The 57671-nt window shown below is 54.6% G+C and carries 52 protein-coding genes and 3 pseudogenes (2 of these 55 cut by a window edge); 32 read left to right on the plus strand and 23 right to left on the minus strand.

Annotated features, from left to right (window positions below; genetic code table 11):
* The 5 genes from ACTJJ1_RS05760 to ACTJJ1_RS05780 all read right to left on the minus strand — a co-directional run.
* Positions 1-1224: the 5' portion of a hypothetical protein gene (locus ACTJJ1_RS05760; protein ID WP_440832737.1), read on the minus strand. 528 nt of this gene lie to the left of the window's left edge; the window shows 1224 of its 1752 coding nt (coding positions 1-1224); its start codon is at positions 1222-1224; its stop codon lies beyond the left edge, outside the window.
* Between the two features lie 4 nt (positions 1225-1228).
* The gene (locus ACTJJ1_RS05765) at positions 1229-2836 is read right to left on the minus strand and encodes a hypothetical protein (RefSeq protein WP_440832739.1); all 1608 of its coding nucleotides are present in this window, start codon (positions 2834-2836) and stop codon (positions 1229-1231) included.
* 85 nt (positions 2837-2921) lie between these two features.
* On the minus strand, positions 2922-3446 hold the full coding sequence (locus tag ACTJJ1_RS05770) for a hypothetical protein (RefSeq protein WP_006325192.1): 525 nt from the start codon (positions 3444-3446) through the stop codon (positions 2922-2924).
* 733 nt (positions 3447-4179) lie between these two features.
* Entirely contained in the window at positions 4180-5049 is an 870-nt protein-coding gene (locus ACTJJ1_RS05775; protein ID WP_440832741.1) for an NmrA family NAD(P)-binding protein, read from the minus strand.
* 27 nt (positions 5050-5076) lie between these two features.
* Positions 5077-6012, minus strand: a complete 936-nt coding sequence (locus ACTJJ1_RS05780) for an NADP-dependent oxidoreductase (RefSeq protein ID WP_440832743.1) — start codon at positions 6010-6012, stop codon at positions 5077-5079.
* A 102-nt stretch (positions 6013-6114) separates the two neighbouring features.
* Between ACTJJ1_RS05780 and ACTJJ1_RS05785 the strand changes: the two genes are divergently transcribed.
* Positions 6115-6990, plus strand: a complete 876-nt coding sequence (locus ACTJJ1_RS05785) for a LysR family transcriptional regulator (RefSeq protein WP_325986549.1) — start codon at positions 6115-6117, stop codon at positions 6988-6990.
* 80 nt (positions 6991-7070) lie between these two features.
* Complete coding sequence (locus ACTJJ1_RS05790) at positions 7071-7424, plus strand: MmcQ/YjbR family DNA-binding protein (protein WP_440832745.1); 354 nt, start codon at positions 7071-7073, stop codon at positions 7422-7424.
* A gap of 193 nt (positions 7425-7617) precedes the next feature.
* On the opposite strand, the gene ACTJJ1_RS05795 is transcribed toward ACTJJ1_RS05790, so the two are convergent.
* Positions 7618-8724, minus strand: coding sequence for an ABC transporter ATP-binding protein (locus ACTJJ1_RS05795; protein WP_004944356.1), 1107 nt, complete (start codon positions 8722-8724; stop codon positions 7618-7620).
* Between the two features lie 365 nt (positions 8725-9089).
* On the opposite strand from ACTJJ1_RS05795, the gene ACTJJ1_RS05800 reads away from it, so the two are divergent.
* The 6 genes from ACTJJ1_RS05800 to ACTJJ1_RS05825 all read left to right on the plus strand — a co-directional run bounded on the left by ACTJJ1_RS05800 (position 9090) and on the right by ACTJJ1_RS05825 (position 16399).
* A complete protein-coding gene (locus ACTJJ1_RS05800) occupies positions 9090-10325 on the plus strand; it encodes an extracellular solute-binding protein (RefSeq protein ID WP_004944358.1) in 1236 nt (411 codons plus the stop codon).
* A 198-nt stretch (positions 10326-10523) separates the two neighbouring features.
* Positions 10524-11831, plus strand: a complete 1308-nt coding sequence (locus ACTJJ1_RS05805) for a carbohydrate ABC transporter permease (protein ID WP_006325200.1) — start codon at positions 10524-10526, stop codon at positions 11829-11831.
* 4 nt (positions 11832-11835) lie between these two features.
* On the plus strand, positions 11836-12687 hold the full coding sequence (locus ACTJJ1_RS05810; RefSeq protein ID WP_440833605.1) for a sugar ABC transporter permease: 852 nt from the start codon (positions 11836-11838) through the stop codon (positions 12685-12687).
* A gap of 4 nt (positions 12688-12691) precedes the next feature.
* Complete coding sequence (locus ACTJJ1_RS05815; RefSeq protein ID WP_440832748.1) at positions 12692-13897, plus strand: glycoside hydrolase family 53 protein; 1206 nt, start codon at positions 12692-12694, stop codon at positions 13895-13897.
* A 51-nt stretch (positions 13898-13948) separates the two neighbouring features.
* Positions 13949-16009, plus strand: a complete 2061-nt coding sequence (locus ACTJJ1_RS05820; protein ID WP_202290493.1) for a beta-galactosidase — start codon at positions 13949-13951, stop codon at positions 16007-16009.
* A 69-nt stretch (positions 16010-16078) separates the two neighbouring features.
* On the plus strand, positions 16079-16399 hold the full coding sequence (locus ACTJJ1_RS05825; RefSeq protein ID WP_004944371.1) for a PTS transporter subunit EIIB: 321 nt from the start codon (positions 16079-16081) through the stop codon (positions 16397-16399).
* Positions 16400-16539: 140 nt separating this feature from the next.
* Here the strand turns inward: ACTJJ1_RS05825 and ACTJJ1_RS05830 are convergent, their stop codons facing one another.
* Positions 16540-17805 carry a maltoporin gene (locus ACTJJ1_RS05830; RefSeq protein ID WP_004944374.1) on the minus strand — a complete coding sequence of 422 codons (1266 nt, stop codon included), beginning with the start codon at positions 17803-17805 and terminating at the stop codon, positions 16540-16542.
* A gap of 267 nt (positions 17806-18072) precedes the next feature.
* On the opposite strand from ACTJJ1_RS05830, the gene ACTJJ1_RS05835 reads away from it, so the two are divergent.
* Entirely contained in the window at positions 18073-19146 is a 1074-nt protein-coding gene (locus ACTJJ1_RS05835; RefSeq protein WP_062790844.1) for a LacI family DNA-binding transcriptional regulator, read from the plus strand.
* 29 nt (positions 19147-19175) lie between these two features.
* Here ACTJJ1_RS05835 and ACTJJ1_RS05840 read toward each other — a convergent pair whose 3' ends face one another.
* Positions 19176-19793, minus strand: a complete 618-nt coding sequence (locus tag ACTJJ1_RS05840) for a TetR/AcrR family transcriptional regulator (RefSeq protein WP_440832751.1) — start codon at positions 19791-19793, stop codon at positions 19176-19178.
* A 198-nt stretch (positions 19794-19991) separates the two neighbouring features.
* On the opposite strand from ACTJJ1_RS05840, the gene ACTJJ1_RS05845 reads away from it, so the two are divergent.
* Positions 19992-21206, plus strand: a complete 1215-nt coding sequence (locus ACTJJ1_RS05845; RefSeq protein WP_440832753.1) for an MFS transporter — start codon at positions 19992-19994, stop codon at positions 21204-21206.
* A gap of 54 nt (positions 21207-21260) precedes the next feature.
* On the opposite strand, the gene ACTJJ1_RS05850 is transcribed toward ACTJJ1_RS05845, so the two are convergent.
* From ACTJJ1_RS05850 to ACTJJ1_RS05865, 4 genes are all read right to left on the minus strand, one after another.
* Complete coding sequence (locus tag ACTJJ1_RS05850) at positions 21261-21455, minus strand: ribbon-helix-helix protein, CopG family (RefSeq protein WP_004944384.1); 195 nt, start codon at positions 21453-21455, stop codon at positions 21261-21263.
* Positions 21456-21617: 162 nt separating this feature from the next.
* Complete coding sequence (locus tag ACTJJ1_RS05855) at positions 21618-22406, minus strand: spermidine synthase (protein WP_006325223.1); 789 nt, start codon at positions 22404-22406, stop codon at positions 21618-21620.
* A gap of 36 nt (positions 22407-22442) precedes the next feature.
* Positions 22443-22898, minus strand: a complete 456-nt coding sequence (gene fabZ / locus ACTJJ1_RS05860) for a 3-hydroxyacyl-ACP dehydratase FabZ (protein ID WP_004944391.1) — start codon at positions 22896-22898, stop codon at positions 22443-22445.
* Positions 22899-23166: 268 nt separating this feature from the next.
* Positions 23167-23661, minus strand: coding sequence for a TIGR00645 family protein (locus ACTJJ1_RS05865; RefSeq protein ID WP_006325224.1), 495 nt, complete (start codon positions 23659-23661; stop codon positions 23167-23169).
* Between the two features lie 309 nt (positions 23662-23970).
* Here ACTJJ1_RS05865 and ACTJJ1_RS05870 point away from each other — a divergent pair, with 309 nt between their 5' ends.
* From ACTJJ1_RS05870 to ACTJJ1_RS05880, 3 genes are all read left to right on the plus strand, one after another.
* Entirely contained in the window at positions 23971-25443 is a 1473-nt protein-coding gene (locus ACTJJ1_RS05870) for a serralysin family metalloprotease (protein ID WP_440833607.1), read from the plus strand.
* Between the two features lie 317 nt (positions 25444-25760).
* Entirely contained in the window at positions 25761-28118 is a 2358-nt protein-coding gene (locus ACTJJ1_RS05875; RefSeq protein WP_409442605.1) for a TonB-dependent receptor domain-containing protein, read from the plus strand.
* A gap of 107 nt (positions 28119-28225) precedes the next feature.
* Positions 28226-29044 carry a heme/hemin ABC transporter substrate-binding protein gene (locus tag ACTJJ1_RS05880; RefSeq protein ID WP_004944404.1) on the plus strand — a complete coding sequence of 273 codons (819 nt, stop codon included), beginning with the start codon at positions 28226-28228 and terminating at the stop codon, positions 29042-29044.
* Here the strand turns inward: ACTJJ1_RS05880 and ACTJJ1_RS05885 are convergent.
* Both ACTJJ1_RS05885 and ACTJJ1_RS05890 read right to left on the minus strand, forming a co-directional pair.
* Complete coding sequence (locus tag ACTJJ1_RS05885) at positions 29041-29334, minus strand: SelT/SelW/SelH family protein (protein WP_020439026.1); 294 nt, start codon at positions 29332-29334, stop codon at positions 29041-29043. The two genes, ACTJJ1_RS05880 and ACTJJ1_RS05885, sit on opposite strands and share 4 nt — an antisense overlap.
* Positions 29335-29401: 67 nt before the next feature.
* On the minus strand, positions 29402-31360 hold the full coding sequence (locus ACTJJ1_RS05890; protein ID WP_122288933.1) for a sigma-54-dependent Fis family transcriptional regulator: 1959 nt from the start codon (positions 31358-31360) through the stop codon (positions 29402-29404).
* Positions 31361-31553: 193 nt separating this feature from the next.
* Here ACTJJ1_RS05890 and ACTJJ1_RS05895 point away from each other — a divergent pair, with 193 nt between their 5' ends.
* The 3 genes from ACTJJ1_RS05895 to ACTJJ1_RS05905 all read left to right on the plus strand — a co-directional run bounded on the left by ACTJJ1_RS05895 (position 31554) and on the right by ACTJJ1_RS05905 (position 34366).
* Complete coding sequence (locus ACTJJ1_RS05895; protein WP_004944415.1) at positions 31554-32570, plus strand: Gfo/Idh/MocA family oxidoreductase; 1017 nt, start codon at positions 31554-31556, stop codon at positions 32568-32570.
* Positions 32570-33349, plus strand: coding sequence for a TIM barrel protein (locus ACTJJ1_RS05900; protein ID WP_004944418.1), 780 nt, complete (start codon positions 32570-32572; stop codon positions 33347-33349). Before ACTJJ1_RS05895 ends, ACTJJ1_RS05900 begins: the two co-directional genes overlap by 1 nt.
* Positions 33350-33442: 93 nt before the next feature.
* Positions 33443-34366 carry a substrate-binding domain-containing protein gene (locus ACTJJ1_RS05905; RefSeq protein WP_004944421.1) on the plus strand — a complete coding sequence of 308 codons (924 nt, stop codon included), beginning with the start codon at positions 33443-33445 and terminating at the stop codon, positions 34364-34366.
* Between the two features lie 38 nt (positions 34367-34404).
* Here ACTJJ1_RS05905 and ACTJJ1_RS05910 read toward each other — a convergent pair whose 3' ends face one another.
* Positions 34405-35622, minus strand: a complete 1218-nt coding sequence (locus ACTJJ1_RS05910; RefSeq protein ID WP_004944423.1) for an MFS transporter — start codon at positions 35620-35622, stop codon at positions 34405-34407.
* 96 nt (positions 35623-35718) lie between these two features.
* Between ACTJJ1_RS05910 and ACTJJ1_RS05915 the strand changes: the two genes are divergently transcribed.
* The 5 genes from ACTJJ1_RS05915 (at position 35719) to ACTJJ1_RS05935 (ending at position 39850) form a co-directional block, all read left to right on the plus strand.
* A complete protein-coding gene (locus tag ACTJJ1_RS05915; RefSeq protein WP_440832759.1) occupies positions 35719-36657 on the plus strand; it encodes a LysR family transcriptional regulator in 939 nt (312 codons plus the stop codon).
* Between the two features lie 160 nt (positions 36658-36817).
* Entirely contained in the window at positions 36818-37579 is a 762-nt protein-coding gene (locus tag ACTJJ1_RS05920) for a dimethylarginine dimethylaminohydrolase family protein (protein ID WP_004944429.1), read from the plus strand.
* A 27-nt stretch (positions 37580-37606) separates the two neighbouring features.
* The gene (locus tag ACTJJ1_RS05925; RefSeq protein WP_004944430.1) at positions 37607-38380 is read left to right on the plus strand and encodes an ABC transporter substrate-binding protein; all 774 of its coding nucleotides are present in this window, start codon (positions 37607-37609) and stop codon (positions 38378-38380) included.
* A gap of 55 nt (positions 38381-38435) precedes the next feature.
* Positions 38436-39128 (plus strand): ABC transporter permease, encoded by a 693-nt coding sequence (locus tag ACTJJ1_RS05930; RefSeq protein WP_004944436.1) that lies wholly within the window; start codon positions 38436-38438, stop codon positions 39126-39128.
* A complete protein-coding gene (locus ACTJJ1_RS05935; protein WP_006325235.1) occupies positions 39128-39850 on the plus strand; it encodes an ABC transporter permease in 723 nt (240 codons plus the stop codon). The genes ACTJJ1_RS05930 and ACTJJ1_RS05935 overlap by 1 nt, the downstream gene beginning before the upstream one ends.
* Before the next feature lie 6 nt (positions 39851-39856).
* Here the strand turns inward: ACTJJ1_RS05935 and ACTJJ1_RS05940 are convergent, their stop codons facing one another.
* Complete coding sequence (locus ACTJJ1_RS05940; RefSeq protein WP_062790820.1) at positions 39857-40312, minus strand: Lrp/AsnC family transcriptional regulator; 456 nt, start codon at positions 40310-40312, stop codon at positions 39857-39859.
* 14 nt (positions 40313-40326) lie between these two features.
* Between ACTJJ1_RS05940 and ACTJJ1_RS05945 the strand changes: the two genes are divergently transcribed.
* From ACTJJ1_RS05945 to ACTJJ1_RS05970, 6 genes are all read left to right on the plus strand, one after another.
* Positions 40327-41430, plus strand: a complete 1104-nt coding sequence (locus tag ACTJJ1_RS05945; protein WP_440832763.1) for a succinylglutamate desuccinylase/aspartoacylase family protein — start codon at positions 40327-40329, stop codon at positions 41428-41430.
* Between the two features lie 120 nt (positions 41431-41550).
* The gene (locus ACTJJ1_RS05950) at positions 41551-42333 is read left to right on the plus strand and encodes a Fic family protein (RefSeq protein ID WP_440832765.1); all 783 of its coding nucleotides are present in this window, start codon (positions 41551-41553) and stop codon (positions 42331-42333) included.
* Positions 42334-42573: 240 nt separating this feature from the next.
* Positions 42574-44331, plus strand: a complete 1758-nt coding sequence (locus ACTJJ1_RS05955) for an ATP-binding cassette domain-containing protein (protein WP_440832766.1) — start codon at positions 42574-42576, stop codon at positions 44329-44331.
* A 377-nt stretch (positions 44332-44708) separates the two neighbouring features.
* Complete coding sequence (locus ACTJJ1_RS05960; RefSeq protein ID WP_139281192.1) at positions 44709-44807, plus strand: YoaK family small membrane protein; 99 nt, start codon at positions 44709-44711, stop codon at positions 44805-44807.
* Positions 44808-44848: 41 nt separating this feature from the next.
* Positions 44849-45061, plus strand: coding sequence for a hypothetical protein (locus ACTJJ1_RS05965; protein WP_006325255.1), 213 nt, complete (start codon positions 44849-44851; stop codon positions 45059-45061).
* 96 nt (positions 45062-45157) lie between these two features.
* Positions 45158-46186 (plus strand): zinc-binding metallopeptidase family protein, encoded by a 1029-nt coding sequence (locus tag ACTJJ1_RS05970; protein WP_440832767.1) that lies wholly within the window; start codon positions 45158-45160, stop codon positions 46184-46186.
* Between the two features lie 9 nt (positions 46187-46195).
* Here the strand turns inward: ACTJJ1_RS05970 and adhP are convergent, their stop codons facing one another.
* A complete protein-coding gene (gene adhP / locus ACTJJ1_RS05975) occupies positions 46196-47221 on the minus strand; it encodes an alcohol dehydrogenase AdhP (protein WP_020439033.1) in 1026 nt (341 codons plus the stop codon).
* A 45-nt stretch (positions 47222-47266) separates the two neighbouring features.
* On the minus strand, positions 47267-48787 hold the full coding sequence (gene exaC, locus ACTJJ1_RS05980) for an acetaldehyde dehydrogenase ExaC (RefSeq protein ID WP_440832768.1): 1521 nt from the start codon (positions 48785-48787) through the stop codon (positions 47267-47269).
* Positions 48788-49063: 276 nt separating this feature from the next.
* Here exaC and ACTJJ1_RS05985 point away from each other — a divergent pair, with 276 nt between their 5' ends.
* The 3 genes and pseudogenes from ACTJJ1_RS05985 (at position 49064) to ACTJJ1_RS05995 (ending at position 51771) form a co-directional block, all read left to right on the plus strand.
* Positions 49064-50869, plus strand: coding sequence for a sigma-54-dependent Fis family transcriptional regulator (locus tag ACTJJ1_RS05985; RefSeq protein ID WP_409442610.1), 1806 nt, complete (start codon positions 49064-49066; stop codon positions 50867-50869).
* 132 nt (positions 50870-51001) lie between these two features.
* A pseudogene (locus ACTJJ1_RS05990) lies at positions 51002-51457 on the plus strand (recombinase family protein); the annotation flags it as partial.
* Positions 51458-51498: 41 nt separating this feature from the next.
* Entirely contained in the window at positions 51499-51771 is a 273-nt protein-coding gene (locus ACTJJ1_RS05995) for an arylsulfatase regulator (RefSeq protein ID WP_440832769.1), read from the plus strand.
* A gap of 361 nt (positions 51772-52132) precedes the next feature.
* On the opposite strand, the gene idi is transcribed toward ACTJJ1_RS05995, so the two are convergent.
* The 4 genes and pseudogenes from idi to ACTJJ1_RS06015 form a co-directional block, all read right to left on the minus strand.
* Positions 52133-52672 carry an isopentenyl-diphosphate Delta-isomerase gene (gene idi, locus ACTJJ1_RS06000; protein WP_440832771.1) on the minus strand — a complete coding sequence of 180 codons (540 nt, stop codon included), beginning with the start codon at positions 52670-52672 and terminating at the stop codon, positions 52133-52135.
* A gap of 64 nt (positions 52673-52736) precedes the next feature.
* Positions 52737-53552 (minus strand): class I SAM-dependent methyltransferase, encoded by an 816-nt coding sequence (locus tag ACTJJ1_RS06005; protein WP_440832773.1) that lies wholly within the window; start codon positions 53550-53552, stop codon positions 52737-52739.
* A complete protein-coding gene (locus tag ACTJJ1_RS06010) occupies positions 53549-55777 on the minus strand; it encodes a cytochrome P450 (protein WP_440832775.1) in 2229 nt (742 codons plus the stop codon). The genes ACTJJ1_RS06005 and ACTJJ1_RS06010 overlap by 4 nt, the downstream gene beginning before the upstream one ends.
* Before the next feature lie 303 nt (positions 55778-56080).
* Positions 56081-56398, minus strand: a pseudogene (locus ACTJJ1_RS06015) (DDE-type integrase/transposase/recombinase); the annotation flags it as partial.
* Between ACTJJ1_RS06015 and ACTJJ1_RS06020 the strand changes: the two are divergent.
* Positions 56394-56624: pseudogene (locus ACTJJ1_RS06020) on the plus strand (arylsulfatase regulator); the annotation flags it as partial. The pseudogenes ACTJJ1_RS06015 and ACTJJ1_RS06020 overlap by 5 nt on opposite strands.
* Before the next feature lie 162 nt (positions 56625-56786).
* On the plus strand, positions 56787-57389 hold the full coding sequence (locus tag ACTJJ1_RS06025) for a zinc-binding dehydrogenase (RefSeq protein WP_440832777.1): 603 nt from the start codon (positions 56787-56789) through the stop codon (positions 57387-57389).
* A gap of 50 nt (positions 57390-57439) precedes the next feature.
* Here ACTJJ1_RS06025 and ACTJJ1_RS06030 read toward each other — a convergent pair whose 3' ends face one another.
* Positions 57440-57671 carry the end of an ABC transporter substrate-binding protein gene (locus tag ACTJJ1_RS06030; RefSeq protein ID WP_004944473.1) on the minus strand. The gene runs 692 nt beyond the window's last position, so 232 of the gene's 924 nt are visible here — the last part of the coding sequence; its start codon lies off the right edge, out of view; its stop codon occupies positions 57440-57442.

Raw genomic sequence — 57671 nt, forward strand, 5'->3', positions numbered from 1 at the left:
GCGATTATCACTGCACCGCACTTCACTGCTCAGGGTGCAATAAGCGCCATCCTTCGGGTAGTTAACGCGGATTTGGTAGAGGAACGCTTGTTTGTCCAGTGCGCTGTTATGGAACCTGAAGGTCAATCGACTGCTGTCGGGAACCAGTAATTGCGTTTGCGTCTGCTCAAGCGGGTAAATATCGCCCGCCGGCACGGTGAGCTGAATGTCGATAAAGACGTTACTTTTCAACCCAAGCGGGAAGGCGTAAAAGACGTCGATCTCCAGTTCGCCCGCCGGTAGTGGCGGGGCAGTGGTGCGATGGATAATGGTATCGGGCGAGACCTTGGCAATTTGCTGGGCGGCGGCAAAAGGATCCAGCAAAAAGCAAAGCGGCCGCCGGCTAAGTACTATCCTATCCAGGTTGAAGATCACCCGGCCGCCTTGCGCCGGCAGGCTCAGGCAGATCATGGCCACGTTACTGGCCGGTGGGCCGGCGTAAGGCGAACCCAGCAGGTTGCAGAGCCGATCAAGAAACGCCTGGCTGAAAAGCAAGGTTTCCTCGGGGGCGTCAATCGGCAGCGGCGGGGTGATTTTCAGCGGCAGCCGCGCGATATTCTGGTACAGGTATTGGGTCAACAGGCCATAGTCAAAGGCTACGCGATCGCCCTCAACGGGGTGTGCGCCTTTGACCCCGGCGGCCAACTCGAGCATCAGCGCTTGGGGATCAAACTCGATGGCATAGGCGAGACGTGGCGATACCCCTTCGACAAAGCCGTCCAGCCGCGCATTAAAGCCGAGGGTGTCATCGAGCAGCGTTTTCTCAATGAGTTGGGTGCTGGCAGAATTCAGCAAAATAATAAACTGGATGCACTGTGCCGAATACCAGGTGGCATCATAGCTTTGCCCGCTCAGGGCGCTGTGATACTCGATAGGCACGTCAAACCCCAGGCTGCCGGGCAACACCGGCAGCACCCTTACGGCTTTATCCGGGTATTGCTGTTTGAAGTCCGTCAGACTTTGCTCGCCGGCAAATTGCAGTTCGGTGGTGAAGTTCAGCCAACCATAAATGCTGTCGGTGCTGACACTGCGGACAATATCCAGCGAGAAGGCCAGTGGGTCTGCCGCCAGAATGCTGACGGATTCCGGGTATAAGAAATAGGCATCATTTTGCTGATAGGTGGCGATAAACCTTTGGCTACCGCTGATGATAATTTGCTGAAAATCCGGATATCCCTGGTACATGATATTACTTACCCGCCAGATTGAGATGGTTTTGGTAATCTTGATGCCATTCTTGAGGCAGTTTGCTCAGGATATTGACCGGTCGCCGATGATATTCATCTTCACAAACCCTTTGCATCAGATTATCGCCGACCAATATGCCATTGGCATAGAACGTATTATTGTCGTAAGGCATACTGTCTACCGGCGTATCTATCGGTAATTGCAGGTTATAAACCTTAATGTCACCTTCTTTTTGCACCAGGCTGACAATTTCAGCCTCTCCATCCAGCGTAATAACCCGGCTGGCGTGATTGAGTTCTCGCGCCATGACAATGCCTGCCGATGTGATAAAAGGGTGCCCAAGGCTGGCGGTGATATTTTTTATTTTATTGCCGTTGTCTCTCAGAGTGATTTCAACATAATGGCGTTCATGACCGGCGGTAATGGCATCAATCCTGAGTGCGTGGCCATTACGCGTTCGTATATATTCGCCGGCGCTAATGTCGGTAATGAACTTCTCGTTGCCATCCTGCATCAGGATTTTTGTATTCTCACCCAGGCAGCCATAAACGATGCACATGGGCTTTAACGGTGCGGTATTTAAAAAGCGTTGGTCCGGTTCAAGGTTTTTGGGGGCATTGGTAATAAATGCAACGATGTTTCTGCCCTCGACGTTCAGATTGACTCTGAATACATAATAAACCCATTCGCCAGATTCAAAATCAACCTGCTTGAACTTTAACCAATTAAGATCCCAGGAGAGGGTATCGCCATTAATTTGGGTGTTGGGCGAGTTAAAAATATTTAAATCGTCATAAGGCGTTACGGGATCGCCGCCGGCACGGGTGCGTATCAGATAAATAACATTCTTTGCGTTTACCGGCTGGCCGGCATTAAGGTCTATTTTTCCGTTATAGGTGATGGCGCCTTTAATCGGCACCCTGACGGTACCGTCGCCATCATAGGTATAACGATAGTCGCAGTCTGGCGCATCACGGGTTAAACAAATCTTTATGGCGTCCTGGTTATAGAGACTGCGCGGTGAATCATTGTAAATACTTTTAGGGTAACTTTGCGTAGTAATAATTTCCGCGCCATAAAAGGTATTTTGGTCAATAGTCTGCGCGAAGGTATAAATGACCGTGACCGGAAAATCACCGGTGAGCTGGCTTTGCGGATAATCGCCATTCGCAGTGATTGCGCAATCTGCGGTGTAAACGTAGGCCTTGTTGGATGTCACCTGGCCAACATTGGTCGCCTCGGCGTCAAACAACCCGAGGGTCTGCGTCACATTGCTGGCAGAAACCGGCAAGGAGCCAATGGCATCTGCGCGATAGCTTCTGCCGTCGATGGAGTCTAACCGCACTATGCTGTAGACCGGTTGGGCGTAGCCGTTGCCGGCCTCGCTCAGCCGGCCTGCGGTGCGTTTACTCTGTTTCGATTGTTGCCAGACTTGGGAGAATTGCGGCGAAGCACCCGGAGTGACCCCCGCAAGTCTTAGTTGGATATCGTAAAAATCGACCAATAATGGATTGCCTGGTTCAATAATAAATATGCCGGTATTGCTATACTGGTTGATAACCGCTTGAACAATACTCTTTTCATATGGCGTATAATTTTGCGTAATCATAATATCAGGCACCCAATAAAATTCTGGCACTGTCGTGCGAAAGTGTCGACGGATAAAATAATTGGCGACAAATAGGGTTGCGGATTTATTTACAGGTTGCTTTGCAATAGGAATAAATTGCGCTCAAACTGTCGGAACCAAGATAGGCTTCAAATTCACCCTCGGTCGGATCGATATTGGGGTCCGCGGTCATACTGAAAAGTTCTTGAGCAAACATGTCTTTGGTGGCGGAAGGTTTATTTTGAAAGTAGGCTTTTAATTTCCCTTTGCTCACCTTGCGTATCCATGCGAACTCACCGCCAAGGGTGACCTGGCCGGTGAAGATAAAATCGTTGCTGGTATAAACGCTGATATCATTGGGATAAGCCTGATAACGAACAACCTGATTGACTTCAATATTCTTTAGGGTTTCTTCCCAGGTTTCTCTTTTTATCACGTTTAAGGCAAAGTTCTTGCCGTCAACCGGGCCGTCTTTTGCATCTGCGGTTCCCCCAAATAACATGGGGCAACCTCTGGCGAAACCGGTGGCTTTCAAACCTAACAGAATAAAGTCGTTATTCCCGACAGCTTTTGGATTACTGTCAAGAATGACGTATTTTTTAATGGGCATAGTCAAATCCTTATACGCTTGTGAGTATAAAAATAGAATATATTTGCTGGTCGGGAGCGGTGATTTACTCACCTTCAACAATAGCAATGGCGACTAAAAAATCAACTGACACATAAAAATAAATGAAGTATTTTTTTGTGGCTATCGAGATAACCAAACAAATCACCACGTTAAAAAAACAGATGAAAAATCTTTTAAATAATCAAAAAAAGAGGATGTGATTGTTCCGTTTTTGTTAAATGCAAGCGTTAGACGTATGAAATCAACGCATTGGAAAACGGCTTTTTTTGAAAGGGGTAAGTGGCTTGTCATTAACTGTAATTGTTAGCAATGCAATTAATCTATTGCTTGGGAATTTATTTATTAATGGCATTTATGCAAAGGAGGGTTAACAGAAGAAATAGCGATAAAAATAGATCAACAGTCATATTTATTCCAGGATAATTATATGCAGGTGCAATGAGCATTCAGATCCTTTCGAACGGCCAAAACTCGCGAAGCGAGCCAGATCTCGATTCGAACAGGTTAAATTTCCAGCAGAGAGGCTGGGGAGAATGTTGCTTCGGACTTAATCCGGAGGAAACATATGTGAGCGTTCTGCTCGGGGTGTGCGTCAAGGGCTGCGTTGGGTTCTCTCCGCAGTGTTCCCCTGAAGGTGAAAAAGCCACACGAGGCAGGTTCGATGAAGGGGCGGCGCACCGCCCGGCAGTAAACCCGCCCCTTTGTCCGGTTGTTAAACCCCGGCAACAGACTCGCGAACGAAGTCTTCATAAGTGCGCAGCGGGTGCCCGATGATAGTCTGAAGCTGTTCTACGGTGCCTTCAGCGGCTTGCATGCCGAACGCCTGGATGCCTGCCATCATCAGACGCATGTCATAAGCCAGCCAGCTGGGACTGTATGAAGTGAGTTGGTCTTCGAAAGCCGCGACGTCATCCCCTCCGTATAGGATCTCCCGCCCCAGGGCAGAACTCCATATTTTCGCCACGGACGTACCGGTAAGCGGTTGCGGCCCAATCAACTCCAACGTTACGCGTTCCTGCGCAGACGATGCTCTGTCGCGTCGCAGCAACTCAGCCACGGCGACATCCGCGATATCTCGCGCATCAATCATTGAGACGCCTGCCGAGCCGATTGGCATAGGGTATACCGCGTAGTTCTCAATCGTCTGTTGAACCCTGTGGTCGTTTTGCATGAAGTAAGCCGGGCGCAAAATGGTTGCGGGAATGTCGTGACTTTCGATCATGCGTTCAACCGTGTGCTTGCCGGTAAAGTGCGGGACGTCAGTAAACTGGTCGGCATGAATCACCGACAGGTAAACGATGCGCTCGATGCCCGCTTCGCGAGCGAGGTTCAGCGCGATCAGGGCTTGCGTAACCTCGTCGGGCGTAACTGCATTAATCAGAAACAGCGTACGCACCGAGGACAGCGCGGCGCGCATCGAGGCGACCTCGGTGAGGTCTGCAACGACTTCCGTGACGCCAGCCGGGAACGCACGCTTACCTGCCTGGCGGACAAGGGCTTTGACCTCGGCGCCTGCGTCAGTCAGGCCCTGAGTGATGAGTGAACCAATGGTGCCGGTGGCACCGGTAACGAGAATGCTCATGTTTGAAACTCCTGCAGAGGTATAGGGTTAACGAGAGAAGTCCACAACGACCTTGCCGGTCCGTGAAACAGTACGATTGCGTTCTATTGCTTCGGGAATATCTGCAAAGCCCACTACGCCGCCAATTCTGGACTGAAGGATGCCGTCGGCGACGTCTATGGCCAGTTTTTCCAGCAATTCGGGATCGGGCTTATTCATAAACCAGAGGCCCCGGCGGTTTTCCGGCGTGCGGGTCAGAATGTCCGGCGACGACGTGCCGATCACAACGCCGTCCTGCGCCAGTACCTGCCAGGAACGGTCCAGCACTTCCCCCCCGACGTAGTCGAGCACCAGGTTTATGTCCTGGGCGACGTCTTCGAAACGTTGAGAGTGGTAGTCGATGACACAATCGGCGCCGAGGCTGCGCACAAAGTCCAGATCGGCCGTGCCCGCAGTCGCGAAGACCTCGGCACCCGCCCGTTTGGCAAACTGCACTGCGTAGGCACCCAGCCCACCGGCCGCGCCATGAATAAGGATTCGCTGGCCCGGAGAGAGCGGTCCCGCGTGGTGTAAGCTGTTCCAGGCCGCGACGGCGGCCACGGGGATGGCGGCGGCATGGACATCGTCCAGACTCTCGGGTGTCGGGGAGAGGCTGGTTTCATCGATCGCCACGAACTCGGCGTACGCGCCCAGTCCTGCCATTGCGCCCATGACGCGGTCGCCGACGCGAAAGCGAGAGGCATCGGGCCCGACAGCCTCGACGATCCCCGCCATCTCGGCGCCCAGGATAATGGGGAAGGAAAGCGGAAAGGCATTTCGTACCTGGCCTTCACGGACTTTCCAGTCAATACCGTTTACGCCAGCGGCCTGAACCCGAACCAGAACCTGGCCTTGTCCCGGTGCCGGTTTTTCGATCTCGGCCACTTCTGTGGCATCGGCCCCGCCGTAGTGACGGATCAGTACAGCGCGTTGTATGTTGTTCATTGCTGTTCCTCGTATCAGGTTTTGATAGCGAAACAGTATTCCGTTGCAATTAAAAAACGAAGATCATAAAACCTAGACACCTTGTTTCAAAAATGGAACGCCATGAACCTGAACGCGCTGTCTGATTTTATACTTGTCGCAACGAATGAAGGGCTGGGGAAGGCAAGCCGTGCGAGCGGCATTTCCAAAGCCACGCTATCGCGACGGATCGCCGATCTTGAGGATCAATTGGGTGTGAGGCTGATCGAGCGTAGCGCTCGCGGTTTGAAGCTGACCGAAGCCGGCGAGATGCTGATGTCCCGAACCGAAGGCCTGCTGAGTGAGGTAACCGAAGCCATGACGGCGGTCGGTGACGGTGTTTCGACGCCTCGCGGACGTTTGCGCGTAGCGGCACCCGTTCTGTTTTCCCAGCTTTCGATGGGGCGCATTGGCGCCGAATTTTGTGCGGCCTACCCGGAAATCGAGATTGAGATCGTGGCGGAAGATCGCATGGTGGATCTCGTCGAGGAACAATTTGACGTCGCCATTCGGATCAACCCCAGTCCAGACAGCAATTTGGTCGGGCGGTGTTTCGCCAAAGACAGGCTGGTTGTCGTGGCCGCGCCTGGAATACTCAAGCCGGCACCCGGCGCAATTAGACCCGTTCCCAGCATCGTAACCTCGAATTTCCAGCTTACCCACTGGAGTCTCGATGGCGGGCAACTGGTCCTGGAGCCGATCCCAAAGCTGCGCTTCTCTTCGTTGCTGATGGTTCGGGATGCGGCTATTGCCGGCGGTGGCGCCGCCCTCATTCCGCAGTCCATTGCATGGAACCAGCTTGCCCGTGGCGATTTGGTTCAGTGGGGCACCATATCGGGTGCAGAGCGAACACTTTGGGTATTGCATACCTCCAGGCGACTTGCTGCGCCAAAGGTTCGCGCCTTCGTCGATTTCCTGTGCGCCAGATACCCGGACATGTCGTTGGTTCTGACGGGGTGACGTTACAATACCGATACGTATCGCGGATAATAAAGACAAGTATCTAACGTTTTGACCCTCTGGATAAAAAGGGAATTACGATGAAGAGAGAGACATTATTCAGTTATGCCCGGGAACATTTTAAATCTGAGCCGGAATATCTCTGGAGCAAGCTGCCGGGTTATGCCGTACTTCGCCATCATGACGGAGCCAAATGGTTCGGTCTCGTGATGAATATACCGGGTACAAAGCTGGGTCTGAAGACGGAGGATGTGTTAGACGTCCTCGAAGTGAAAGTCAGGCCGGAGTACATCGGCTCGTTGCGTAAAAAAGAGGGCATTTTGCCCGCTTACCATATGAACAAAGAGCACTGGGTCAGCGTGCTTCTTTCCGGGCCGCTAACGCCAAAGGAAATACATGAACTGCTTGCCGACAGCCATGATCTGACATCCTGACAACATCATTCAAAAAACAAGATGCGCGTGCTATCGCAGACATCGCGGCGGCTGAACGGCTGCGTCGCGACAGGGCGGGCTCGATAGCGTGGCATGGGCTCGGCATAACCGGGCTTGGCGCGCTGTGATCGCGGGTCTCTCTCGCTCTCACAGCGCATGACCGACAGGATTTCTTATCGGGTGTGGCGACGTCTCAGGATTGCGGAATGACGATATCGGCGCTGATGCGCGCGCCGTCGGCATCAAACACCAGGCATTGCTGTGCCTGGAATCCCGGTTGCAATTTTTGATAGGGCCGGAAATTCGCATCGCCGGGCAACAGCATTTTAAAACCGTCGTGGCCGTGGCATTGGCCGAACAGATAGGTGTTGTTGCCGAGCCGTTCTACCACTTCGCAGTGGAAATCCAGGCGTAACGGTGAATCTGAGTGGGTTGTCAGGTGCTCGGGACGAATACCCAGCGTCACCGGCTCGCCGGGAGAGATCTGCAGGGTGGAGAGGGCGAGAGCCAGGGTTTTGTCTGCGCCTATGGAGACGGTCAGTAGCTCTGGCGTCCAGCTCACCACGGTGGCCGGCAAAAAGTTCATCTTCGGCGAGCCGATAAACCCGGCGACAAATTTGTTGATCGGGTTGTAATACAGCGCCATCGGCGCGCCCATCTGTTCCACCTTGCCGTAATTCATGACCACAATCTTGTCGGCCAGCGTCATCGCCTCAACCTGATCGTGGGTAACATACACCATGGTGGTTTTCAGCTCCTGGTGCAGCTTGGCGATATGCAAGCGCATGTCGACCCGCAGCTCGGCATCCAGGTTGGAAAGCGGTTCATCAAACATGAATACTTTGGGATTGCGCACGATGGCACGCCCGATAGCGGTACGTTGGCGCTGGCCGCCGGAAAGCTGTTTGGGTTTTCTGTCCAGCAGATGGGTCAGCTGCAGGGTTTTTGCCACCATCTCAATCTGATGGCGGATCTCTTCTTTCGGCGTTCCGTTCACCTTTAATCCATAACCCATGTTTTCGGCGACGGTCATGTGCGGGTAGAGCGCATAGGACTGAAACACCATGGCTACGCCCCGGTGAGCGGGTGCCACATCGTTGACCCGTTCTTCGCCAATCAGGATATCCCCGTCGCTGATCTCCTCCAGCCCGGCAATCATGCGCAACAGCGTAGATTTACCGCAGCCTGAAGGCCCCACGAACACGGCAAACTCACCGCCTTTAATCTCAAGGTTGATATTGTGCAACGTCACCGTTTTACCAAAACGCTTGGTGACATTCCTCAGTCTTATGCTGGACATCTTGTTGATCCTCGGAAGTTATCAATAGGCAAAGCCTGTCAGGGCGTCTTCTGGCCGTTGTCATCGTTTTTATGTAATACGTATAACAAATATTTTCTCATCGTCGTAACAGCCAGAAAGTCTTGAAAAGACTATAACTGCGCTGGATTTCAAGCCATATCACCGGTTTTCATTTCTGCAATAACGATCACACAATGGCGATAATTGTATAGAGTTGGCGCGGTTCTAAGCGTAGCGTATAACAAGCCGAGACAATGACCCGGTTAGCGCATTAAGCGTTGTAATACTGAACATTGCGCCTGGCTTGAAGTATCTAATCCCAAAGTGATAAAACAAAAATGTAATACCTTCACATGAGGTGGGTAATGAAAACCAAAACAATCACTGCTCTGGTACTGGCCACATTGGCGGCCAGTCAATATTCCGGTTTCGCCCTCGCAGCGGCAGGCCAACAGCTTACCGTCTGGGAAGACATCAAGAAGTCCGACGGCATCAAGGGAGCCATCGCCGATTTCGAAAAACAGAACGGCGTGAAGGTTAACGTGCTGGAAATGCCGTTTGCGCAGCAGATTGAAAAGCTGCGGCTGGACGGCCCGGCCGGTATCGGCCCCGATGTGCTGGTGATCCCTAACGATCAGGTGGGTGCGGCGGTGGTGCAAGGCTTGTTATCGCCGATAAAGCTGGATCAGGCCGCAGCCGACGCGTTCACCAAGCCGTCCATCGGCGCGTTCACCATGAATCAAACGCTGTACGGCGTGCCGAAAGCGGTAGAAACGCTGGTGCTGATTTACAACAAGGATTTGCTGCCGCAGCCGCTGGCTAATCTGGATGCCTATTACGACTTCTCCAAACAGCAGCGTGCGGCGGGCAAATACGGTCTGTTGGCCAAGTTTGACCAGATTTATTACAGCCGCGGCGCGATCGCCGGCATGGGCGGTTATATCTTTGGCAACGACGGCAAGGGAGGGCTGAACCCGCTGGATATCGGCCTGAACACCCCCGGTGCGGTTGAAGCCGTCAGTTACCTGAAAAAATTCTATGCCGATGGCCTGTTCCCGGCGGGCATTATCGGCGATGGCGGGTTGAACGCTATCGATTCCCTGTTCACCGAGAAGAAAGCCGCAGCGGTGATCAACGGCCCGTGGGCCTTCCAGCCTTATGCCGACGCGGGCATCAACTATGGCGTAGCGCCACTGCCAACCTTGCCGAACGGCAAACCGATGAACTCTTTCCTGGGCGTGAAAGGCTACGTGGTCTCCACCTGGAGCAAAGATAAGGCGTTGGCGCAGAAGTTCATCGAGTTTATCAATCAGCCGGCCTACGTGAAAACGCGCTATCAGGTGACCAAAGAGATCCCTCCGTTGGTGGCGATGATTGACGATCCGCTCATCAAGAACGACGAGAGAGCCAGTGCGGTAGCCATTCAGGCCAGCCATGCGACCGCCATGCCGGGCATTCCTGAAATGCAGGAAGTCTGGGGGCCGGCCAACGCGGCGCTGGAGCTGAGCATGACCGGCAAACAGCCACCAAAAACGGCGCTGGACGATGCCGTCAAACAAATCAAAATGCAAATCGAAGCGATGCAGGCCAGCAACCAGTAACCGAGCAACGGGAGGTCTCCTCCCGTTTGAGTTTGATGACAAAGTTGTCTTTGAACCCGAGATACCCGGGCCTAGCGCACCGAAGGGCACTCCGGCGGGCAAGCCGCTACGACCCCAACGGCACGCTCTCCCTAATAACGGGCTTTGCCAGCAGTCTGCAACGGGAGGTCTCCTCTCGTTTTCAAGAAGGAGCAGTGTGTGATTGTCACTCCAAGTGAAAAGTTGTCCGCCGACCGAGGCCGATACAGCCATTCCGTGGGGGCGCTGATATTGGCGCTGATCCCCGGGTTTGGTCAGTTCTATCATCGCCAATGGGCGAAAGGGCTGATCTTTCTGGTGCTGCTCACCAGCTTTGTCGGGGTGACCTGGCAGTTCCTCACCGAAGGGCTGTGGGGGCTGTATACGCTCGGCAGTGAGGTGCCACGCGATAACTCCATTTTCCTGTTGGCGGAAGGGATCCTCAGCGTACTGGTGATTGGCTTTGGCCTGGCGATTTACGGCCTGTCGATACGCGACGCCTGGGTGAATGGCAGAAAGCGCGATGCCGGCATGGCGCTGAACAGCGTGCGCAAGCAATACCAGATGCTGCTGAGCGAAGGCTTTCCTTATCTGATGATCACGCCGGGGTTTATCCTGTTGGTGTTCGTGGTGATCTTCCCCATTTTGTTTGGCTTCTCTATCGCCTTTACCAATTACAACCTGTATCACACGCCGCCGGCCAAGCTGGTTGACTGGGTCGGGTTCAAGAACTTTATCAATATCTTCACGCTGTCGATCTGGCGTTCCACCTTCTTTGACGTGCTGCAATGGACCGTGGTCTGGACGCTGTTGGCCACCACGCTGCAATGCACGGTAGGGGTGATGTTGGCGATCCTGGTCAATCAGAAGGATTTACGTTTCAAACCGCTGATCCGCACCATTTTCATTTTGCCTTGGGCGGTGCCGGGCTTTGTCACCATTCTGGTGTTCGCCGGGATGTTCAACGACTCGTTCGGGGTGATCAACAATGCCATTCTGGCGTTTTTCGGCATCGCGCCGAAAGCCTGGATGACCGATCCGTTCTGGACCAAAACTGCGTTGATCATGATGCAGACCTGGCTGGGCTTCCCGTTTGTGTTCGCCATGACCACCGGCGTGCTGCAGGCGATCCCGGATGATCTGTACGAAGCCGCGACTATGGACGGGGCGAGCACCTGGACCAAGCTGCGCACCATCACGTTGCCGCTGGTGCTTTACTCGATTGCGCCGATCATCATCACGCAATACACCTTCAATTTTAACAATTTCAATATCATCTACCTGTTCAATAACGGCGGCCCGGCGGTGGCAGGCTCCAACGCAGGGGGCACGGATATTCTGGTGTCCTGGATCTACAAGCTGACGATGTCGTCTTCGCAGTACGCCATCGCCGCCACCATCACCATTTTGTTGTCGATTTTCGTGGTGGGCATCGCGCTGTGGCAGTTCCGCGCCACCAATTCGTTCAAGAACGACGACGCGGCCTAAGGGGATAGCAATGTCAAAGAGCATCAAGAAAGAGAAGTGGGTGCGTTTATCGCTGTCCTGGCTGGTGATTATTCTGGTGTCCGCCATCATCATTTACCCGCTGGTGTGGACCGTCGGCGCGTCGCTCAATGCCGGCAACAGCCTGTTGAGCAGTTCGATCATCCCGGAGAACCTGTCGTTTCAGCACTATGCCGACTTGTTCAACGGCAAGGTCAATTACCTGACCTGGTATTGGAACTCGATGAAAATCAGCTTCCTGACCATGGTGCTGACGCTGATCAGCGTCAGTTTTACCGCCTATTCATTTTCACGCTTTCGTTTCAAGGGGCGGCAGAACGGCCTGATGTTGTTCCTGCTGTTGCAGATGATCCCGCAGTTCTCGGCGCTGATTGCGATTTTTGTGCTGTCGCAGTTGCTGGGGCTGATCAACAGCCATATGGCGCTGGTGTTGATCTACGTGGCGGGGATGAGCCCGATGAACACCTATCTGATGAAGGGCTATCTGGATGCGATTCCGAAGGATCTGGACGAGTCCGCCCGGATGGACGGCGCCGGCAACTTCCGGATTTTTATCGAAATCATCATGCCGCTTTCCAAGCCGATTATCGCCGTGGTTGCGCTGTTCTCGTTTACCGGCCCGCTGGGGGATTTCATCCTCTCCAGCACCATTTTGCGTACCCCGGACCAATATACGCTGCCCATCGGCCTGTATAACCTGGTGTCGCAAAAGATGGGCGCCAGCTACACCACCTACGCGGCGGGAGCGGTGTTGATCGCGCTGCCGGTCGCCATCTTATACCTGGCCCTGCAAAAGTACTTTGTTTCCGGCCTGACCTCTGGCAGCACAAAAGGATAATGCGATGAAAACATTCAAACCGGCTTTATTAAGCCTGTGTCTGGCGGCCGGGCTGCTGTCCGCCACGGCGTTTGCGGCGGACAGCGTCATCATCAAACCGCTGAACAATGTTCCGGCCGGCTTTATCAAGGGCGTGGATATTTCTACCCTGGCGGATGTGGAGCAGCACGGCGGCAAGTTCTACGACCAGAACAACGTTCAACAGGATCCGCTGGTCATCCTCAAACACAACGGCGTGAACTATGTGCGTCTGCGCCTGTGGGTCGATCCGCAAGACAGCGCAGGCCAACCTTATGGCGCCGGCAATAACAATCTCGCCACCACGCTGGCGCTGGCCAAGCGCGTCAAGGCGCAGGGCATGAAGCTGCTGCTGGATTTCCATTACAGCGACTTCTGGACCGATCCCGGCAAGCAGTTCAAGCCTAAAGCCTGGGACAAAATGAGCTATGACCAACTGAAAGCGGCGATCCATGATTATACCCGCGACACCATCGCCAGCTTCAAGCAGCAAGGCGTGTTGCCGGATATGGTGCAGATCGGCAACGAGATTAATGGCGGCATTCTGTGGCCGGAAGGCAAAAGCTGGGGTCAGGGCGGCGGGGAGTTTGATCGCCTGGCCGGGTTGCTGAACGCGGCGATCGCCGGGCTGCGGGAAAACCTCGATTCGCCTTCACAGGTGAAAATCATGCTGCATTTGGCCGAGGGCACCAAGAATGACACTTTCCGCTGGTGGTTTGACGAGATAACCCGGCGCAATGTGCCGTTCGATGTCATAGGGTTGTCGATGTACACCTATTGGGACGGCCCTATCTCAAAGCTGCAAACCAATATGGACGACATCAGCAAGCGGTATAACAAAGACGTGATTGTGGTAGAGGCCGCTTACGGTTATGGCCTGGAAAATTGCGACGATACCGACAACAGTTTCTCCGCCAAAGAAGCGCAGGATGGGGGATATCCGGGCACCGTTCAGGGGCAAGCCGATTTTATTCGCGATCTGATGCAAAGCATCATTAACGTGCCGGATAACCGTGGCAAAGGCGTGTTTTATTGGGAACCGACCTGGATCGCCGTGCCGGGCGCCGGCTGGGCTACGCCGGCCGGAATGAAATATATCGGTGAATCCGGCAAGGATGGCAACGCGCGTGAAAATCAGGCGCTGTTTGATTGCCGGGGTAAAGTGCTGCCTTCATTAAAGTCATTTAATTAATTGCGTCGTCCGTAATAAAGAATTTCAGTGATTATTTTCTAAGGAATTATGATGAATAAATTTCCTCCTTTGAGTGCAAAGGTGCCTGGCCTATTGCATGGAGCAGACTACAACCCGGAACAGTGGGTTAATTATCCGGGCATGGTGGAGAAAGATGTAGAACTGATGAAGCAGGCTAGCTGCAATATTATGTCGGTGGGGATATTCAGCTGGTCGAAGCTGGAGCCTGAAGAGGGGAAATATCAATTCGCCTGGTTGGACGACGTGCTGAATAAGTTATATGAGCAGGGCATTCACGTATTTTTGGCTACGCCAAGCGGCGCGCGCCCGGCGTGGTTGTCGCAGAAATACCCGGAGGTGTTGCGCGTAGGGCGCAATCGGGTACCGGCGTTGCACGGCGGTCGACACAACCATTGCCTGTCATCCCCGGTGTACCGCCGCAAGGTGAATGAGATCAACCTGGCGTTGGCTCAGCGCTATGCGCATCATCCGGCGGTGATTGGCTGGCATATTTCCAACGAATACAGTGGCGAGTGCCATTGCAGCCGTTGTCAGAGTGATTTCCGCGTGTGGCTGCAGCAGCGTTATCAGACGCTGGAGCAATTGAACGAGGCCTGGTGGAGCGATTTCTGGAGCCATACCTACAGCGACTGGTCGCAGATTGAATCGCCTGCGCCGCAGGGCGAGGTGTCGATTCACGGTCTGAACCTGGACTGGCGGCGTTTTTGCAGCACTCAGGCCACCGATTTCTGCGCGCAGGAAATTGCGCCGCTGAAGGCGGCCAATCCGGACTTGCCGGCCACCACCAATTTTATGGAATATTTCTACGATTACGATTACTGGCAGATGTCGAAAGTCATCGATTTCATCTCCTGGGACAGCTACCCGATGTGGCATAACCGGCAGGACGAAACCGGCCTGGCCTGCTATACCGCCATGTTCCACGACCTGATGCGCAGCCTGAAGCAGGGCAAGCCTTTTGTATTGATGGAATCGACACCGAGCGTCACCAACTGGCAGCCGATCAGCAAGCTGAAGAAACCGGGCATGCATATTCTCTCCTCACTGCAGGCGGTCGCGCACGGTGCGGATTCGGTGCAGTACTTCCAGTGGCGCAAAAGCCGCGGCTCGGTGGAGAAATTCCACGGCGCGGTGATTGACCACTCCGGGCGGCTGGACACCCGCGTCGGCAAGGAAGTGAGCGAGCTGGGCCGCTTGCTGGCCGCCATGGCACCGGTCGCCGGTAGCCGGGTCGAAGCGCAGGTGGCGATTATCTTCGACTGGGAAAGCCGCTGGGCGATGGACGATGCGCAGGGGCCGCGCAACGCCGGGCTGCATTACGAGCAGACGGTGGTGGAGCATTATCGTCCGTTCTGGGAGCAGGGCATCGCGGTGGATATCATCAACGCCGATTGCGATCTTTCCGGCTACAAGCTGGTGATTGCGCCAATGCTGTATATGGTGCGCGAAGGCTTTGCCGCGCGGGCGGAAGCCTTTGTCCGGCAAGGGGGGCAGTTTGTCGCCAGCTACTGGAGCGGCATCGTCAATGAAAGCGACCTGTGCCATTTGGGCGGGTTCCCAGGGCCACTGCGGCCGTTGCTGGGGATCTGGGCGGAAGAGATCGACAGCCTGACGGATGACGAGACCAACAGCATTCGCGGCGTACCGGGCAACGAGCTGGGTTTGCAGGGCAGCTATCAGGCGCGCCATCTGTGCGAGTTGATCAACCTGGAAGGCGCCACCGCGCAGGCGGTCTACGGCAGCGATTTCTATGCCGGCCGCCCGGCGTTGACGGTCAACCGCTTTGGCGACGGCAAGGCGTGGTATGTCGCTTCGCGCAATGATGCTTCTTTCCAGCGTGATTTCTTTATGGCGATAGCGCAACAGCTGGCGTTGCCGCGCGCACTGGACACGGCATTGCCGCCGAGCGTGACCGCACAGCGGCGTACCGACGGTGAATCCGAGTTCATTATCGTGCAGAACTACAGCGACAAGACTAAAGCCGTGGAACTGCCGGGGGAGTATGTCGATATGTCGAATGCTAAGGCTCTACAGGGCGAAATAACGTTGGCCCCCTGGGGCTGCCGCCTATTGACCCGCAAGTTGGCCTAGTTTCTTTCCCTTGCGCCCGTTCAGTCGAACGGGCGTTTTTTTACGTCTGTATCTTATGAGGAAATAACCATGGTCAGTTTAAAAGCCTTTACGCATTATTTCTCTCACCCGAAATCGCCGGTGGAAGATAATAACGTCGACATGCCGTTTTTAGAAACGCTGATGCGGCATTTGGGCGGCCGAGAAAATATCCAGCATGTCGATGCCTGTATTACTCGCTTGCGTGTAACGGTGACGGATTTAGCCAAAGTCGATACGGAAGGATTGCAACAGTCGGGAGCGCTGGGGGTGATTATTATTGGTCAGGAGGTGCATGCGATATTTGGCAAGCAGTCAGATAATTTGCGTAAATTACTGGCGGAGCGTTTTTCGGTTAATCATCAGGAATAAAAAATAATTGGTAACCCCCAAGGGGGTTACCAATGGACGACCGCAACCGGAGAGCATCGTCAAAGACACAGAAGATAATGATGAGAGAATTAAGCTACTGCCAATAAACCAAGAGCCGTTATTTACCCTGAGTTATGCCTTTACCACCAGGCTTCAACCTGCACGCCAAAGTTCCAGGTATTGCTGGCGGTGCCGTCCTTGAATGAATTGCCTTGCTCTGAATCGTTGAGATAGGAGGCGTATACGCGCAATTCAGGACGGGACATGAATTCCGGTCCATCCGCCAACCCCAGCGCCAACGTGTACTTCTCGCCGCCTTGCTTGTAATGGCTGCCGTCTTTGTGGTCATCTTTCTGGTAGAAAGCGCCGGCTTCGCCAATGCCGCGCACGTACTGCGTGAACTGGTACTGTGCCCGGCCCACCAGAGAGATCAGGTTACTCTTGTCGATCGCATCGCTGATATCGCTGGCGGAACCCCAGGTCAACACGTGGTTGAGGGAGAACTTATCGGTAATCGGGATCAGCCCGGTATTGATCACCCGGTAACCGGTGGCATCGCGGGTGTTGTTCCAAACGTCATACCAACCGCCGCCCTGGGACACCATGTTCTGCGCCAGGCCCTTGGTGGCGTATTGCAACACCATTTTGTTATAGCCACCCAGCATGTCCTGACTGATCTCGCCGGTCAGCATCACGCCGTTTTCCGCATCGTACAGGCCGCCGTACTCTTTTTGCTTGTTGGTCGGGTTCGGCATCGCATAATCGATACCAAACTCGGTCCAGGCGCCGGTCCACGGCTTCCAGCCGGCATAGCGCAGGTCGAGATAGTTGATGTTGAGGTCGTTATCGTTGTCGACGCGGTAGTCCACGTCGTTGCCGTCACCGCGGATCCAGGCGACGGAGATGGCGCCCGGCCCGAAGGAGAGGTTTTCCACGCCGGCACCGGCACCCGAGATGTTCCAGTATTTGGTATCGATGATGTGCAGGTCATGCCGCTGATAGTAGCGCTTGCCGCCCCAGATCACCGCGTTCGGGTCGCCCGGGATCAGCCCTTTGATTTGCAGATTAAGCTGACGCAGACCGAATTGCGCGTCATCCCCCAGCGTGGTTTCATTGTCGTTGGAGCCGTCCGACACCATGCTGACCATAGTGTCGAGATAGAAGCTGACGTCGTTCTTTTTGTAAACTTCGCTGCCCAGTTCGATCTCTCCGTAGGTATCGGATTCGTTGCCCAGACGGCCAATTTTGTTCTTCTGCCATTCTTCTAACCCACCATCCTGGGATACCCCGACCCCGGAGCGCAGATAACCATGGAAATCGATCCCTGGGGTTTCGGCGGCAAAGGCGACCGGTGAGGAAAGCGCCATCGCCAAGGCGACAGACAATGTGCGTAGTCTTGTTTTCATGTATGCCTCATTATGTTTTTTGTATTACGTTCACATCCACGCAGCAATAGAATGGCTAATCATGACAACAAACAATCGTGTTATTGATTTATTGTGATTTAGTGCAAATAAAACAGCGGGATTTGTAACGGTTAGTGAGAGAGATCACTAAGGTTTGATATGTGAACGAATAACTTTTTTGGAAATTTGATGGATGTGATCGGGGTAACTATGCGGTGAGGAGGGGGCCTGTTACAATCAGTTCAGAGCAATCACAGGGAACGGATTATGAAGTCGAAAAACACCACGTTAGAGGATGTTGCCCGCCATGCCGGCGTGTCTTACCAGACGGTTTCACGCGTGTTGAACAAGTCAGCCAATGTCTCTGAAACCACGCGCCGCAAGGTTGAACAATCTATTGAGCTCCTCAGGTATGTGCCCAATCGCCTGGCGCAGCAGTTGGTGGGCAAACAGAGCCGAACGTTGGGGCTGGTCACCGTCTCCCTGGCTCTGCATGCGCCTTCGCAAGTGGCGGCGGCGGTAAAACGTTACGCCAATGCGGAAGGCTATCAGGTGCTGATTTCAATGATTGATGAGAACGTCAATCATGGCATTCAGGACTCGATCAACGATCTCAAGTCGCAGCGGGTAGAAAAGGTCATCATCAACGTACCGCTGGAGACGGCGGTGGCGGAAAAAATCGCCGCGGACAACGATGACATTACCTGCCTGTTCCTCGACGTTGACCCTTACAGTTCAGTGTTTAACGTTTCTTTCAACCCGGCGGACGGCACCCGCGCCAGCGTCAAGTACCTTTACGAGCTGGGGCACCGTGACTTTGCCTTGCTGGCTGGGCCGCAATACTCCATTTCGGCCAATTTGCGGCTGAAGAACTGGCAGGATGCGCTGCAGGATTATGGCCTGACGCCGGTCACGGTGCTGCACGGCAACTGGGACGCGCAAAGCGGTTACGCCGGCGCATTGCAGATGCTGCGCGAGACCCCGCATTTCTCGGCGGTGTTGGTGGGGAATGACCAAATGGCGCTCGGGCTGCTAAGCGCTTTCCATCAGAACCAGCTGCCGATACCGGGGCAAAAGTCGGTGATTGGCTATGACGATGCTTACGAAAGCGCCTTCTTCTATCCGGCGCTGACCACCGTCTCGCTGGATCTGGATTTGCAGGGCAAGGAAGCGGTCAGGAAGGTGCTCAACACCAGCGAGAGCGAGCTGTCGCGTGCGTCATCGATTCTGTCGGCAAAGCTGGTGATCCGCAATTCCACCGGGCCGCGCGAGCATAATGACAAGGATTTGAAGCAGATTGCCGAACAGCTGCGCCTGTTGGCGCAACGCCTGGAGCAGTGATCGCGCTCCGGCGCTGTTCGACATCGGTATTATCCGACTCCGGCGTTTGCGTCCCAAACCGCCAGCAAGGCCGTGACGGCGCTATCGAGCACCGAGTGACTGACGCCGTCGCGTGCCAACGTCGAAACGCCCAGCAGGAAGCTGTCGAACAACGCGGCGATGGCGGCAGCGTCGGTATCCCTGGCCAGTTCGCCGCCGGCAATGCCTCTTTTGACGCAGTGAATAAAACCGTTCAGCGTGCGTCGGCGCGAATCGGCAAGCGGTTTCAGCACCGCTGAATGCTCCTCCGTACCGCCCGACATTACGCCCAATGCGACCATGCACCCTTTGGGATGTTGATCCTCACACTGCATCTTCACCGAGCGGCGCAGCGAGGTTTCAATCGCTACTCTGGGGGGCAGGGAGTCATCCCAGAGCGCATCGTTGACCCGCCCATAGCTGTTGAGGTAGCAGGCTACCGCTTCTCTGAACAGCGCTTCTTTCGAACCAAAGGCGGCATAAAAACTGGGGGCGGTAATGCCGCCGCCAATCTGCGCTTTAAGTTGAGCCAGAGAAGTGGCCTCATACCCATGTTGCCAAAACAGATGCAATGCCTGCTGAACGGCCTCGTCGCGGTCGAACCGGCGAGGACGGCCCATTTGTGCCATGGTCGTCTCCATGTTTATAAGTTATATACTGATCGGTATAAATATCATTGACACTCAGATGATACCCCCTTAGCATTATTATACCACTCGATACATAAATCAATTCAAGTGACGTAGCGACCGAGATGCAGCCGGCTAAAACTGGCGCAGATCGCTGTCGCCCATATTTATACCGATCGATACATAAATGGATGAACTGTGAGCCAAACAAATATCAACTGCAGTAATGCCGGGGTGATGCCTGAAGAGGCACCACGTTTGCCGATAGCCGCCTTGCTGGCACTGGCCATGACGGGGTTTATTTGTATTGCTACCGAAACCCTTCCCGCCGGTTTGCTGACCCAGATCGCCCCTGGCTTGCAGGTGTCGCCATCGCTTGCCGGGCAGATGATCACCGCCTATGCGTTGGGTTCGGTATTGGCCGCCATTCCGTTGACGCTTGCCACGCAGCGTTGGCGGCGGCGTAACGTTTTGCTGTTGACCATTGCGGGCTTTTTTATTTTTAACTCGATCACCGCCATGTCGGCTAGCTTTGCGGTCACGCTGACCGCGCGCTTTTTTGCCGGAGCGGCGGCGGGGCTGGCCTGGAGCCTGCTCGCCGGTTATGCGCGTCGGATGGTGGCGCCTCATCTTCAGGGCAAGGCGATGGCGGTGGCGATGGTGGGCGCACCGGTAGCGCTGTCGCTGGGCGTGCCGCTCGGAACCTGGCTTGGATCTGTGGTCGGCTGGCGTGCAGCCTTTGGCGTTATGTCGCTGTTGACGTTGGCGTTAATCGTCTGGGTGCTGGCAAAGGTGCCCGATTATCCAGGGCAGACGGGAGCAAAACGGATGCCGCTGTACAGGGTGTTGATGACCCCTGGCGTCAGATCGGTACTGGGCGTGGTGCTGCTGTGGATGTTCGCTCATAACATCCTTTATACCTACGTTGCGCCTTTTGTTACACCGGCTGGCCTTGGTGACCGGGTTGATGCGGTGTTGCTTGTTTTCGGGTTGGCGGCACTGGTGGGGATCGGGATCACCGGTCGGGTGGTTGATCGCCACCTGAGAATTGCGGTGCTGGCCAGCCTCGCGCTCTTTGCCGCCACCAGCGTGTTGTTGGGCATGGGGCTCCAGAATGCGGGGGTGATCTATGTCGGCATGGTGCTATGGGGGTTGAGTTTCGGCGGGGCGGCGACGTTATTGCAGACCGCTCTGGCGGATGCAGCCGGTAAAGGTGCGGATGCGGCGCTGGCCATGAACGTGGTCACCTGGAACAGCGCTATCGCCGGTGGCGGCATTTTCGGCGGGATCTTGCTTGATCGGTATGGCCCGGCGTCTTTCCCCTGGGCTGTATTTGCGCTTTTATTGGGCGCACTGGCCGTCGCGGCTGCGGCTAAACGGCACGGGTTCTCTGCGGGAAGACGCCAGGGCTGAATCCGGCGGTTGCAGATGGCGCATTCCGTGCGCCATCCGGCGTCAATCCTCGGGTCAGGTGTTATCTACCCGGGGATTGGAATGGGTCGGTTGACTGGGGTATTCCACCTGATGTTTGTGCAAGTAGTCCCGTATCAGTTGCCGGATCACCTGAGACGGGGTGACGTCCTGTTGCAGGCACAGCTCTTCAAGGGCTTTTTTCTTATCCGGATCGATGAGTATCGTCAGTCGTGCCGTTTTCTTTTCCATGAGGATTCCTCCAGAGGATGATAATCAAATGATAATGGCATGCTGGGTAATCGGCTATCCGACCCGCATCTTCTAAATAACTGTGTTTAATGCCGCTACACCCCAAGCCTGAGACAGGTGCTCTGCATGCTCCTCACCTGTAGCACGGATAGGCGCAGCTTTTCAGTTAAAATACAGCCGCTCAATTTTGCGCGACAGAAAACCTAAATCACAGCCAAAGGTCGGGCCGACGGCGGCGGAAAGGCGGCGCAGCAGGCTGAGCGGCGTCTCAACATGAACCGGTGTAGCGTAAATAATGACGTTGCCGCTGGGTGCCACGCAGTAAAGAACGGTTTTAAACGCGCAGTGCAAGCTGTGATACAGCAGCGTGCTGTCATCGGGCACCTCATGATAATTCAGCACCAACCAACCCTGAGGCGAAAGGCGACCGGCGCATTGCTCCAGAAAATTTCGCGTGCCCTGTTGCGGGTCCATCGCGAAGGCGCTGTAAAGATCGGAAAATATCAGATCATATTGTCGAGTGGCGGGAGCCTGTAAAAAATCGGCGGCATCGGCGGTGTGCAAGGTGACCGTTTCATCGGCGGGCAGGGTGAAATAACGGCGGGCGACAGACACCACCGCCGGGCGCAGTTCCACCACGTCCAGCAGCATGTTGGGATCATAGGCATGCAATGCCCGCACCAGGCTGCCGCCCCCAAGACCGAGGATCAGCGCAGCCGAAGGCGGCTGCCAGGCCACCGCCATCAGCATGGTTTTTATGTAGTTGTGCACCGGCACCTGCGGCGCACTGATGCACATTTTGCTCTGCTCGCAAATGCCGTCGAAACGCAGGGTACGATAGTCTTTGTGGTCAGAAACGATAATTTCACCGCAATGGTCTTCCTCCCGGGCGATTACCTGTCCACGGGGAGAAAAATCAAGGCTATTTAGCAACTTATCAACAATAGACATGGTAGCTTCGCTTTGGCTCCTTTAGAAAACGGGGGCTTATTTACGGGCGCACATAAATTCGGCCGTACAGATGCGGCGGCCATTGACCGTCGCCATCCCGGAAAAACGGGCAATGCCGGATCGTTGCCGGACAAAGGCGACGTCCATGCGCAATTGGTCGCCGGGTTGGGCCGAGCGGTAGAAACGGGCGCGTTGAATAGACGCAAAGTAATAATGCTCGCCTTCTGAAAGCGGGCCGAGAAAGTAGTGGGCCAGCAGGCCGGTGCTCTGCGCCAAGGCTTCCACCATCAGGATGCCGGGGAATACGGTGGTCTGGTGGTGGCCGGTCCAAAAGGTCGGTTCATTGGCGGTAATGTTTTTGATGGCGCTCAAGCGCCCTTCAGAAATCGACGTGCCGGCGGGCAGAATGCGGTCGACCAGCAGACAGGGGAACCGGTGTGGCAGGATAGATTGAACATCCTGGTACTGTAGTGGATTTCCATTCAGCGGCATGATTGATTTTGGATCCTGTCAGCGGGACGAAGCTCGGCCAGCGGTGGCTTGGTGGCTTATGCGCCCGGCGGGAATGTAATAGCATTATAATGTTATTATCATCATATACACTAACTGAAAATCGCCAGGTCGGGCATTAAACGTTACTTTGTGACAACGTAACCTAAAGTTGACGATTGGAATTGGCATCCAACAGATTGATGGATAATCATTTTTAATGGAGGAGAAGATTAGCCGCCATCAGAGTGATGACGGCCAGAACGGTTAATCAGCGCTTCTCACGCGTTATTTTATCGAGGTAGCCCATCAGGAAAGCGGAAAGCACGAAGGTGAGGTGAATAATCACATACCACATCAGCTTATTGTCCGGCACGTTCTTGGCATCCATAAACACCCGCAACAGGTGAATGGAAGAGATAGCGACAATGGATGCGGCTACCTTGCTCTTCAGAGAGGTGGCGTCCATTTTCCCCAGCCAGCTCAACTTTTCTTTATGTTCGCTGATATCCAATTGCGAAACAAAGTTTTCATAGCCCGAGAACATCACCATGACCAACAGGCCACCCACCAGCGCCATGTCGATCAGCGAAAGCAGGGTGAGCACCAGATCCCCTTCGGTTATGGAGAAGATGTTCGGCAGAACATGCACTATCTCCTGGAAGAATTTGATCGACAGCGCCACCAGCGCCAGCGACAAGCCAAAGTAAACCGGTGCCAGCAGCCAGCGCGAGGCATACATAGCGTTTTCTATAAAGCGTTCCATAGTCATCTGAGTTTGTTACCAAAAGAGGCGCACAGTATAGCTCAGGACGCCCGGCAGAAGGCAAGCGCGGCACCCTGTACGGGGATGAGTTCCTTCCAGGAAGGCAGGGCATTTTATGACGGGTAATTCCCTTTCACTCAGTGCGTTTTCTATGGGGTTATCGTCCATTTTTGGTTATTTTCGCACTATATATTGAGCTATCCACAAATCGTACTAGCATTTAAATGCTGTAGTGAAGAGTTTAATCGGTGTTTTATATCGAAATTGAATTATATATGTCGGAAATAAATCTACCTATTGGAGAACGTCATGGAAACTTCCCTGAATGGAAAAGCAAGCGGTTGGGATAGCGTTAATGATTTACTGAATGAGCACCACAGAGGTAATGGTTTAAACGTCAATAATAAGCCTTCTTTTGATGTGGGGGAGGCAGGCCAGCAAATAGCCCGCAGTGAGCAGACCTGGAATGGTGTGCATATTACCGGCCAGGGCGCGACGGTCACCTATTCCTTCCCTGATTGGGATTATAATCAGACTAATTTAAATTCCGTCTTTTTCAGAGCAGATGACCGCGAGACAGGCTTGAGCGCGTTTACTGCCGAGCAACAGGCGCAGGCCAAGCTTTCGCTGCAATCCTGGGCGGACGTGGCGAACATTACCTTTGTCGAGGTGGCCCCAGGCCATAAATCCGATATTACCTTCGGCAATTACGAAGGGGCGGGCCAGGCTTATGCGATTAAGCCCTTTACGCAAGCAGGCAACGACTACAGCGGACAGCATGTCGCAGGGCAGAGTTGGTATAACGTCAATTATGATGTCGCCGATACCGGAGACGGCGTTTACGCCAACCTGCACCCTGATTTAGGCAACTATGGCCGGCTGACGTTCACCCACGAAATTGGGCATACTCTGGGGTTGGATCACCCCGGCGATTATAATGCCGGTGATGGAGCCACCTACAAGTCAGTTCCAACCTATGCCGAAGACACTCGCCAATTCAGCGTGATGAGCTATTGGAATGAATCCTACACCGGCGGCGATAACGGCGGCCATTATGCCGCTGCGCCGCTGGTTGACGATATCGCCGCGATTCAGTATCTGTATGGCGCCAATACCAGCACCCGCGCCGGGGATAGCGTTTATGGATTCCATTCGAATACCGGCAGAGACTTCTATACGGCGAATGACAGCAGCCAGAAGCTGGTTTTCTCGGTATGGGATGGGGGCGGCAAGGATACGCTTGATTTCTCGGGTTATTCTCAGGATCAGTGCATCAACCTGACCGCCGGATCGTTTTCCGATGTCGGCGGTTTGAAGGGCAATATTTCCATCGCGGCGGGCGTCACCATTGAAAATGCCATCGGCGGTTCGGGCAATGATGTGATTGTCGGCAATAACGCCGCCAATATTATCAAGGGCGGCGCCGGTAATGACGTTATTTATGGTGGAGGTGGGCAAGATCAACTCTCAGGGGGCAGCGGAAAGGATATTTTCGTTTTCGCCGCCGTGAGTGATTCACCTTATACATCGCCTGACAAGATCCTGGACTTTGAGACCGGTATCGACAAAATCGATCTTTCCTTCTTTAACCATGGCGATAAAGGCAACGACTTTATTCATTTCGTTGAGAACCTCAGCGGCCAGGCGGGAGAGGCATTGTTGTCTTACAACGCGCAAACTCATTTGAGCGAGTTAGCCCTGAATATCCATGGCAATGCCGGGCCGGACTTCCTGGTGCAAATCGTCGGACAGGCGAATGCCGCCACGGACTTTATTGTTTAAGCCTCATGCGGTGGGTTATGCCCACCGTTCTCTTATGGTTTTATTCGCTCCCCTTATGACGATCCTTTCGCACACTGACTGCCTGAACCGCTTTGTAAGGATTTCGTAAGCGGTTAGGAAATCTCTCACCAATGCAAATAATAGGGTTTTAATGATATTGCTTATGATAAGCATTATCATTAACATGCTTTTATTAAGTCTACGCAGAAAGACCATTCTTATAAAATTGTTAATTTTCGTTAATACCCTTGATCCCGATTAATTACCGGGGCGAAGCAACTGCGAGCAAATACCAATAATTATTGCAGGGTTAATACATGTGCAAAACTTTTAATTACCAGGGAATTATCGGGCATTCCATCCTATGGGGGACGTTGATCGGCAGTTCCCTTAACGCTAATGCTGAAATAAATAAAACGCCATTAGAAAAGACCACGCAAAATGAAGAGGAAATAACGGTTGTCGCGCCCGTGATTGAGAAAAAGGCCGGGACAATAACCACGATCAGCGCGCAAGACATGCAGAAAAAAGGGGGAAATGATTTCGGTTCGATCATGCGTTATGAACCGCTGATTAGCGCCACGGGCGTCAGTGGGGGATCGTCCTCGGGCAAAAGCGGTTTCGATCGCAGCGGCTACACCGGGTATAACATTCGCGGCCTGGAGAGCAATCGCGTCGGCCTGGATGTCGACGGCATTCCGCAGCCAGACGCCACCGGGCGCAGCTATGTCAGCCGAGCCGGCCTTAACACCTTTGGCATCGGCAGGGACTATATTGACCCTTACATGTACGGCCAGGTGGAGATCGAGTCGGGAGCGACCTCGATTGAACGTAGCAATACGTCTATCGGCGGCGCTGTTTCGTTTTCGCCGAAGTCGGCAGATCAGTACCTGTCGCCGTCCAAACAGACTTACTTTGGTTACCAGAGCGATTACGACTCGTCCAACCGCAGTTGGCACAACGGCATTACCGCAGCTGCGGGCGATGACCAACTTCGCGGGGTTTTCGTTTATAGCCGCCGCGACGGCCAGGAAACGCGCAACAACAGTGGCACTTACCAGGCTTACCCGGCCAACTGGCATTCCAATGCGCTGATGGCGTCCGGTATCTGGCAGCCAAATGACGAACACAAACTCACCGGCACGGTGGATTACTACGATAAAGTCAACCACACCCATTACGACAGTTGGAACTCGGCCGGCAGCGCCATCCTGGGTACCGCCCAACAGCAGAGCAATACGCGCCGTTGGGGAGTGAGCGTGAAAGACGAATGGACACCGTACAATGATTTCGTCGATACCCTGACATCAAAAGCCTATTACCAACAGACCCAGGCGCATGACAACACTTACATGCCCACCAGTACCGGCAGCATGGAGCGGGTTTACTCCGACTACAACGTCAATACCTACGGCTTTGAAACGCTGATAACCAAAACGCTGGGGCGCCATGCGTTGAGCGGAGGGTTAAACGCGAGGTTAACCGAGACCGAGCGGCCATTCCGTGAAGAGCCGGCCCCCAGCGCGTTCACGGCCATCATGCAACCGGAATCAGACAGCCGCAGCTACGCGTTGGGCGGTTTTGTGCAGGACAAGATCCAATTTGATCTCGACGGGCACGGTTTTGCCGTGGTGCCGGGCGTGCGCGTGGCTCACCAAAGCACCAAGCCGCAGAACCTGACCAGCCTGACCACCGGCAGCACGGTGTTGACGGAGTCCGAGCTGGAAACGTTATACGGCAAAAGCAACACCGACACCCAGATATTGCCGTCTCTCAGCGTCGAGTACGATATTACGCCGGCGCTGATGACCTACCTGCAGTACAAGCGTGGCGCACAGTTCCCGAACGCCAGCCAGCTGTACGGCTCATGGAATCTCGGCTCCAGCTATGCGGGCACGGCGCAGTATGCGTTGATCGGCAACGCCGATCTGAACACCGAGACCAGCAACAATCTGGAATGGGGCATGAAGGGAGACGTCGTGGACGGGGTGACAATGCGCACGTCGCTGTTCTACAACACCTATAAAAACTTCATTGCATATACCCGTTATCAACGGGCCAGCAGCCCGGACAAGTTCGCTAATGTGCCTTCCAATATCTACACCATTTATCAAGCGGAAAACCGTGATAAAGCCTATATCTACGGCGCTGAAATCAGCACCAGGGTGAATTTTGGCACCTGGTTTGAGCAGGTGAATGGGCTGAGCGCGAATTTTGCGCTGGGATATAACCAAGGCAAATCCAAGTCCAGCTATTCCGGCGATAAATATGTCGATATCGACAGCGTAGCGCCAATGAAAGCCATCGTGGGCGTGGCGTGGGACGATCCGGCGAAACGCTACGGTGCGGCGGTAACGGCAACCTTCGTCAAAGGCAAACAGGCGACGGCGACCAACCGTGAAAGCTACAACAACGCCAGCGGCAGTACGCTCACCGACGCCACCACGGAATATCTGCGCGTGCCGGGTTACGGCCTGGTGGATATGTCCGCTTATTGGCAGGTTGCCCGCAATGTGAAACTGAGCGGCGGCGTGTATAACATCACCGACAGGAAATACCGCGATTACCTGAGCAGCCGTGAACTCACGGACTCAACCCGTCAGGATGCCTACGACAATGCGTTGGCCGTCATGCCGGGAAGAACCTTCCAGCTTGGCGTTAACGTGGATTTCTAACTACCGCATTTTGATCAACCGCTAGCGTTTATGCCGCCTTTCGTCAATGAAAGGCGGCTGTCGCGTTTTAATGAGGCCGGCCATTCCGCGCTTAAAGGAGACTTCGGATGAAATCATGGGTTATCGGATTACTGGCGCTGCCGTTTTCGGTATTTGCCGGTGAACGTGTGATCGCGATTGGCGGAGACGTCACGGAAATTATTTATGCTCTCGGCGCTGGGCAAACGTTGGTCGCGCGCGACAGCACCAGTCAGCAGCCGCCGCAAGCCACAGCATTGCCGAATGTCGGTTATATGCGCCAGCTCAACGCCGAGGGGATCCTGGCGCTGAAGCCCTCGTTGGTGATCGCCAGCGAACTGGCGCAACCCTCTTTGGCGTTGCAGCAGGTCGAACAGGCTGGGGTGAAAGTCGTGATGGTGACGGGTAAACCCGAGCTTGGCGCGATCGACGAAAAGATCGCCGTCATTGCCGCCACCTTGGGGCGAGAAAAAGAGGGGAAAACCCTGCAGGCCAAACTGGATCGTCAGATCGCCGCCGTACCGACTCATCGATTGCCGGTCAGAGTGCTGTTTATCATGGCGCATACTGGCATAGCGGCAATGGGGGCAGGTAACGGCACCGCAGCAGAGGGCGCCATTCGCAGCGCCGGGTTGGACAACGCCCTGGCTGGCGTGACGCGTTATCAGCCGCTGACTCAGGAAGGGCTGGTAGCCGCCGCACCTCAGTTGCTGGTAATAGGCAAGGCCAGCCTGCAACGGATGGGCGGAGAAGCGAATCTCTGGGCATTGCCGGGGTTGGCGTTTACCCCCGCGGGCAAGCAGCGGCAGTTGCTGGTGATTGATGACAACGCCTTGCTGAGTTTTGGCCTGGATATGCCGACGGCCATAGGGCAATTGCGTCAGGCGGCCGAGGCCGTCGCGCCTTAACTTTTAACGCCTTTGTTATCCACGTGGCCTAATGGCCGCTCAGGGAAGCATCGATCGCGCAAACGCTGTTTGAGCGCGGCCGCGTCGGGGAAGCCGCCTTCGGTTTTGCGATCCCAGATGACGAAGCCATCCACGGTGACCTCATAAATGCCGCCGGTGCCGGGAACCAGCGTCACGGCGGCCAAATCGGTGCCGAAGGTATGGAGCAATTCTTGCGCCATCCACGCGGCGCGCAACAGCCAGTTGCATTGCGAACAATAGTGAAGGGTGACGACGGGGGACGTTTTCATTGAGCAGGCCTGGGCGGTAAGATTTCCTCATCATCGGATGCCGCCGCAGCCCTGTCAAGCCGGCCGATCAGGGGCGCAGCAGGGTCAAATCGATCTGCCATTTATTGATTTTATTGTACAGCGTGGTGCGCGATAGCCCGAGCAGCCGTGCGGCCTGCCGCAGATTGCCGCCACTGGATCCAATGACCTGCATGATATGGGTACGTTCGTTATCTTCCAGCCTGGCGGAAGGTGCTGCGTCAGGCTCAGTGAGATCACGAGTGATTTCCTCCGGCAGGTCGCCCACGTCGATCTGCAGCCCTTCGCACAGGTTCACCATTCGTTCCACCAGGTTTTCCAGTTCGCGTACGTTGCCCGGCCAACGCCAGGCGCTAAGGCAGGCCATCGCCTGCGGTGACACCTGCGGCGGGATTTTTTTCATGCGCGTACAGAGTTTGTGCACAAAGCCGTTAACCAGCCCGGCGATATCTTCCCGTCGTTCGCGCAGCGGCGGAACCGAGAGGGAGATGACGTTCAGGCGGTAATACAGATCGCGCCGGAAAGCGCCATTCTCCACCGCCTGGGCCAGATCGCAATTGGTGGCCGCCACGATGCGCACGTTGACCTTCACCGGGTGCGTGGCACCGATCCGCAGCACTTCACTCTCCTGCAGCACGCGCAGCAGACTGGTTTGCGCATCCAGCGGCATTTCGCCGATCTCATCGAGCAGCAGAGTGCCGCCATCCGCCAGCTCAAATTTCCCGGCGGAACCGCCCCGGCGCGAGCCGGTAAAGGCGCCATCCACGTAACCGAAAAGCTCGCTCTGCACCAGATCGCGCGGCAAGGCGCCGCAGTTAACGGCAACGAAGGGTTCATTGCTGCGTGCGCTGCCGTTGTGGATCGCCTGAGCGAACAGCTCTTTGCCGGTTCCGCTCTCGCCGGTCAGCAGAACGGTGCTGTCGCTGCGGCTACTGGTACGCGCCTTGGCGATGGCTTCCCGTATGCGGCTGGAATGGCCGTATATCATGTCAAAGGTATAGCTGGCGCTGACCCCCATCACGCGGCGGGTGATGGCGCGAATGCGCTGGTTCTCGCGCAGGGAGAGCACCCGGCCGTCATCCGGCGCGGGCATCAGCGAAATCACGCAGGAGAGGGCCGCTTTGCCTTCGGGCATAAAAACCATTTCACGATCGTTGCAAAACGGCATGGTCAGCAGCGAGCCGGACTGTGGGCGCAGCAACTCGTCGAGGTTCAGGTCGTTTGGTTCCAGCCCGTCAAAAATCTGGCGTGCATAACGGTTGACGGTTTTCAGCCTGCCGTGGCGATCGCAGACAATAACGCCTTCATTCAGCGTTTCCAGAATGGACTGTTGTTCCGCCAGCAGCAGACGTAACTGCAACTGTTGGCCGACGGCCTCCGCAGCCGCCTGCACGGTGCCCAGGGTGTGGGCGTTGAAGTTATCCGGCGTGGCGGTGAGCGTCAGCACGCCGATCATCACGCCTTCAGCGTTACGCACCGGCGCCGCCGCACATTGGCGATGGCGCTGACGCAGGCCCATTTTCCAGTTTTCACCGCTTAGCACATACACCAGACGCTGTTCCCGCAGGCAGCGCGCGGTGCAGTTGGTGCCCTGAACGTCCTCGCGCAGAATGCTGCCGACCGGCGTCAAATCCGCGCCGCAGTAATGGAGGGTGACGCCGTTGGCGTCGGTCAGGTTGATGTGGCCGTCAGGGTTGTAGGCCAGCAAGTTTTCCATGATGCCGTGCGCCACTTTAATCAGCTCGCTGTTTTGCGCCAGAATCATCTGCAACCGGTCCGCGGGCGGCGAGTGATAGACAAACTCCTCGGGGTCGATGCCGTTTTCGCGCGAACGTTGCCAGGATTGCAGGATCGACTTGCGGATCCAGCCGGGTTGCCCGCCTTCATTAAAAACCTGCCAGCCTTGCCAAAACAGGCTATCCCATTCACTGGCCTCCGGGCCTCCCGGGAGGCTGAAAATCGGGTCGCTCTCGTCTTTGATCGGCATCAGTCCGGCGGCAGTGTGCATGCGGCTTTCCAGTTTGGAATGTAATGTTCATTTTATTGTCATGTGAAATTGACATGTCAATTTAGTTGTCACTCTGTTGCGGTTATCTGTGCATCCCCTCACAAATTCCTCCCTTTTCGAGCTGGCATCCCCTTTGCAATACACAGTGAACTCCGTAGCCCGACAAGGGCGTTAACTCACATAAGGAATCACTATGAGTCATTCACCTCACAACTTGCGCGTTGGCCTGATCGGTGCCGGCAGAATGGGCACTTTCCATGCGGAGTCATTGGCGCGGCGCGTGCCGGGCGCCGTTTTGGCCGCCGTGGCCGATCCGCTGCCGGGTGCAGCGCAGCGCCTGGCAGACAGGCTGGGCGTCAGCGCCTTTAGCGATTTGCAAAGCATGCTGGATGACAGCGAAATCGATGCGGTAGTCATTGCTTCCCCGGCGCGCACCCATGCGGAATGGGTGATTGCCGCCGCCCGGGCCGGTAAGCATGTGTTCTGCGAAAAACCGATGGCCATCACGCTGGACGAGGCGGATCGGGCCATCGCCGCCGCCAAACAGGCGGGTGTCGTGCTGCAAGTGGGGTTTAATCGCCGCTTTGTCAGCGGCTTTGCCGCCGCCATTGCCGCCGTGAAGGAGGGGGAGAATGGCGTTACCCAGCTTTCCCGGTCGGTAACCCGCGATCCGCAGTTGCGCGATCCCGCGCCGATCCCCGCCTGGACCATTTTTTTGGAAACGCTGATCCACGATTTTGACACGCTGTTGCACTTCAACCCGGGCGCCCGGCCGGTTGAGGTATACGCGCTGGCGGATGCGCTGGTGCGCCCGGACTTCAAGGATAAAGGGTTACTGGACACCGCCGTGGTGACTATCCGCTTCGATAACGGCGCTATCGCCACCGCAGAAGCCAACTTCCAGGCGGTTTACGGCTATGACGTGCGCGGCGAGGTATTTGGCAGCAAGGGGATGTTGCAGGCGGGCAATATCAACCTGAATAACTGCGTGCGGTATCACGCCGGCGGCATCGCCATCGAAACCTCGCGTCAGGATACCGATCTGCTGCATGACGCTTATGTGGCGGAGCTGACTGAATTCGCCCGCTGTGTCCAGCAGAGGGAAACGCCGCGCGCGACCGGACAGGATGCCCGCAATGCGCTGGAGATTGCATTGGCCTGTATCGAGTCGGTGAAGCAGGGCAAACCGATCGCGCTGGGGAGACAATAATGGCCGGATATCAGCTGTCTGTGTGCGCCGAGATGGTGTTCCTCGATCTGCCGTTTGTCGAACGCGTAGCGCGTATCCATGCGCTCGGCTTCGGCGTCGAGATCTGGAACTGGGAAAATAAAGATCTTGATGCGTTGATTGGCACCGGCGCACGTTTTACTTCAATGACCGGTTATCTCGCCGGCAACCTGACCGACGACGAGGATATCGCCCAACTGTTGCAAACGGCGGAACAGTCGCTCGCCATCGCGCAGCGGTTGAACTGCCCCAGCCTGAATCTGCACGGCACCGGCCTGGATCCCAACGGCTTGCCGGTAAAGCCGGTGGAGGTGGTGACCGGTGCCATGTGGCTGAAAGCGGCCGATACCTTGGGCAAGCTGGCGCAGCAAGGGGAGCGCGCCGGCAAGGTGTTCACGCTGGAAAACCTCAACCTGCCGCGGGACCACCCGGGCACGCCCTTCGCCAAAGCCTGCGACACGCTGGCCTTGGTTGAGGCGGTCAACAGCCCGGGATTGAAGATGAACCTCGACCTTTATCACGCGCAAATCGGCGAAGGCAATCTCATCGAGCTTATTCGCCGTTGCGGGCCGGCGATAGGCGAAATTCAGGTGGCCGACGTACCGGGGCGGCAACAGCCGGGGACCGGTGAAATCAACTACCGGGCCATCGCCCGTGCGTTGGACGAGATCGGCTACCGGGGCGTAGTGGCATTGGAAGGATGGGCATCCGATGACAGCACCGCGGCGCTGCAACAGTTCCGCGACCATTTCACTTTATAACCGCAATAAACCCGGGCGGTGGTCTGTTGCCCGGGATGAAGAGTGATGCATTGATTTTAATAATAAATTTATCTCAACCTACAGGATGACATCATGAAAATCAGAAGCTTGCCGTTGATATTGCTTAGTCTGTTTCTGGCCTTTGGCGCCCAGGCGAAAACCTATAAGGTCGGCGTCGCGTTGGCCAATTTCGATCTCAACTTCGTGTCCATTTTACGCTCGCAAATGGTGAGCGAGCTTAAGCAGTTGAACATGGACGGCCAGTTTGTCGATGCCAAAGGCGACGTGGCGCTGCAAGTGCAGCAGGTGGACGATTTTATCAACCTGGGGGTGGATGCCATTATCCTCAACCCGGTAGATACCCAGGGCGTGAAGCCGATGATGGATGCCGCCGAGCGCGCCAACATCCCGCTGATTTTCGTCAACCGCAAACCGGAAGTTAAGCTGGGTAATGCCATGGCGTATGTGGGATCGGACTCGGCGGAGGGGGGCAAGTTGCAAATGGAGGCGCTGGCGAAACGGATGAATTATCGCGGTAATGTGGCGATCCTGATGGGGGCGCTGTCCAACGAAGAGGCGCGTGAACGCACCCGCGCGGTGGAAGAGGTGATCGCCAAGTATAAGGACATGAAGGTACTGGAAAAGCAGACCGCCAAATGGCAGCGCAATGAAGCGGTGGATGTGGTATCCGGGTGGTTGCTGAACGGCCGCCCGATCGACGCTATCGCCGCCAATAACGATGAAATGGCGATTGGCGCCATCATGGCGTTGAACCAGGCTAAAAACAAAAGCATCCTGGTGGCGGGCATTGACGGTACGCCGGACGGCCTGCAGTTTATTAAAAACGGGGGCATGGTGTTGACCATTTTCCAGGACGCCAAAGGACAGGCCACCGGGGCGGTGCAGGTCACCAAGGCACTGCTGGAAAAGCAAAAGACCGAGGCTTACAACTGGGTGCCTTATAAAACCATCACTCAGCAGAATCTGGCGGAGTTTGTGACCGCCAATCAGCAATAGCCGCAGGTTCTGCGGCTATTGCGGGATGATTTTACTGCTCAACCGGCGGTGCGCGGGGCGCGTTTGGCCAGCATTCTCAGCGCCAAACCGCCCGCTGCCGCCAGCGTGGCCAGCAATACGACGCCCGGCCAACCGGCGCTTTCGAGAACTTTGCTGCCGAGAGCGGCGCCGCTCGCCATACCGATAAACACCAGGGTAAACATGATGGCATTCAGGCGGCTGCGGGCTGCCGGGTTGATGGCGTAAATAATGGTCTGGTGCGCCACCAGCGTCGCCTGGATACCGAGATCAAAACCTACCGCGCTCAGCGCGATGAGCGCCAGTTGGGCGGGCAGCGGAAGCCAGGGCAGCAGAAACATCAGAGCGAATGAACACACCACCATGGCAGCGCCGATTTTAGTGACATAGTCCGGCCCGTGACGATCGGCCAGCATGCCTGCCAGGGGGGCTGCCAACGCACCGGCCGCACCTGCCAGCCCAAAAGCGCCGGCTACGGCACTGCCAAGCTGATATTTTTCCGCCAGCATCACCGCCAGCGTCGACCAGAAAGCGCTGAAGGCGACCGACAGCAAGCCCTGAGCCAACGCCGCACGCCGCAGTTCCGGGTAGTCGGCCCACAGTTTCCCCAATGAGCGCAGCAGCGCAGGGTAGCTCAGCGTGGTGTTGGGTTTAAAGCGCGGCAGCACTGCGCCGATCGTGAGGGTGATGACCAGCACCCCCAATGCCGCCAGCATATAAACGCTGCGCCAGCCGAAATATTCCGCCACCACGCCGCTGAACACGCGTGAGAGTAAAATGCCGGCCAGCAGCCCGGTCATCACCGTGCCCACCGTCTTGCCCCGGTTGGCGTCCGAAGCGAGCGTGGCGGCCGCCGGGATAATGTCCTGCGCCACCGTAGCGGCTAAACCGATCGCCAGACTGCTGAGCAACAACAGCGGAAATGAAGAAGAAAAACCGCACATCAGCAGGGTGAGTGCCAGCAGCACGCCCTTTATCCGAATGATCTGGCGGCGATCGTGACGGTCGCCCAGCGGAGCCAGCAGCAGGATGCCCAGCGCGTAGCCCGCCTGGGTCAGCGTGGGGACCATACCGGTATCGCTGACCCCGGCGTGGAACGTATCCCCCATGATGCTCAGCATCGGCTGGCTGTAGTAAATGGACGCCACGCTCAGACCGGCGCCGGCGGCCAGCAGGAAAACGATTTTGGCGGAAAGCGCAGGGTCAGGCGCGGTGGCAGTGGTTGAAATCAGGCTCATGACGGTTATCCAGAACGAGTAAAGTGGGGCTATTCTTGCCAGTTTTCGGCGGAAACTGTAGCCCCAGCACGGGTAAAACTGTTATACGTAATACGTATGAATAAAAATCCATTTCCCAATGGCGATCGTATAGCCATGCTGCAAACTCTGGTGCGCATTGTCGACAGCGGCAGCCTCTCGGCTGCTGCGGCGCAAATGAACACCTCGCAGCCCACCATTAGCCGGCGTCTCCAGGTGCTGGAGCAACTGCTTGGCGTTAAATTAATCCAGCGTACGACTCACGCCATGAAGCTGACGGACGACGGCGAGCGTTGTTATCAGCATGCGCGCAAGTTGATTGAACACTGGCAAATCATGGAGGACGAACTGCGCGGCGTGCGCGATGAACCCGTGGGCGTTTTACGGGTGCGCGCGCCGCATGCCTTTGGCCAGGATCAGTTGATTGGGCCGTTGGGCGATTACCTGCAACGCTATCGTCAGACCAGCGTAGAGTGGACGCTCAACGATCATTCGCCCGATTTCATTCCCGAAGGCGTGGACTGCGCGATCCACGTCGGTGCGGTGACCGATCCTTCGGTGGTTGCGGTGCTGTTGGCGCAGGTGCCGCGCATTGTGGTGGCCGCGCCTGAACTGCTGGCGCGCCATACGCCGCTGGCGCAGATCGGCGATTTGGCGCAGTTGCCCTGGCTGGCGCTAAACAGTTTTTATCGCAATGAAGCGACGTTGACGCATACCGCCAGCGGCGAAGATTACCGTTTTGACATCGTCCCCAGGCTGAGTACCGACAGCCTTTATGCCGTGCGCAAGGCGGCGCTGAACGGCGTGGGGGTGGCCATGCTGTCATCCTGGGTGGTCAAACAGGATCTGGAGCAGGGGTTGCTTACCCCGTTGATGCCGGATTGGCACGCCGCGCCCTTGCCGATTTATCTGCTTTACCCCTATGCCAGTTATTATCCGGCGCGGTTGCGTAAATTCCTCGAGTTGATGAAAGAAGTGATGCCACGCATCACCGGCGCACAGGCGCCAGTGCCGTGAGGGGGGCGGCTTCGTGCTGCGTACAGCGGAATAGGTCGTCAGCGGAGCGATAAACAGCGTAAATGTAGAGTGCAGGCGGGCGGATTCAACCTGATTGGCGACGGTATCTGTTTGATAATCGAAGAACACCTACCGTCCATTTCACTCGAGAGAATCGCCCATGCACTTTACTCAAGCCATTGCCAGACTCCCTGCCGATAGCTGCGGCAGCGGCCAGACCACCGCTCAATTGGGCGCGCCGGATATCGCCGCCACCGGCCGTCAGTTTTTGGCCTATGTGGATACCTTGCTGCGCCTGGGCCTGAAAGTGACGGTGTTACCGGCGGCCCCGGCCTTCCCGGACGCCCACTTTGTGGAAGACACGGCGGTGGTCATGCCGGAGCTGGCCGTGATCACCCACCCGGGTGCGCCGAGCCGCCAGGGCGAGGTGGACACCATTGCGCCGCTGTTTGAAGGCGAGCGCCCGGTGGTGCGGATGAGCCGGCACGGCCACCTTGACGGCGGCGACGTGCTGTTGGTCGATCGTCAGTTTTTTATTGGCCTGACGGCGCGCACCGATGAAGCCGGCATTGGCGAGTTTGCCGCTGCGGTAGAACCCTATGGCTACCGGGTGACCGCCATTGAAGTCAGCGCCGGTCTGCACCTGAAATCCATCGTCAACTATGTTGGCCGCAACACCTTGTTGCTGACGGAAGACTACCAACGCCATCCTGCCTTTAGCGGTTTCAACGCCATCGTTATCCCGGAAGCGGAGTCCTATGCCGGCAACACGCTGTGGATCAACGATACCTTGATTACCCCACGGGGTTACCCGCACACGCTGGCCCAAATTGAAAAATTGGGCATGCCCATCGTTCAGCTCGACACCAGCGAATTTAAAAAAATGGACGGCGGCCTGACCTGCCTGTCACTTCGTTTCTAGCGCTTTCTTGCACCGGGGATCTCAGCCATGAAAAAAACATTAGCGGTTCTACTGACCAGCCTGGCCCTGGGTGGCCCGGCGGCGGCCCAGTCTTTCGATACCATCAGCTTTGGCGTCGACGGCGGTTACCCGCCTTTTGACGTGCTTTCGCCCAGCGGCGAGATCACCGGTTTTGACATCGATATCGCCAATGCGCTGTGTACGCAGTTGCATGCCAAATGCGTTTTCGTCAAACAGCCTTTTGAAAGCATGATCGCGGCGCTCAATGCGCGTAAGTTCGATGCCATTATCGCTTCGCTGACCATCACCGACGAGCGTAAAAAGGAAGTGGACTTTACCGATCGCTACTACCGCAGTTCGGCGCAACTGGTGGCGCGCAAGGGCAGCCCGTTGCTGCCGGATGCCGCCAGCCTGAAAGGCAAAACGGTCGGCGTGCAGACCGGCTCCATTCATGAAACCTATGCGAAAAAGCATTGGGCCGGACAGGGCGTGAAGATCGTGTCTTACGCCAACCAGGACAATGTCTATCTGGATTTGATGTCCGGGCGGATTAATGCGTCGTTGCAGGACAATACCCAGGCGGCCAGCAGCTTTATCGATACCCCGCGCGGGCAGAAGTTTGCCTTCGCCGGCCCGGCGATTACGGACAGCAGCATCTCCTCCGACGTGGGCATCGCGGTGGGCAAAGACAACCCGGCGCTGCGTGACGCGCTCAACGGCGCCATTAAGGCCATCCGTGCCGACGGCACCTATGACGCCATCCAGAAAAAATATTTCAGCTTCGACATTTACGGCGGCTAAACCGGCGCGCTGACGCCGGCTGGCCCGGTATCAAGTCAAGTATGGGAGGCCGGGAATGGTCATCGAGTATTTGCCGTTGCTGGCACACGGCGCGGCGCTGTCGTTGTGCGTGATGCTGGTTTCTCTGGCGGTGGCGCTGGCGCTCGGCCTGATCAATGCGCTGATCAAGTTGTTCGGCCCGCGCTGGCTGCGCTGGTTATCGACGGGGTACACCACGCTGGTGCGCGGCATTCCCGAACTGGTGATTATGCTGTTGCTGTTCTTTGGCGGCGAAATGCTGGTCAACGGCTTTCTTGGCCTGCTGGGGTTGGGGCCGCTGCGCTTCAACACCTTTATCTCCGGCGTGCTGGCGATTGGTTTCGTGTTTGGCGCTTACTACACGGAAACCTTTCGCGGCGCTTTTCTCACCGTTGAGCGCGGGCAACTGGAAGCGGCAATGGCTTACGGCATGCGCCCAGGGCAGGTATTTCGCCGCGTCTTGCTGCCGCAAATGCTGAGTTTTGCCATTCCCGGGATCAACAATAACTGGCTCGGCTTGATGAAAGCCTCGGCGCTGGTGTCGATCCTGGGGCTGGAGGACATGGTGTGGCTGGCGGAGCAGGCGGGGCGGGCAACGCAAAAACCCTTCCTGTTCTATTTCCTGGTAGCGCTGATCTATATGGTGATTACCGCGATCTCCAGTTGGGGCTTTAGCCTGCTGGCGCGCCGCTACGCTCTGGCTTCCTCGACCGCAGCAGGAGCACGCTGATGACTCTGCAAGATATGCTGGAAGTGACGCCCACTTTTTTGTGGAGCGACGGTTCGGATGTGACGGGGCTGGCGCTGACGGCCAAACTGTTTTTGCTGTCGGTGGTGCCGGGCCTGCTATTGGCGGTGCTGATGGCGATCGGCCAGGTGTATGGCCCGCGCCCGCTGTCCTGGTTAATCCGTTGCGTGACCTATTTTTTCCGCAGTACGCCGCTGTATCTGCAATTGATGCTGATTTACTACGGGCTGTCGCAGTTCGACGTGGTGCAGTTGGGCTGGCAGAACGATCAGCCTTTCTGGTTGCTGTTTCGTGACGCCACCTTTTGCGCCACGCTGGCGTTGGTGCTCAATACCAGCGCTTACGTCGCGGAACTGTTGGCCGGCATGATGGGGACCTTTCCCAGGCAGGAGTGGGTCGCCGGTGAGGCGTTCGGCATGAGTCAGTGGCAGATAATTCGCCGACTGGTGCTGCCGGCGACGTTACGGCGGGGTATTCCTGCGCTGAATAACGAGATGGTCTTTCTGCTGCACGCCACGTCGCTGGCAAGCACGGTGACGCTGCTGGACATTACCGGAGTGGCACGCGCTTTTTACGCCGCCACCTATTCGCCGTTTATTCCCTTCCTGATGGCGGCGGCGCTTTATCTGCTTTGCACCTTCCTGCTGATCTTCCTGTTTTCGCGGGCAGAACGGCGCTGGCTGGCCTTTATCCGCCGTGACTGAGGCGGCTCAGGATCGCTTGATGGATTGCAACTCGGTCAGGGTAACGATTTTATCCACCCGGAATTTTTTGCTGGTCAGCCAGGCGTCGGCCAGCAACCGGTAGCTTTCCATGCTGCGGCAACCGATGCGCACCAGAAAATCGAAACTGCCGCTGACCAGCCAGCAATCCAGCACCTCTGGGGTATTGCGCATTTCCTGCTCGAACGCGGGTTGGGAATGCCCGTGATCGGCCAGCGCGATTTGCGCCTGTATCACAAAGGCATGTTCCGGTTCCGGCAGTTCGATAATGGCGCGGTAGCCACGGATAATACCGTCGCGCTCCAGCCCGCGCACCCGTTCCTGGCAGGGGCGAGCGGTCAGGTTGACCTGCTCGGAGAGCTTTTGATAGGAAATGCGGCCATCCCGGCACAGTATTTCAAGGATTTTTTTGTCGATTCGATCAAGCCGGGCTTTCTTTTCCACAGATAGGACGTCCAATGAAAAGTAAACATCATAAGTTACCTGAACATGCCCTGGGTGGGCAGCGCCAATTCACCAGTTTTCATTTCGGCCAGCCCGGCCTGGGCGAAAAGATTTACCTGCAGGCCGGCCTGCATGCCGACGAACTGCCGGGCATGCTGGTGCTGCATTATCTTAAAAGATTACTCAGCCAGGCGGAACGGCGCGGTGAACTGCAAAGTGAAATAATCATTGTCCCGGTGGCCAACCCGCTGGGGCTGGCGCAGGTGCTGCTCAACGGCGGCGTCGGGCGGTTTGATCTGGTCAGCGGCCGCAATTTCAATCGCGACTTTCCCGATTTGGCTCTATTGCTGCATCAGGAGGCCTTTGTCTCGTCGGAGCCTGCCGTGCAGCAGGTACGCGCCGCGATGCGCGAAGCCTTGCACGCTATGCCGGACCGCAGCGAGGTGGACGCCCTGCGCCGGCAATTGCTGTTACTGGCCTGCGATGCCGATGTGGTGCTGGACCTGCATTGCGATGACCGCGCGATATTGCATATGTATGCCGACCCGGCCTGGCGCGAGCAGGCGGAAGATCTGGCGCGTTGTATGGGGATCGGCGCGGTGCTGCTTTCGCAAGACAGCGGGGGCGGCTCGTTTGACGAAGCCTGTGGGCTGCCGTGGCATCGGCTGGCGCTGCGGCATCCCGCGTTAAACCTGCAACCCGGCTGCATGGCGGTCACGCTGGAACTGCGCGGGCAACAGGATATCGGGCACCAATTGGCCGGCAACGATGCCGAACGTCTCTATCGCTATTTGCAGCACCGTGGCGCAATTGCGGGCGAGCCGCCGGCAATACCTCAGTTGGACGTCGCCATGTTGCCGTTTGCCGCCGGGGAGATTGTTACCGCGCCCGCCAGCGGCATTCTGCTGCCGTTGCGCCAGCCGGGTGAGTGGGTGGAGGCGGATGAAGCCGTGGCGGAAATCATTGACCCGATCACCGATACGGTAAAAGCGGTGCGTGCCCAGGCGGGCGGGCTAATCTATGCCAGCCGCCGCGCACCCTTCGTCACCCTCGGGGCGGAGATCATGAAGATCGCCGGTAAAACGCCCTATAAAGGCGGCGGTGGCCTTGCGTCGTGAGAAGGGGCCATTAGTAGAGTAGTACCGTTAGAAAAAAGTAATAAATATGAAATGTGGGTGTCAAATCAATAGATTAGGATGTTTAAACTAATCAGGAGTGCGACACTAATGGAGTATTTTATGAAAAGCTACTTATTACAAGGAAATGTGATTAAGTTGCTACGACTGAGCTACCCTCAGTATGAAAAGATAAAAGAAGAAACATGGCAGGCTCTAATCAAAGCCGAATCAACTTTGCAGGATGGGATTGCAGCAGGTCATCATTACGATGGGTTTGTGAGTGGTGTTAAGAAAATAATAAAAAACAATGATTTTTATGTGTTACAACATCGCTTGAGTCCATATGTTGATAATGACCTATTCGCCAACGAGAACGATAACAGTCATAACGACTTTACGGTTTTTAGCTCTCTTGAGGTAAAATTACTCGATATCGTAAAAGATGACGACAGCTTCAATAGATTCATTGAATATTCTGGCCGTTCATTAAATAAAAATAATGCCATTCGAAACATCAATGTCAGAACTGTACCTGAAGCAGATGGCAGCTATACAGAATTCTTGGATGTTGAGTTTTTATCGTTAGAGTTGGGATTGCTAAGAACGTTTATATTAAATAAAAGCAAAGAAAATAAACTTTTGTGCGCAATTATCGCATCGGTTTTTTTGATGCACATTCATCCATTGAGTGATGGTAATGGACGCGTGTCTAGAGTGTTATTTAATGTAATTTTGGAACGAGATGCAGAAAGCTACATCCCGATAACGGAGCTATGTCATATAGCCAGAAGTGGATACGTTTTAAGTTTACGGGAAGCATTTTTATTTCTTGGCTGGGAACCCATCATCATATTTTACTGTAAATGCATTGACCTTATTCACAATTCACATGATTTCAAGTGAATAATATATTTAGTATGTAATTATATAATTGTATGCTACATATATTATTTAATTTGATAAAAGGAGATTGTATGTTAACTGAAAAAGATCTTTTATTGATAAAAACAACAACTATGACAGATACGCAGGTTGATAAAATCGATCCGGTATTGGGTTACAGAAGATTTAACAGGTTCTAAACTTTTAAAAACATAACGGGGGCCCCCGTTATGTTTCATTTCCTTGACGAAAGGAAGCTAGATGAACAAGTTTTGGTTTATACTCAGGTACTTTAAACATACTTCCGACTTACCCGTCAAGATCAAGTTTTTCGTCATTATAGCCATTTCATTCTTCTCTACTATCTTGATTTCCATTCAACCGGTTATTATGGCAAGATTGGTTGGCGTAATTGACAGTAAACAACTTGATTTCCCAGTTGTGATTTACTTGCTTGCGTTAAGCTACATTGTTGTTATGAGTCTGAGAAAACTGTCTTCAGCGTTAAATTTCATATTGCTAACTTCTTTGAAAAATAATCTTGTAATAAGCATGACTAATAATTATTTCAAAAATTTATTTTATGATGATGATGCTATAAAGAACAATGAAAACACAGGTGATATCACACAGCGTCTGAATCAGGCTATAGACGAATTGACAATAGTACTACGAAATATTTCACATAACTTTATACCTCCCTTGCTGCAGTTGATATTCAGCATTGTCATTATTATTGCCTCTGGTGACTATATTGTCGCTTCTCTTTTTATAATTTACTTCTCGATTTACTTTATTGTCAAAAGGATTTTTAATCCTGGAATTGTAGAGCTATACAATGACTTCTATACAACCTCAGTAAAAAAGTACAGTCTCATCACCGATAGTGTGAAAAATATGGGGGCAGCCAAAGTATGTAATTCATATGATTATCTATTTGGTCGTTACGAGAAGCTTTTAAACAACATCGAAACCAAGCATGAGCGCCTTTTGAAGGCAGATATGCGATTCCTGTTGATTGAGTCTGCTTGTAATATTGTTTTTTTTGGAACGTCATTTATCTACTCTTTGTATCAAACTGCGATTGGCAATATAAATATAGGCCATTTTATTATGATTTCATCCTATATATTATTATTGTCATCCCCTTTGGAAAATATTGGTTCCATGTACACGGCACTACAAAAATCGACAATATCTCTGCATGGTTTTATACAGTCGTTTTTTGGTAAGACCATGGAGTACAATGCGGGGCACCCCTGGACTGGGACCGTTGATTCGTTAAAAATGGTAGATGTGTGTTTTTCGTATGAAAATGCAGATGAATATATTATTAATAATCTCAACCTGGAAATTCACAAAGGGTGTTTTGTTACTCTGACTGGCAGCAGTGGCTCAGGAAAAAGCACCATTGCAAAACTCATGGCCGGACAGATTGAAACCAAGCAAGGTGACATCCTGATCAATGATCGGGACATTCATCAGTTTTCAGCGAGGGAGCGGGCGGATGTGATTTTTCATCTATCGCAAAATGATTATGTCTTTATGGATACTCTGCGGTTTAATCTCAAAATTGCCTGTCCCGAAGCCACTGATGAGCAATTAACCCAAGCGTTGAACCTGGCAAGATTCGACGATCTGGCGAGTGATAACGGTACGAACTTACTGGATATCAAAATCGGTGACAATGGCATGACGTTATCAGGCGGTCAGCGTCAGCGGTTATCTCTGGCTCGCTTATTTTTAAGAAATCCCAGGATTATTATTCTCGATGAAATTACATCGGCACTTGATGTCATCAATGAGAGAGGGGTGATAACAAATATCAAAAACAGTTATCCCCATGCAATGATATGTAACATTAGCCACCGGAGTTCAACCTTCGACTTTTCTGATGAAATTATAGTCATCGAAAAAGGTCGTATCGTCGACAGAGGTGACTTTGTCGCGTTAAAAAACACAAATACGTATATCCAATCGATCCTGCGTCAAGAGGCTATGAGAGAGGCGAGGCGATAACAACACTCGCCGCCGCATCTGCAGAGTATCAACCGGGTAATGCCACTCGGTTGGCACGCATCGCCGCGATAACGCCGCCCTCTATCAGCAGTTAGCTGCCGGTAACGAACCCGGCGTCCGGGCCAAGCGAATAAGTGGCCAAAATCGCCACCTCGTCAGGCGAGGTCATCCGTTTGGCGGGAGATGCGGTAATTAGCGCCCGATACCCTTCGCCAATCTCTCAAGCCAGTTCATGTTGCAAAGGTGTGGCAATGATCCTGGGGCCGATTGAACTCACCCATGCCATGAATGAATAGCGGGAAAGATGGCTAGCCGACCGCCGTCCATGTTAAATTCGCTTGTAGTCCCGTAGCGCCTGATGACAAAGAGAATTAAAAATGAAGATCGGTTATTTTTTCCCTATTGCGATTATTGTTGCGGCCTTGGCTCTGCTGACCCTGTTTATTGTCGGCGGCTATGCGACTCCGGGCGGTTGAGCGCCATCATGTAATCGATCGGGCCAGAGAAGTCAGTGTCTATGAGCACAGCAAAACCGCGCCGCCCGCATGGGCGATGGGTCTATTACATTTTGTATGAAGATATTCTGTGGCCTTGCCCCGTCAAGTGGGAGTGGGAAAGCAGTTACCATGCCTGGTTGCCTTTTTACTACTCGCCAACCCTGGAATTCGTTGCCGGCAATCCCGCCAAAGCGACAAAAATCACCAAAACCAAAGCTAAAACCAAGGCCTGAACCGAGCCGATTGACTAACTCAAACCTTCCTGGCTACCTTTAAGCTGTCTCTGGCGCCAGCGCCCACACGTCCTCTGCCGCTAAGGAAGCCTGATCATGCGTAACTTTTCTTGCCCGAACTGCGGGCAGCAGCTGTCGTTTGAAAACTCGCTGTGTTTGTCCTGTTCGAGCTCCCTGGGGTTCGATTTGCCAGGTCGAAAATTGGTAGCGATCGCGGCTCCCGACCTTGCGGGCAACGATCCCCCGGAACAGGGGCACCTGTGCGCCAATATGCATATTGCACAGTGCAACTGGCTGGTGGAGCAAGAAGGGGAATTGTGCGCCTCCTGCAGCCTGACCCAAACCCGGCCGGCGGATGATGATGCGGAAGCGCTCCCGCTGTTTGCCGAAGCCGAAACGGCCAAGCGCCGTCTGATACTGGAGTTGACCGAGTTGGGCCTGCCGATAGTCAGTAAAAATGACGATCCGAACAATGGGCTGATCTTCGAGCTGCTTTCCAGCGAACGGCGCCAGGTGCTCACCGGCCATGCGAACGGCGTAATTACGCTGGATCTGGAGGAGGGAGATGACGTTCACCGCGAGCAGCGTCGTATCTCCATGGGTGAACCTTACCGCACGTTACTGGGTCACTTCCGTCATGAGGTGGGGCATTACTATTACGATCAACTGATCATTCAGCCCGAACAGCGGCAGGCATTTGCCAATCTGTTTGGCGATCCGGATGCGGATTACCAGCAGGCGCTCGATCGGCACTACCGGCAGGGCGCCCCGGAAGGTTGGCATGAATGTTACGTTTCCGCCTATGCCACCATGCACGCTGCGGAGGACTGGGCGGAAACCTTTGCTCATTATCTGCATATTCGCGACACCCTGGACACGGCCGCGGCTTACGGTTTTGCCGCGCCAGACGCCGCTTTCAACCATTCAGATGAAACCCCGGATTTTGATCGCCTGATCGGGCAGTGGCTACCGGTCTCCTGGGCGCTGAATCAACTCAATCGTTCGATGGGGCATGCCGATCTTTATCCCTTTGTGTTGCCTGCACCGGTCCTGGAGAAAATGCGATTTATTCACCAGACCATTGCCGACGCGAATAAAAAGGGCACCGATCAACCAGTGCCCTGATGCGTTGACTTAAAGCGACATATCCACAACCACGCGGCCGGTGATTTTGCCCTCGCGCATGCGGCCGAAGATGTCGTTGATTTGATCCAACGGCTCTACCGAGATGGTTGCCGCGACTTTATTACGGCCGGCAAAGTCCAGTGCCTCTTGCAGATCCTTGCGCGTCCCGACAATCGAACCGCGCACCGTCGTGCCTTCCAGCACCATATTGAATATTGAAAGGTCAAAACTGCCCGGCGGCAAGCCATTCAATACCATGGTGCCGCCACGTCGCATCACGGTGGTCGCCTGTTCGAATGCCTTTGGCGATACCGCCGTCACCAGCACGCCGTGCGCGCCACCGAATTCCTGATGGAAAAAGCGGCCAGGATCGACGTTTCGCGCGTTAGCCACCACCGAAGCGCCCAGGCTTTTGGCGAAGGCCAGTTTGTCATCGTCAATGTCGACCGCCGCCACGTTCAACCCCATCGCGGTGGCGTATTGGATCGCCAAATGCCCAAGGCCGCCGATACCGGAAATGACCACCCAGTCGCCGGCCTTGGTATTGGTCATTTTCAGACCCTTATAGACGGTGACGCCGGCGCAGAGGATCGGTGAGATAGACAGAAAATCGACGTTGTCGGGCAGAATACCCACGTAATTGGCATCGGCCAGGCAGTATTCGGCAAAGCTGCCGTTAACCGAATAGCCCGAGTTTTGCTGGGAATGGCACAGCGTTTCCCAACCGCCGAGACAGTGTTCACAGTGCCCGCAGGCAGAGTAAAGCCAGGGCACCCCTACGCGATCACCTTCTTTTACGTGGGTAACGCCGGCGCCCACCGCTACCACGTGACCGGAGCCTTCATGCCCAGGAATAAAAGGCGGGTTGGGTTTGATCGGCCAGTCACCGTCGGCTGCGTGCAGATCGGTATGGCACACCCCGGTGGCGGCAATTTTCACCAGGATTTTTCCGGGCGTGACCTCCGGGATCGGGACATCTTTAATCACCAACGGTTGTCCAAACGCAGTCACCACAGCAGCTTTCATCGTTTTCATTTTCAGACCTCGAGAAGTTGTAGGGTTGGAACAGGCAACATTCAGTTAAAACAGCCCTTGCGGTTTGGCGTCATAGCTCACCAACAGGTTTTTCACCTGCTGGTAATGCGACAGCGCCACTTTGTGCGTTTCACGGCCGACACCGGAGTTTTTATATCCCCCGAAGGCAGCGTGCGCCGGGTAGAGGTGATAGCAGTTGGTCCAGACGCGTCCGGCCTTGAGCGCACGGCCCATGCGATAGGCGCGGTTGCTGTCACGGGTCCACAGGCCTGCGCCCAGCCCGAACTCGGTGTCGTTGGCCAGCGCCAGCGCTTCGGCTTCGTCTTTGAAGGTGGCGATGCCGATGACCGGCCCAAAGATCTCTTCACGGAAGAAGCGCATGCTGTTATTACCGGTGATGAGCGTTGGCTGGAGATAAAAACCTTGCTGCAACGTCTGTTCCTGGTGGGTACGCTCGCCGCCGGCGATGATTTTCCCGCCTTCGTTTTTGGCGATTTCGATGTAAGAGAGGATCTTGTCGAACTGCTGTTGGGACGCCTGTGCGCCGATCATGGTGTCGGTGTCAAACGGGTCGCCCTGACGAATGGCGGTGATGCGCGCCAGCACTTTTTCTATAAATTGCGGGTAGATTGACTCTTGGATCAACGCGCGTGAAGGGCAGGTACAGACTTCACCCTGATTGAAGAAGCCGAGGATCAGTCCCTCAACCGCCTTGTCGATAAATTCCGGCTCGGCCTGCATGATGTCTTCAAAGAAGATATTGGGTGATTTACCGCCCAGCTCCACGGTGCTGGGAATGATATTCTCCGCCGCGCAAGCCAGGATATGCCTGCCCACCGGGGTTGAGCCGGTAAAGGCGATTTTATCGATGCGCTTGCTGGTCGCCAGCGCCTCGCCGGCCTCTTTGCCAAAGCCGTGAACCACATTGAGCACGCCCGGAGGCAGCAGATCGCCAATCAGTTCCAGCAGCACGCAAATGCTGAGCGGCGTCTGTTCTGCCGGCTTGAGCACCACGCAGTTACCGGCAGTCAGCGCCGGGGCCAGTTTCCAGGCCGCCATCAGCAGCGGGAAGTTCCAGGGGATAATCTGTCCAACTACGCCCAGCGGCTCGTAAATATGGTAGGCCACGGTGTTTTGATCAATCTCTGCGGCGGTGCCTTCCTGCGCGCGCAGGCAGCCGGCGAAGTAACGGAAATGATCGATCGCCAGCGGGATGTCCGCATTCAGCGTTTCGCGGATCGGCTTACCGTTGTCCCAGCTTTCGGTCAGCGCCAGCATTTCCAATTGCGATTCCATGCGATCCGCGATGGCCAGCATCACGTTTGCGCGATTTTGTGCACTGGTGTTTCCCCAGGACTCAGCGGCGGCGTGCGCCGCATCCAGCGCCCGCTCAATATCCTGGGCGTCGGAGCGGGGGAACTCGGCGACAGTTTTCCCGGTTACCGGGGAGGTGTCGGTAAAGTAGTTACCGGAAACGGGTTCGACAAATTTGCCGCCAATGTAGTTGCCGTAGCGTTGTTTGAAAGAAACCAGCGAGCCAGGCAAACCGGGATGGACATATTTCATGTTAAACACCTCTCAAAGGAACACGGGCTGTAGGAGGGGTACCAGGTTGTGGCACCGTGCCTAAACATAAGCATTGCCTATGCCACATTGTTCCATCTTGTCGATGTTTGTTTTTGAACCTGTTTAATATCATTAAGTTAACAGCTATAAATATCTAGTGCCGGCAATAAAATCGGTGATTTATCATTCATTTCTATTATTTTTTGTGTCCCATGTCGCAACGCATGAGACACATTCATGATACAAAAATGCAACACTTTTGCGCGGGAGAAAGTCATGTTGCATAAAGAACGGACAGCCGTAACGGGGTTCGCCTCCGACCATGAAAGCAGGCCTCTCCCCAGCCCACTGTCAGAGTCTTGGCAGCGTAGCCAGCACTACGGGCTGAGCCGGGCCGACGACCACGTTCCTTTTGTTCGGCCGACCGTGCTGAATGAAGTGCGCGGGCAAAACGGCTGGGTGGCGCAGCTGGCCCAGCCGCTGATCGCGCGTCTGGAGGGCCAAATCAATCGGCAACCTTCCATCATTGTGGTGTCTGACGCCAGCGGGCTGGTGTTGGAGACCTGCGGCAATACCCATTTCTTGCGCAAAGCGTCGCGCATAGCGTTGGCGCCGGGCAATCAGTGGGGGGAGCAAGAGCGCGGCACCAACGCGATCGGCACCGCGCTGGCGTTGGGAGGTTTGTGCGAGGTGAGCGGCGACGAGCATTTTCTTAATCAGAACTCGGGGCTTTATTGTTCCGCCGCACCGATTTTTCGGCCCGACGGGCAAATAGGCGGGGTGCTGGATATCTCAACGCCGGTGCAACGCCCGTACGGCGATGCCCGGTCACTGATTCTGCAGGCGGTGCGGCACATTGAACATCAATGGGTGAAGAGCACCGTCACGGATCAACACTGGACACTCAGCCTGCACAGCGATGCGCATACCCTCGGCACTGCGCACGAACTGATCCTGGTCTTCCGCGATGACGTTCTTACCGCCGCCAACCGGCTGGCGATGCAAGAATTTAACCTTTCACCGGCGTCCTTTGGGGCGCTGGATTTCGCCACGCTGTTCCCGGAGCTGTCGCGACAGACGCTGGATGCACCCTGTCAGACACGAGCGGCCAACCGTCGCCGTTATTACTCGCTGCTGGAGATGCCAGAGCGGCATTCGCATGTCGTCAGGCCCTTTGTTCAGCCTTTTGATCGGGACGGCGCAGACAAGCAGAAAGCGTTGCGGATCGTGAACGCCGGCCTCGCGTTGTGCATTACCGGGGAAACCGGCTGCGGCAAGGAGCACTTCAGCCGGCGGCTGTTCCAGGAAAGCAAATGGCGGGACGGCAACTTCGTGGCGATCAACTGCGCGGCGCTGCCTGAAAACCTGATCGAATCCGAGCTGTTTGGTTATGCGCCCGGCGCCTTTACCGGCGCCAATCCCAAAGGTTACGCCGGCAAGATCAGGGAGGCTGACGGCGGGGTGCTGTTCCTGGATGAGATTGGCGATATGCCGCTGAGTCTGCAAACGCGGTTGCTGCGCGTACTGCAGGAAAAAACCGTCACGCCACTGGGCAGCCGCCATGCCTGTTCGGTAGATTTTACGCTGATCTGCGCCACCAACCGCAATCTGAACACCTTGGTGGCGGCGGGGGAATTCCGCGAGGATCTGCTGTACCGCATTCAGGAGTTCAGCCTGTGCATTTCACCGTTGCGGCAGCGGGCGCATGTCGATCGCTTCATTCTCAGCCTTTGGCATGAGCTGGGCGCCGATAAGCGCGGCATCAGGCTGGCGCCGGACGCGCTGGCCGCGTTGGCCCGCTATTCGTGGCCCGGCAATGTGCGGCAGCTGTTGAGTACGCTGAAGGTGCTGCTGGCGTTGGCGGATGACGACAACCTGATAGCTCTTGAGGATCTGCCGGAACAGTTCAACGCGTTGCCGCCGCTTTGCGCGGAGGCCGACGCCGTTTCGCAAGCCGAGCCGGAGGTGTTCGCCGCCATCAGAAATGCCAACGGCAACATCAGCCAGGCGGCCAAGTCGCTGGGCGTATCGCGCAGCACGCTTTATCGCAAAATGGAGAAAAAGCGCCTTGGTGCAGATTGAATGATCTTAAACCAGAAAACCAAGGTGAAATTAGCCCTTCAAATAACAGGTCACCAACAAGATTAATTCACGTTTTAGGTCTGATGATGCTAACTGCCCACGCCGCGATGCATCATGCACGACGCCTTCAATATCAGCGGTGTACGAACTGAGCGTCCGGGATTGATTCGGACGCTGGAAATGCTTCGTGAAGGCGATACGCTGGTTGTCTGGAAACTCGATCGGCTGGGACGTAGCGTAAAACAGCTTGTTGATATGGTTGGTGAGCTGCACAAACAAGGCATTCAGTTCAAAAGCCTCACGGATGCTATTGATACCGGAACACCAGCGGGGCGTTTTTTCTTCCACGTGATGGCCAGTCTTGCAGAGATGGAGCGAGAGTTGATCATCGAACGTACCCGCGCCGGGCTTGATGCGGCAAAGCGACTCGGCCGTAAAGGCGGGCGAAAACCCAAAATGACCAGCAGTAAAATTGAGTCGGCTAAAAAATTATTAGCCAGTGGTATCCCTCCCAGAGACGTAGCTAAAGATCTCGGCGTTTCTGTACCAACTCTGTACCGTTGGTTGCCGGCGTCAAAGCATTCTTAGGTTGCATGCAGGAAATCTCTGGCACTTTCACGAGGAAAAGAATGATCGACTTAACCGCAGAGCAGCAACAGTTGGCGAAGATAGTTCATGACTACGCCAACCAATTTCCTCCTACAGAAAATGGTGATGCTCAGCTATTGCAGGGCTGCTATGACTATATGGAAGCCTTTAAACGGGTGATGGGCAGCGCATCAAAAGTTCAGATGGACTACATCTGCCTGCAATATCCTGGATATTTTCGCTTTGCAAAGTGGATGGAACGACTGGCTCAGGGTATTGCTGATGGAGTTATTGAGGTACCGAAAGATCACTAACAACATCATATGTCAGAAATTTTCGGGATTCTGACACCCATTTGGGGTGAGAAATGTACATAGCGTACGGTTTGGCTTCGTGGGTCGAAGTCAAATGTCGTCAAATCGCAGCTTCGCTCCCACTGGGCCTATTTTCATAGGTTAATGGCATGAGAACAATGGTTTTTTTACGCCAGATGGTATTTATCGGGGAAATGTGCGCGGAACCGTAACAGCCCGCGGTTCGTTTCCTGGAAAGGCTACAAAGCCGTCACCAAGGACCTGAAGGTATCTTTCAGGTCCCAAGGGAAAAGGCAGCGCTACAGGCACCGGATGAATATGAACATTGACTACAGTAATGTGCCTGAATTGGTGCCCGGTTTTAGTTGGTCGTTACAGTGTCGAACGAAGGGTACTCCGATAAAAGACGACACCACTCCATTCGAAACCAGGGTGTGAATTGTGCTTCTGACTCTGAAAGCCGGGCTGATATTTCAGCCCGGGTTAGCCACATGATATCGCTGACTTCTTCAGTCGAAGGGCAGACTACATCATCAGATTGCGCAACTAATACATGACATAATTCATTTTCCGCACCAATCGAGCCAAAGAGAGCATGGTATTCAAAACTATATATGAAGCGGCTGGAGGCAGAAACCCCTAATTCTTCACGCAAGCGACGAGACGCAGCGTCCATAATCGTTTCACCAGGTGCCGGATGACTGCAGCAAGCATTCGACCAGAAACCTGGCCAAAGCATTTTTCCTGCAGCACGACACTGAAGTAGATGATGTCCGGCGCTGTTGATTAGATGCACCGAAAATGCGCGATGGAGCTTTCCCGTTCCCAGGTGCGCGATTCGTTTATTACAGACACCGATTTGTACATCTTGTGAGTTAACTAATACGACATCGTTGAGCATTATTGTATTCCCTTTTGTGCAATTGCGCTCCGTCCTGTACAGGGGGCAGTGTGTGGGGACAGCACTACGCCCTCAACCCATGTTCGGGGACTTGTCCCCAGGCGCTGACGAATGTCAAAGCAGCGTCAGTGAACTCAGGATCGGCACGCAGGTTTGCCATGGCATCAAGGTCGTTTTGGGTGAGTAGCCCAAGTTTCAGCAGCGCTGGTCCAGCTTGGGCGGTGGTTGCAGCCCAAAAGGTATCGGCTGGGCTGTTGTCGCCGATGTGGCCTTCGAGGGTGCGACTCTCTATTTGGGATAGCCCTCTGGCACGTAACTGGCTGGGGAGAGTATCGGCCCAGAGCATATCGGAACCAATTGACCGCTCCAAAAGAGAGATTCCGGCTTGGGCGACTTTTCGGAACAACGGGTTCGTAGTTCTCAAACTTGGTTGTAGACTCACATCTTCTATCACTAACCAACCGCCCGGACGGACCCAACTGACGGCTCGAGTCAATACGTCTTCACGATCGGTGAGGTGACACAGGAGCGCCCGTGCGTGCACCACGTCAAAGGAAGCAGCAGGGAAATCATCGGCCACAACATTATGGGTTATCACCCGAATACCGGGTATATCTATAAGGAATCGGGTGTCAATGTCGGTGGCGGTGACTGTAGCATCGGGATATCGCTTGGCCAGCCAGCCTGCCAGAGAGCCGGCTCCAGCACCAAGCTCAAGGATGCCAGACCTGGCCGGAAGATCCAACTGGTCAAAAACCGTTTTACTTAACGGGTCAAAGGCATATTCCAGGGTGCGAAGTCGTGCTAATTGACTGGCGCACTGGTCACCGAGATAACTTTGGGTATAGCAGGTTTTCCCTGAGGGGGCGGTGACGGTCATAATGTTACCTCCAGTCGATCGGGACAACGGTTGAGAAATCCGTGTTCTGTAGGCTGAAACCCCTGCGCCCAACGCACGCCCGGAAACGCCTGTAATAACATACGGCTGGCAGTCGTAATCTCCATCTGTGCCAGCATCGCCCCCAGGCAGAAATGACGTCCTGCACCGAAAGCAAAATGGCTTGTCGTCTGATTGGGGCGTGACATATTGAAGGTGTTGGGATCGGGAAATCTATTTGGATCACGGTTGGCTGAGCCGATTAGACATGCAAAGGTCGCACCAGAAGGGAGTGTTCCTGACGGTAAATCCAGTGATTCATTCGCTTCCCTGAGTACGAGTTGCAGAGGAGGATTACGCCGCAAAGTTTCGGTGAGCGCATTATCCATCAGGTCGGGATTAGTCATCACCGCATCTTTGACACCTGGCTCACTCAACAGATTGGCAATAAGATTAGCTAAGGCTCCGTGGCTGGTCTCACTACCCGCTGTCATCAGGATTGCACAGTAAGCCCTGATGAATGTCTCGGATAAAGGCTGATTGTCGATTCGTGCCGCCAGTAAATGCGAGATCAAATCGTCTGTGGGTTGAGCACGGCGGGCGTCGATATATGGCTGAATGAATTCATAAAAACTATCCCGGTTGGATAACCCGCCAGTCAACAGTGCCGGATCCTGTCGATAGTTGCCCAAATAAGAGAAGCCGATGGCACACCAGTTTTTTAGCTGTTCCACCTCCAGGGAAGTGTCAGCCGGGAGACCCAGCGCACGAGCCATCACGCGAACCGGCAACACTGAGGTAAAATCAGCAATGAGATCAACCTGAGTTCGACCATGCATCTGCGCCAGCAGGTCGGTAGTAACTGACGTGATGGAGTCTCTGAGTACTTCAAGTGCTTTGCCGCGAAATGCCGGACTAAGCAACGCTCGGTGTTGAGCGTGTTCACAACCGTCCATAGCGACAATAGTGCGTCCCAGCAGTGGTCCAATCTGCCATGTGTAATTGTTATTGCTCACATTTGGGTGGGTCAATGCGGCTTTGACATCCACGTACCGACTGATAAGCCACACATCTGTGGGTTCGTCGTATACGATTGGCATAGTGGTCCTTAGACGCTCATACAAGGGGTAAGGGTCGATTTCGAATTGTCGGGATTTAAGTGTGGGAGGAATAAGTTTCAGGTCCACCTGCCGAGTGGACTGTGCTGTAGAATTTGTGTTCTGCAGGTGATAGCGAGAAACGGTCCGATGCCAGTCGCCTGCTGCACGGACAATATGACGCAGGCGATCAGGGTTAGTCGCTTTGGACAGCCCGTAACTTGTATCCCGGGTAGCAGCTACAGTGAATTCTGCAACAGCTGTTTTCACCATCTGATGAGCGGATTCAATCGCGGTAGACCAGTCGATGCCTGTGGTATCCGCCAGTATAGATACCAGGTTGAAGCGCTCGCCACAAACCACATCTTTGGCAACAGAATGGATATCGTTCGTCCATGCAATGATGTTAGCACAGTGTTCACGCAGTGTGTTCCACCATTCGATGTCCGCTGAATGGTGGTACGGGTCGAGAGTTTCTGCCGCGTCGATGAGATCAAAGAAGAACAGTGCTCCAAATGAATCTCGCCGCAATGGCAAATACTGAGCCAAAGTAACCGCAGCGTTGCTTTCCCGCATTCGTACCAGCGTCGCTTGTGCACGAAGATGCCGGACTAAATTTTGCACGAGTTGATGCCGCCAACGCTCGTCTCCTAAGTTTCGGGTTCGCGGCCACAAATCATCGACCAGAGCAACGAGCATTGGGTCATCAAATTGACTGATTTTTCCCGAAAGATTAGCACTCTCGTCGTTCCCGATCACAGCCTGCACCGAGGTGACAAAATGCTCCAACCCCCCGTTTTCCGCCCACGGTCCGTCATCAATACGGTCATCAAGAATGAGCGCCCAGAGATACCAGCACACCAGAATTTCGGCGCGTTCTGTGGGAGCTCTCCCACATAACGCGAACCCGAGTTCGAGCAATGGTGTAGTACTTAGCCGATGTGCCCCGCGGCGGCCGATCAAACCGTAACGCTGCGCCCAAGTGAGTGCACACGTTCGCAACTGATCACTGTCAGAACGCGGGGGAGGGACGGGGAAAGGAAACTGAATATGAGGAACGATCAACGGTGTCGACGGTAAATTACAACAGTGGTTCATGCCAAGATAACTTTTAGTGTGTACTAGTTTCATGACGCTCTCCTTTTGGTACAATTTTCCCTTAACGTTTGCCTTCAATTCTCCAGCCATCAAAAGGCTAAGCACTCTTATAATTATTTCAAAGATGCGTGATTTTTACTCAGTTCCAGTTCACAAAAATAGATGTTGCATTTTTCATGCTTCGCCCCCACTGGACCCAATGCATATGTTTATTACGGTGAAACACAATAACTAACTTAAGAGATCTCCGTATCCGTTTTTATAATCTCATTACAAAATCCCTTAACGTGAGTTTTCGCTCCACTGAGCGTCAGACCCCTGTACCAACTCTGTACCCCATTCGGCCTTCAGGCTCCGGAAGAAGCGTTCCATTGGCGCATTATCCCAGCAGTTTCCCCGCCGACTCATGCTTTGCTTTATCCGGCAACGCCACAGGGCCTGCCGGTATTTACGACTGGTATAGTGACTGCCCTGGTCGCTATGGAACATCACACCCGTTGGTCGACCACGCAGCTCCCAGGCCATCTGCAACGCCTTGACCGTCAGTGCCGAGTCCGGCGACGTCGACATGGCCCTGCCCACCGGTTTACGGGCGAACAAGTCCAGCACCACCGCCAGGTAAGCCCAGCACTTTCCGGTCCAGATGTAGGTCACTGACTACGCCAACCAATTTCCTCCTACAGAAAATGGTGATGCTCAGCTATTGCAGGGCTGCTATGACTATATGGAAGCCTTTAAACGGGTGATGGGCAGCGCATCAAAAGTTCAGATGGACTACATCTGCCTGCAATATCCTGGATATTTTCGCTTTGCAAAGTGGATGGAACGACTGGCTCAGGGTATTGCTGATGGAGTTATTGAGGTACCGAAAGATCACTAACAACATCATATGTCAGAAATTTTCGGGATTCTGACACCCATTTGGGGTGAGAAATGTACATAGCGTACGGTTTGGCTTCGTGGGTCGAAGTCAAATGTCGTCAAATCGCAGCTTCGCTCCCACTGGGCCTATCTGGGGCACGGCTGGACGGCATATGCGGCTTTGACGCGTGCGACGCAGGTTAAACCTGACGATGTGGTTTTTGTTTCGAGCGGAGCGGGCGCGATTGGCTCCATGGCGGGACAAATTGCCCGTAAGCTGGGTGCCAAACGAGTCATTGGCAGTACTGGAACGCCTGAAAAAGCTTTATGGATGAAGCGAGAATTGGGTTATGACGAGGTCATCATTCGCGGTGACGGCACTATCAGCGACCAATTGCACCGCTATGCGCCCGACGGCATTGACATATTTATTGATATTGTAGGCGGTGAGCAATTGGAAGCCGCGGTTTCTCACACTCGGGAAGGGGCGAGGATTGTCCTGCTTGGGGCGCTATCGGCCGAACTTGCAGATGCAAAGTCGACCAAATATGCTCCTGTGGAAATAGACGCTTTCACTATTATCGTCAAGGGAATTACGATGCGCGGATACAGCGCTGACGAAAATCCGGAAGTATTTGCTGAATGGCTTTCCTGTCTATCACAACCTTCATGGGCGGACATCGAATTTCCTGTGACCCGGTTTAAAGGACTGGAATCGGCACCGTTGGCACTGAAAGAGACGTGTTCCGGCAAGGCACGCGGTCTGGTACTCGTTGCGCTTTAAACAACAGTTAAGGGCGCCGGGTAAGAACCGGCGCCTTGAAAGCCGGAAGATCAGTCCCCCAATCCCAGAGGATTGATTTCAGAATGTTCGATTTTCTCGTCGCTTTCCGCCCAGCGATCCAACACTTTCAGGTAGCTGCCGTTGGCGATGGCACTGTTGAGCGAAGCCTGCACGGCATCAACCAGGCCGTTGCCCTTTTTCAACGTCACGGCGATGTTGGCGCTGCGCGGCCAGCCGCCAGGCACTATGCCGACCAGCTTGGTTTTGCCGTTTAACTTGGCC

Source organism: Serratia sp. 22264 (genome assembly GCF_052045345.1).
GTDB lineage: Bacteria > Pseudomonadota > Gammaproteobacteria > Enterobacterales > Enterobacteriaceae > Serratia > Serratia plymuthica.

What these genes read in the sequence shown, in the direction of transcription:
- ACTJJ1_RS05765 (WP_440832739.1), bottom strand. Translation starts at nt 2,836, where the DNA reads ATGATTACGCAAAATTATACGCCATATGAAAAGAGTATTGTTCAAGCG.
- ACTJJ1_RS05770 (WP_006325192.1), bottom strand. Translation starts at nt 3,446, where the DNA reads ATGCCCATTAAAAAATACGTCATTCTTGACAGTAATCCAAAAGCTGTC.
- ACTJJ1_RS05775 (WP_440832741.1), bottom strand. Translation starts at nt 5,049, where the DNA reads ATGAGCATTCTCGTTACCGGTGCCACCGGCACCATTGGTTCACTCATC.
- ACTJJ1_RS05780 (WP_440832743.1), bottom strand. Translation starts at nt 6,012, where the DNA reads ATGAACAACATACAACGCGCTGTACTGATCCGTCACTACGGCGGGGCC.
- ACTJJ1_RS05785 (WP_325986549.1), top strand. Translation starts at nt 6,115, where the DNA reads ATGAACCTGAACGCGCTGTCTGATTTTATACTTGTCGCAACGAATGAA.
- ACTJJ1_RS05790 (WP_440832745.1), top strand. Translation starts at nt 7,071, where the DNA reads ATGAAGAGAGAGACATTATTCAGTTATGCCCGGGAACATTTTAAATCT.
- ACTJJ1_RS05795 (WP_004944356.1), bottom strand. Translation starts at nt 8,724, where the DNA reads ATGTCCAGCATAAGACTGAGGAATGTCACCAAGCGTTTTGGTAAAACG.
- ACTJJ1_RS05800 (WP_004944358.1), top strand. Translation starts at nt 9,090, where the DNA reads ATGAAAACCAAAACAATCACTGCTCTGGTACTGGCCACATTGGCGGCC.
- ACTJJ1_RS05815 (WP_440832748.1), top strand. Translation starts at nt 12,692, where the DNA reads ATGAAAACATTCAAACCGGCTTTATTAAGCCTGTGTCTGGCGGCCGGG.
- ACTJJ1_RS05820 (WP_202290493.1), top strand. Translation starts at nt 13,949, where the DNA reads ATGAATAAATTTCCTCCTTTGAGTGCAAAGGTGCCTGGCCTATTGCAT.
- ACTJJ1_RS05825 (WP_004944371.1), top strand. Translation starts at nt 16,079, where the DNA reads ATGGTCAGTTTAAAAGCCTTTACGCATTATTTCTCTCACCCGAAATCG.
- ACTJJ1_RS05830 (WP_004944374.1), bottom strand. Translation starts at nt 17,805, where the DNA reads ATGAAAACAAGACTACGCACATTGTCTGTCGCCTTGGCGATGGCGCTT.
- ACTJJ1_RS05835 (WP_062790844.1), top strand. Translation starts at nt 18,073, where the DNA reads ATGAAGTCGAAAAACACCACGTTAGAGGATGTTGCCCGCCATGCCGGC.
- ACTJJ1_RS05840 (WP_440832751.1), bottom strand. Translation starts at nt 19,793, where the DNA reads ATGGCACAAATGGGCCGTCCTCGCCGGTTCGACCGCGACGAGGCCGTT.
- ACTJJ1_RS05850 (WP_004944384.1), bottom strand. Translation starts at nt 21,455, where the DNA reads ATGGAAAAGAAAACGGCACGACTGACGATACTCATCGATCCGGATAAG.
- ACTJJ1_RS05855 (WP_006325223.1), bottom strand. Translation starts at nt 22,406, where the DNA reads ATGTCTATTGTTGATAAGTTGCTAAATAGCCTTGATTTTTCTCCCCGT.
- fabZ (WP_004944391.1), bottom strand. Translation starts at nt 22,898, where the DNA reads ATGCCGCTGAATGGAAATCCACTACAGTACCAGGATGTTCAATCTATC.
- ACTJJ1_RS05865 (WP_006325224.1), bottom strand. Translation starts at nt 23,661, where the DNA reads ATGGAACGCTTTATAGAAAACGCTATGTATGCCTCGCGCTGGCTGCTG.
- ACTJJ1_RS05870 (WP_440833607.1), top strand. Translation starts at nt 23,971, where the DNA reads ATGGAAACTTCCCTGAATGGAAAAGCAAGCGGTTGGGATAGCGTTAAT.
- ACTJJ1_RS05875 (WP_409442605.1), top strand. Translation starts at nt 25,761, where the DNA reads ATGTGCAAAACTTTTAATTACCAGGGAATTATCGGGCATTCCATCCTA.
- ACTJJ1_RS05880 (WP_004944404.1), top strand. Translation starts at nt 28,226, where the DNA reads ATGAAATCATGGGTTATCGGATTACTGGCGCTGCCGTTTTCGGTATTT.
- ACTJJ1_RS05885 (WP_020439026.1), bottom strand. Translation starts at nt 29,334, where the DNA reads ATGAAAACGTCCCCCGTCGTCACCCTTCACTATTGTTCGCAATGCAAC.
- ACTJJ1_RS05890 (WP_122288933.1), bottom strand. Translation starts at nt 31,360, where the DNA reads ATGCACACTGCCGCCGGACTGATGCCGATCAAAGACGAGAGCGACCCG.
- ACTJJ1_RS05895 (WP_004944415.1), top strand. Translation starts at nt 31,554, where the DNA reads ATGAGTCATTCACCTCACAACTTGCGCGTTGGCCTGATCGGTGCCGGC.
- ACTJJ1_RS05900 (WP_004944418.1), top strand. Translation starts at nt 32,570, where the DNA reads ATGGCCGGATATCAGCTGTCTGTGTGCGCCGAGATGGTGTTCCTCGAT.
- ACTJJ1_RS05905 (WP_004944421.1), top strand. Translation starts at nt 33,443, where the DNA reads ATGAAAATCAGAAGCTTGCCGTTGATATTGCTTAGTCTGTTTCTGGCC.
- ACTJJ1_RS05910 (WP_004944423.1), bottom strand. Translation starts at nt 35,622, where the DNA reads ATGAGCCTGATTTCAACCACTGCCACCGCGCCTGACCCTGCGCTTTCC.
- ACTJJ1_RS05915 (WP_440832759.1), top strand. Translation starts at nt 35,719, where the DNA reads ATGAATAAAAATCCATTTCCCAATGGCGATCGTATAGCCATGCTGCAA.
- ACTJJ1_RS05920 (WP_004944429.1), top strand. Translation starts at nt 36,818, where the DNA reads ATGCACTTTACTCAAGCCATTGCCAGACTCCCTGCCGATAGCTGCGGC.
- ACTJJ1_RS05925 (WP_004944430.1), top strand. Translation starts at nt 37,607, where the DNA reads ATGAAAAAAACATTAGCGGTTCTACTGACCAGCCTGGCCCTGGGTGGC.
- ACTJJ1_RS05930 (WP_004944436.1), top strand. Translation starts at nt 38,436, where the DNA reads ATGGTCATCGAGTATTTGCCGTTGCTGGCACACGGCGCGGCGCTGTCG.
- ACTJJ1_RS05935 (WP_006325235.1), top strand. Translation starts at nt 39,128, where the DNA reads ATGACTCTGCAAGATATGCTGGAAGTGACGCCCACTTTTTTGTGGAGC.
- ACTJJ1_RS05945 (WP_440832763.1), top strand. Translation starts at nt 40,327, where the DNA reads ATGAAAAGTAAACATCATAAGTTACCTGAACATGCCCTGGGTGGGCAG.
- ACTJJ1_RS05950 (WP_440832765.1), top strand. Translation starts at nt 41,551, where the DNA reads ATGAAAAGCTACTTATTACAAGGAAATGTGATTAAGTTGCTACGACTG.
- ACTJJ1_RS05955 (WP_440832766.1), top strand. Translation starts at nt 42,574, where the DNA reads ATGAACAAGTTTTGGTTTATACTCAGGTACTTTAAACATACTTCCGAC.
- ACTJJ1_RS05960 (WP_139281192.1), top strand. Translation starts at nt 44,709, where the DNA reads ATGAAGATCGGTTATTTTTTCCCTATTGCGATTATTGTTGCGGCCTTG.
- ACTJJ1_RS05965 (WP_006325255.1), top strand. Translation starts at nt 44,849, where the DNA reads ATGAGCACAGCAAAACCGCGCCGCCCGCATGGGCGATGGGTCTATTAC.
- ACTJJ1_RS05970 (WP_440832767.1), top strand. Translation starts at nt 45,158, where the DNA reads ATGCGTAACTTTTCTTGCCCGAACTGCGGGCAGCAGCTGTCGTTTGAA.
- adhP (WP_020439033.1), bottom strand. Translation starts at nt 47,221, where the DNA reads ATGAAAACGATGAAAGCTGCTGTGGTGACTGCGTTTGGACAACCGTTG.
- exaC (WP_440832768.1), bottom strand. Translation starts at nt 48,787, where the DNA reads ATGAAATATGTCCATCCCGGTTTGCCTGGCTCGCTGGTTTCTTTCAAA.
- ACTJJ1_RS05985 (WP_409442610.1), top strand. Translation starts at nt 49,064, where the DNA reads ATGTTGCATAAAGAACGGACAGCCGTAACGGGGTTCGCCTCCGACCAT.
- ACTJJ1_RS05995 (WP_440832769.1), top strand. Translation starts at nt 51,499, where the DNA reads ATGATCGACTTAACCGCAGAGCAGCAACAGTTGGCGAAGATAGTTCAT.
- idi (WP_440832771.1), bottom strand. Translation starts at nt 52,672, where the DNA reads ATGCTCAACGATGTCGTATTAGTTAACTCACAAGATGTACAAATCGGT.
- ACTJJ1_RS06005 (WP_440832773.1), bottom strand. Translation starts at nt 53,552, where the DNA reads ATGACCGTCACCGCCCCCTCAGGGAAAACCTGCTATACCCAAAGTTAT.
- ACTJJ1_RS06010 (WP_440832775.1), bottom strand. Translation starts at nt 55,777, where the DNA reads ATGAAACTAGTACACACTAAAAGTTATCTTGGCATGAACCACTGTTGT.